This window comes from Pseudomonas sp. Marseille-Q1929 (genome assembly GCF_017316265.1).
Classification (GTDB): Bacteria; Pseudomonadota; Gammaproteobacteria; order Pseudomonadales; family Pseudomonadaceae; genus Aquipseudomonas.
Map to the genome: position 1 here is coordinate 57,672 of NZ_JAFLWU010000022.1, position 44,259 is coordinate 101,930.

At 61.9% G+C, this 44,259-nt stretch carries 43 protein-coding genes, 1 pseudogene and 1 riboswitch (1 of these 45 cut by a window edge); of the genes and pseudogenes, 16 read left to right on the plus strand and 28 right to left on the minus strand.

The window, feature by feature from the left end; genetic code table 11:
* On the minus strand, nt 1-225 hold the beginning of the coding sequence (locus tag J1G37_RS21175; protein ID WP_207045245.1) for a UDP-2,3-diacylglucosamine diphosphatase. Its footprint begins 585 nt before the window's first position; 225 of the gene's 810 nt are visible here — the first part of the coding sequence; the start codon lies at nt 223-225; its stop codon lies beyond the left edge, outside the window.
* Between the two features lie 136 nt (nt 226-361).
* On the opposite strand from J1G37_RS21175, the gene J1G37_RS21180 reads away from it, so the two are divergent.
* The 3 genes from J1G37_RS21180 (at nt 362) to J1G37_RS21190 (ending at nt 2,508) form a co-directional block, all read left to right on the plus strand.
* A complete protein-coding gene (locus J1G37_RS21180) occupies nt 362-1,114 on the plus strand; it encodes an AraC family transcriptional regulator (protein ID WP_207045248.1) in 753 nt (250 codons plus the stop codon).
* A gap of 99 nt (nt 1,115-1,213) precedes the next feature.
* The gene (locus tag J1G37_RS21185) at nt 1,214-2,098 is read left to right on the plus strand and encodes a DMT family transporter (protein WP_207045251.1); all 885 of its coding nucleotides are present in this window, start codon (nt 1,214-1,216) and stop codon (nt 2,096-2,098) included.
* A 128-nt stretch (nt 2,099-2,226) separates the two neighbouring features.
* Complete coding sequence (locus J1G37_RS21190) at nt 2,227-2,508, plus strand: hypothetical protein (protein WP_017734661.1); 282 nt, start codon at nt 2,227-2,229, stop codon at nt 2,506-2,508.
* 34 nt (nt 2,509-2,542) lie between these two features.
* On the opposite strand, the gene J1G37_RS21195 is transcribed toward J1G37_RS21190, so the two are convergent.
* Nucleotides 2,543-2,830 (minus strand): SelT/SelW/SelH family protein, encoded by a 288-nt coding sequence (locus tag J1G37_RS21195; protein ID WP_124526539.1) that lies wholly within the window; start codon nt 2,828-2,830, stop codon nt 2,543-2,545.
* Between the two features lie 84 nt (nt 2,831-2,914).
* On the opposite strand from J1G37_RS21195, the gene J1G37_RS21200 reads away from it, so the two are divergent.
* Entirely contained in the window at nt 2,915-5,104 is a 2,190-nt protein-coding gene (locus J1G37_RS21200) for a patatin-like phospholipase family protein (RefSeq protein WP_207045303.1), read from the plus strand.
* 115 nt (nt 5,105-5,219) lie between these two features.
* Here J1G37_RS21200 and J1G37_RS21205 read toward each other — a convergent pair whose 3' ends face one another.
* Both J1G37_RS21205 and recQ read right to left on the minus strand, forming a co-directional pair.
* Nucleotides 5,220-5,654, minus strand: a complete 435-nt coding sequence (locus J1G37_RS21205; protein ID WP_207045253.1) for a MarR family transcriptional regulator — start codon at nt 5,652-5,654, stop codon at nt 5,220-5,222.
* Nucleotides 5,655-5,775: 121 nt separating this feature from the next.
* Nucleotides 5,776-7,902 carry a DNA helicase RecQ gene (gene recQ, locus J1G37_RS21210; RefSeq protein WP_017734657.1) on the minus strand — a complete coding sequence of 709 codons (2,127 nt, stop codon included), beginning with the start codon at nt 7,900-7,902 and terminating at the stop codon, nt 5,776-5,778.
* 276 nt (nt 7,903-8,178) lie between these two features.
* Between recQ and J1G37_RS21215 the strand changes: the two genes are divergently transcribed.
* The 3 genes from J1G37_RS21215 to J1G37_RS21225 all read left to right on the plus strand — a co-directional run bounded on the left by J1G37_RS21215 (nt 8,179) and on the right by J1G37_RS21225 (nt 12,761).
* Complete coding sequence (locus J1G37_RS21215; RefSeq protein WP_017734656.1) at nt 8,179-8,766, plus strand: YecA family protein; 588 nt, start codon at nt 8,179-8,181, stop codon at nt 8,764-8,766.
* A gap of 20 nt (nt 8,767-8,786) precedes the next feature.
* Nucleotides 8,787-9,170 (plus strand): YbaN family protein, encoded by a 384-nt coding sequence (locus J1G37_RS21220; RefSeq protein ID WP_124526724.1) that lies wholly within the window; start codon nt 8,787-8,789, stop codon nt 9,168-9,170.
* A gap of 120 nt (nt 9,171-9,290) precedes the next feature.
* The gene (locus J1G37_RS21225; protein ID WP_207045255.1) at nt 9,291-12,761 is read left to right on the plus strand and encodes a PAS domain-containing hybrid sensor histidine kinase/response regulator; all 3,471 of its coding nucleotides are present in this window, start codon (nt 9,291-9,293) and stop codon (nt 12,759-12,761) included.
* A gap of 139 nt (nt 12,762-12,900) precedes the next feature.
* Here J1G37_RS21225 and rmuC read toward each other — a convergent pair whose 3' ends face one another.
* Nucleotides 12,901-14,265, minus strand: a complete 1,365-nt coding sequence (gene rmuC / locus J1G37_RS21230; protein WP_207045305.1) for a DNA recombination protein RmuC — start codon at nt 14,263-14,265, stop codon at nt 12,901-12,903.
* 175 nt (nt 14,266-14,440) lie between these two features.
* Complete coding sequence (locus J1G37_RS21235; protein ID WP_207045257.1) at nt 14,441-14,764, minus strand: sel1 repeat family protein; 324 nt, start codon at nt 14,762-14,764, stop codon at nt 14,441-14,443.
* Between the two features lie 456 nt (nt 14,765-15,220).
* Between J1G37_RS21235 and J1G37_RS21240 the strand changes: the two genes are divergently transcribed.
* The 4 genes from J1G37_RS21240 to J1G37_RS21255 all read left to right on the plus strand — a co-directional run bounded on the left by J1G37_RS21240 (nt 15,221) and on the right by J1G37_RS21255 (nt 18,374).
* Nucleotides 15,221-15,526, plus strand: a complete 306-nt coding sequence (locus J1G37_RS21240; RefSeq protein ID WP_026136510.1) for a hypothetical protein — start codon at nt 15,221-15,223, stop codon at nt 15,524-15,526.
* Nucleotides 15,527-15,969: 443 nt separating this feature from the next.
* Complete coding sequence (locus J1G37_RS21245; RefSeq protein WP_005790139.1) at nt 15,970-16,194, plus strand: hypothetical protein; 225 nt, start codon at nt 15,970-15,972, stop codon at nt 16,192-16,194.
* A 282-nt stretch (nt 16,195-16,476) separates the two neighbouring features.
* The gene (locus J1G37_RS21250) at nt 16,477-16,959 is read left to right on the plus strand and encodes a hypothetical protein (protein WP_124526545.1); all 483 of its coding nucleotides are present in this window, start codon (nt 16,477-16,479) and stop codon (nt 16,957-16,959) included.
* A 146-nt stretch (nt 16,960-17,105) separates the two neighbouring features.
* Entirely contained in the window at nt 17,106-18,374 is a 1,269-nt protein-coding gene (locus J1G37_RS21255) for an outer membrane protein transport protein (RefSeq protein WP_124526546.1), read from the plus strand.
* Between the two features lie 65 nt (nt 18,375-18,439).
* Here J1G37_RS21255 and J1G37_RS21260 read toward each other — a convergent pair whose 3' ends face one another.
* From J1G37_RS21260 to cobO, 13 genes are all read right to left on the minus strand, one after another.
* On the minus strand, nt 18,440-18,988 hold the full coding sequence (locus J1G37_RS21260) for a redoxin domain-containing protein (RefSeq protein ID WP_124526547.1): 549 nt from the start codon (nt 18,986-18,988) through the stop codon (nt 18,440-18,442).
* A 150-nt stretch (nt 18,989-19,138) separates the two neighbouring features.
* The gene (locus tag J1G37_RS21265) at nt 19,139-20,338 is read right to left on the minus strand and encodes an MFS transporter (protein WP_177325305.1); all 1,200 of its coding nucleotides are present in this window, start codon (nt 20,336-20,338) and stop codon (nt 19,139-19,141) included.
* Between the two features lie 63 nt (nt 20,339-20,401).
* Nucleotides 20,402-20,806 carry a MarR family transcriptional regulator gene (locus tag J1G37_RS21270; protein WP_207045259.1) on the minus strand — a complete coding sequence of 135 codons (405 nt, stop codon included), beginning with the start codon at nt 20,804-20,806 and terminating at the stop codon, nt 20,402-20,404.
* Nucleotides 20,807-20,848: 42 nt separating this feature from the next.
* Nucleotides 20,849-21,577: an adenosylcobinamide-GDP ribazoletransferase gene (locus J1G37_RS21275; RefSeq protein ID WP_207045261.1), complete on the minus strand. Its 729-nt coding sequence runs from the start codon at nt 21,575-21,577 to the stop codon at nt 20,849-20,851.
* A gap of 2 nt (nt 21,578-21,579) precedes the next feature.
* Entirely contained in the window at nt 21,580-22,155 is a 576-nt protein-coding gene (gene cobC, locus J1G37_RS21280; protein WP_207045263.1) for an alpha-ribazole phosphatase family protein, read from the minus strand.
* Nucleotides 22,152-23,207, minus strand: coding sequence for a nicotinate-nucleotide--dimethylbenzimidazole phosphoribosyltransferase (gene cobT, locus J1G37_RS21285; protein ID WP_207045265.1), 1,056 nt, complete (start codon nt 23,205-23,207; stop codon nt 22,152-22,154). Before cobT ends, cobC begins: the two co-directional genes overlap by 4 nt.
* Nucleotides 23,204-23,725, minus strand: coding sequence for a bifunctional adenosylcobinamide kinase/adenosylcobinamide-phosphate guanylyltransferase (gene cobU / locus J1G37_RS21290; protein ID WP_207045268.1), 522 nt, complete (start codon nt 23,723-23,725; stop codon nt 23,204-23,206). The genes cobT and cobU overlap by 4 nt, the downstream gene beginning before the upstream one ends.
* Nucleotides 23,726-23,767: 42 nt before the next feature.
* On the minus strand, nt 23,768-25,219 hold the full coding sequence (locus J1G37_RS21295) for a cobyric acid synthase (protein ID WP_207045271.1): 1,452 nt from the start codon (nt 25,217-25,219) through the stop codon (nt 23,768-23,770).
* The gene (gene cobD, locus J1G37_RS21300; RefSeq protein WP_207045274.1) at nt 25,216-26,205 is read right to left on the minus strand and encodes a threonine-phosphate decarboxylase CobD; all 990 of its coding nucleotides are present in this window, start codon (nt 26,203-26,205) and stop codon (nt 25,216-25,218) included. Before cobD ends, J1G37_RS21295 begins: the two co-directional genes overlap by 4 nt.
* A complete protein-coding gene (gene cbiB, locus J1G37_RS21305; protein ID WP_124526555.1) occupies nt 26,198-27,106 on the minus strand; it encodes an adenosylcobinamide-phosphate synthase CbiB in 909 nt (302 codons plus the stop codon). The genes cobD and cbiB overlap by 8 nt, the downstream gene beginning before the upstream one ends.
* Complete coding sequence (bluB, locus tag J1G37_RS21310; RefSeq protein WP_207045278.1) at nt 27,103-27,753, minus strand: 5,6-dimethylbenzimidazole synthase; 651 nt, start codon at nt 27,751-27,753, stop codon at nt 27,103-27,105. Before bluB ends, cbiB begins: the two co-directional genes overlap by 4 nt.
* Nucleotides 27,750-29,186: a cobyrinate a,c-diamide synthase gene (locus J1G37_RS21315; protein WP_242551681.1), complete on the minus strand. Its 1,437-nt coding sequence runs from the start codon at nt 29,184-29,186 to the stop codon at nt 27,750-27,752. The genes bluB and J1G37_RS21315 overlap by 4 nt, the downstream gene beginning before the upstream one ends.
* A complete protein-coding gene (gene cobO, locus J1G37_RS21320) occupies nt 29,183-29,794 on the minus strand; it encodes a cob(I)yrinic acid a,c-diamide adenosyltransferase (RefSeq protein WP_207045281.1) in 612 nt (203 codons plus the stop codon). Before cobO ends, J1G37_RS21315 begins: the two co-directional genes overlap by 4 nt.
* A 78-nt stretch (nt 29,795-29,872) precedes the next feature.
* Nucleotides 29,873-30,109: riboswitch (cobalamin riboswitch) on the minus strand.
* Between the two features lie 99 nt (nt 30,110-30,208).
* Between cobO and J1G37_RS21325 the strand changes: the two genes are divergently transcribed.
* Nucleotides 30,209-31,522 (plus strand): sorbosone dehydrogenase family protein, encoded by a 1,314-nt coding sequence (locus J1G37_RS21325; protein ID WP_207045284.1) that lies wholly within the window; start codon nt 30,209-30,211, stop codon nt 31,520-31,522.
* A 72-nt stretch (nt 31,523-31,594) separates the two neighbouring features.
* Here the strand turns inward: J1G37_RS21325 and J1G37_RS21330 are convergent, their stop codons facing one another.
* From J1G37_RS21330 to J1G37_RS21350, 5 genes are all read right to left on the minus strand, one after another.
* On the minus strand, nt 31,595-32,131 hold the full coding sequence (locus tag J1G37_RS21330) for a C40 family peptidase (RefSeq protein WP_207045286.1): 537 nt from the start codon (nt 32,129-32,131) through the stop codon (nt 31,595-31,597).
* A 144-nt stretch (nt 32,132-32,275) separates the two neighbouring features.
* The gene (locus J1G37_RS21335; protein ID WP_026136507.1) at nt 32,276-32,905 is read right to left on the minus strand and encodes an NlpC/P60 family protein; all 630 of its coding nucleotides are present in this window, start codon (nt 32,903-32,905) and stop codon (nt 32,276-32,278) included.
* Nucleotides 32,906-33,118: 213 nt separating this feature from the next.
* Complete coding sequence (gene hda, locus J1G37_RS21340) at nt 33,119-33,823, minus strand: DnaA regulatory inactivator Hda (protein ID WP_017734631.1); 705 nt, start codon at nt 33,821-33,823, stop codon at nt 33,119-33,121.
* A 194-nt stretch (nt 33,824-34,017) separates the two neighbouring features.
* Nucleotides 34,018-35,091, minus strand: coding sequence for an AI-2E family transporter (locus tag J1G37_RS21345; protein WP_207045289.1), 1,074 nt, complete (start codon nt 35,089-35,091; stop codon nt 34,018-34,020).
* A 35-nt stretch (nt 35,092-35,126) separates the two neighbouring features.
* Nucleotides 35,127-36,143, minus strand: coding sequence for a DUF2066 domain-containing protein (locus tag J1G37_RS21350; protein WP_207045292.1), 1,017 nt, complete (start codon nt 36,141-36,143; stop codon nt 35,127-35,129).
* Between the two features lie 356 nt (nt 36,144-36,499).
* Here J1G37_RS21350 and purM point away from each other — a divergent pair, with 356 nt between their 5' ends.
* From purM to J1G37_RS21370, 4 genes are all read left to right on the plus strand, one after another.
* On the plus strand, nt 36,500-37,558 hold the full coding sequence (purM, locus tag J1G37_RS21355) for a phosphoribosylformylglycinamidine cyclo-ligase (RefSeq protein ID WP_005790182.1): 1,059 nt from the start codon (nt 36,500-36,502) through the stop codon (nt 37,556-37,558).
* Entirely contained in the window at nt 37,558-38,208 is a 651-nt protein-coding gene (gene purN / locus J1G37_RS21360; RefSeq protein ID WP_207045294.1) for a phosphoribosylglycinamide formyltransferase, read from the plus strand. The genes purM and purN overlap by 1 nt, the downstream gene beginning before the upstream one ends.
* A gap of 8 nt (nt 38,209-38,216) precedes the next feature.
* The gene (locus J1G37_RS21365; protein ID WP_207045296.1) at nt 38,217-38,930 is read left to right on the plus strand and encodes a DUF3108 domain-containing protein; all 714 of its coding nucleotides are present in this window, start codon (nt 38,217-38,219) and stop codon (nt 38,928-38,930) included.
* Nucleotides 38,931-39,281: 351 nt separating this feature from the next.
* Nucleotides 39,282-39,470, plus strand: coding sequence for a hypothetical protein (locus J1G37_RS21370; RefSeq protein ID WP_017734626.1), 189 nt, complete (start codon nt 39,282-39,284; stop codon nt 39,468-39,470).
* A 94-nt stretch (nt 39,471-39,564) separates the two neighbouring features.
* Here the strand turns inward: J1G37_RS21370 and J1G37_RS21375 are convergent, their stop codons facing one another.
* The 4 genes and pseudogenes from J1G37_RS21375 to rlmD form a co-directional block, all read right to left on the minus strand.
* Nucleotides 39,565-40,110, minus strand: a complete 546-nt coding sequence (locus tag J1G37_RS21375; protein ID WP_017734625.1) for a DUF2058 domain-containing protein — start codon at nt 40,108-40,110, stop codon at nt 39,565-39,567.
* A 25-nt stretch (nt 40,111-40,135) separates the two neighbouring features.
* The gene (gene mazG, locus J1G37_RS21380) at nt 40,136-40,969 is read right to left on the minus strand and encodes a nucleoside triphosphate pyrophosphohydrolase (RefSeq protein ID WP_207045299.1); all 834 of its coding nucleotides are present in this window, start codon (nt 40,967-40,969) and stop codon (nt 40,136-40,138) included.
* A 148-nt stretch (nt 40,970-41,117) separates the two neighbouring features.
* Nucleotides 41,118-43,361 carry a GTP diphosphokinase gene (gene relA, locus J1G37_RS21385; protein WP_207045301.1) on the minus strand — a complete coding sequence of 748 codons (2,244 nt, stop codon included), beginning with the start codon at nt 43,359-43,361 and terminating at the stop codon, nt 41,118-41,120.
* A 122-nt stretch (nt 43,362-43,483) separates the two neighbouring features.
* Nucleotides 43,484-44,131, minus strand: a pseudogene (rlmD, locus tag J1G37_RS21390) (23S rRNA (uracil(1939)-C(5))-methyltransferase RlmD); the annotation flags it as partial.
* Nucleotides 44,132-44,259 lie beyond the last annotated feature (128 nt).

Genomic DNA, 44,259 nt, shown 5'->3' on the forward strand with positions numbered 1-44,259 from the left:
GCGACGGATCACATTGGTGTGGGCCTGGGGCCAATACATACCGCCGCGCAGTTTCCAGCCGTCGATGATGTCACCCACCAGGTAGATCTTGTCGGCGTGGTAGCCCTTGAGAAATTGCGACAAATGTTCGGCCTGGCAATCCCGGGTGCCCAGGTGCACATCGGAAATCCACAGGGTACGCACCCGTTGCTTGCGGCTGGGCTTGGTGAACTCGGCACTGGTCATGGGCATCCCTCGACGGTGTTTTCGCGAGCTTGCACCCTGGCGATTAATAGCCCATGACAACGGTGCGTCAGTCTGATGACAGCGCTCAGGGCCCGCAAAGCGTTGTAGACTGCGACAGCCTGCCCAGGAGACCGCGATGAGACCGATCCTCACGCTACGCCATTACACCCAAGCGCCGATTGACCACAGCCATGACCATGCGCAGCTGGTGTTCGGCCTGTCCGGCCACCTGGACTTCGAGGTCGAGGGCCGTGGCAGCCAAGTGCGTGAAAGCAGCGTGATGGTGCTGCCCTACTCCGCCCACCATGTCTGCGACAGCCGCGATGGCAGCCGCTGCCTGGTGCTGGACGTGCCCACCGAGCACTGGGTGGTGCAGTCGCTGGGGGAGCATGCGGACGCCAGCCGCCGCTTGCTCGATCAACCGACGCGCCTGGCCCTGGACGCCCGACAACACCAGTTGGTGCAATGGCTGGCGCACAGCCCGGTGAACGACCCGCTGATCGTGCAGCAAGGCGCGGTGCTGCTGCTCGCCAGCCTTAACGCCCCCCAAGAAGCCATGCCCCTGCCGGGCAAACGCCTGCCGTATGCCGCGTTCAATGCGCACATTGAGCGCCATGTTGCCCACCCGCTGCAGGTCGCCGACCTCGCCCGCATCGCCGACCTGTCGCCGGCGCGCCTGCATGCACGGTTCATGGCCGAATGCGGGCAGACGCCCATGGACTACATCCGCAGCCGTCGCCTGCACATGGCCCTCGACCTGCTGCGCGGCACACCGCTGCCCATCGGTGAAATCGCCGAGCGCGTCGGCTATAGCTCGCAAAGCGCCTTCGCCGCCGCGATGCTGCGGGAATTCGGCGCCTCCCCCGGTCAGTTGCGGCGCGCACCGTAGCAAGAGTCCCGCGACAAACCGCGCGAGCCCGACGACAGACACCCAGGCCAACATGCCTCTAGACTGGGTTTTTCGTCACCCGTACGTTCAAGGATCGCAATGACTCCCCGTTCAGCCCTCGGCGCCCTGCATATCGGCGCATTGATGTTTGGCCTCACCGGCGTATTCGGCAAGCTGGCGGCCGCCTCGCCGGCCATCATCGTGTTTGGTCGCGCCGCGTTTGCCGTGCTCGCCCTGGCGGTGTTCGCACGCTTTGCCAGCAATGCCCCCTGGAAAAAACTGCAAAGCCGCGACTGGCGCCGGCTGCTGGTCAGCGGCGTATTGCTGGCGGCGCATTGGGTGACGTTCTTTATGGCCGTCAAGGTGGGTGGTGTGGCGGTCGCGACCCTGGGCTTTACCGCGTTCCCGGCGTTTACCGTGATCCTCGAAGGGTTGATTTTCCGCGAGCGCATCCGCGCCAACGAAGTGCTGCTGGTGGTGTTGGTCAGCATCGGCCTGGTGCTGGTCACCCCAGACTTCAATCTGGCCAGCGAAGCCACCGGCGGCCTGTTGTGGGGCATCGCCTCGGGGCTGCTGTTCTCCTTGTTGTCGCTGAACAATCGCGCCAGCTCCGGGAGAATTCCCGCCGTGCAGGCCGCGCTGTGCCAGAACGTGGTGGTCGCGGCGTTGCTGTTGCCGGTTGCGGCCCCCGGGCTGGCGGATGTGCGCGGCATGGACTGGTTGTGGATCGGCTTGCTGGGGGTGTTCTGCACCGGCCTGGCCCACAGCCTGTTTGTCGCCAGCCTGGCGGTGATCAAGGCGCGTACCGCGTCGGTGGTGTTTGCCATGGAGCCGGTCTACGGCATTACCATGGCCTGGCTGCTGTTCGCCGAAACCCCGACCTTGCGCATGCTCCTGGGCGGCGCGCTGATCATCCTCGCCATCGTGCTCTCGGGGCTGATGGGCAGTGCCAGCCAGGCCAAACAGCCGACGGCAACGGCCTGATCTATACTCTGGCGATCCGCAACAGTCTGTCGTCGTTCAACGGATAAAGACTTCTCGACGACAGCCCTGAGGTTTGAAGTTGCTGCAAGCGAGTGGTCACTCCATTAACGCTACGCAGGGGTTTCATCATGGAAACACTTATCAGCTTGCTGGTGCAGATCATCAGTGGTGCCGTCGGCGGCAACTTGGCCGGCATGACCAAGCAGAGCCTGGGGACCGGGCTCAACACCTTTCTCGGCGGTGTTGGCGGCCTGGTCCTGGGCCAGGTCATTGCGCAGTTCACCGGCACAGCCGACGGCGCGGCACTGGACGTGGCGGCGGTGGGCACCAACATTGCCGGTGGTGGCCTCGGCGGCCTGGTGCTGACCTGGGTTGTCGGGTTCATCAAGCAGAAAATGGCTGCCAAGTAGCGGCTCGGTCACCGCTCCCTTGGAGCGGTGACCTTTACTGCGTGCGATCGTTGTGCCCGAGGTCGCGCTGCGGGTCGATCTGATCACGCACCCGTTGCTTGAGTACCTTGGCTTCCGGAAAGCCGCCATCTTGCTTGCGCTCCCAGATCTGCACGCCATCGCAGGTGATGCGAAACGCACCGCCGGTGGCCGGTTCCAGCGACACCTTACCCAGGTCATCCGAAAACGTGCTGAGCAGCTCCTGGGCCAGCCACGCCGCGCGCAGCAGCCACTGACACTGGGTGCAATAGGTGATGACGATCTCGGGCTTGTTCATGGACATAACTTGAGAGGCTCCTGGGGTAACGGGCTCGGCGCATGGGGTGGCTATAATAGCGGCCTTTACCGCCGAGCCTTGAGATTCATGATGCGCCGCCTGCTGTCCTGCCTGTTGCTGTGCCTGCTACCTCTCCTCGCCCAAGCCGTCGAAAGCCCACGCCCGAAAATCGGCCTGGTGCTCTCCGGTGGCGCCGCCCGTGGCCTGTCGCATATCGGCGTGCTCAAGGCGCTGGAGGAGCAAGGCATTCACATCGATGCGATTGCCGGCACCAGCATGGGCGCGGTGATTGGCGGGCTGTATGCGTCGGGCTACAAAATCGACGAGCTGGAAAAACTGGCGCTGAGCATCGACTGGCAACAGGCACTGTCCGACGCACCGCCTCGGGAAGATGTACCGTTTCGACGCAAACAGGATGACCGCGACTTCCTGGTCAAACAAAAACTCAGCTTTCGCGACGACGGCAGCCTGGGCTTGCCACTGGGCGTGATCCAGGGCCAGAACCTCGCACTGCTGCTGGAAAGCATGTTCGCCCACAGCAGCAACACGCGCAATTTCGACAAGCTGCCGATCCCGTTCCGCGCGGTGGCCACCGACATCACCACCGGCGAAAAGGTGGTGTTCAGCAAGGGCCACCTGCCCCAGGTGATCCGCGCCAGCATGTCGATCCCCGCCGTGTTTGCTCCGGTGGAACTGGACGGCCGCCTGCTGGTGGACGGCGGCATGACCGACAATATCCCGCTGGACGTGGCGCGGGAGATGGGCGTGGATATCGCCATTGTGGTGGACATCGGCACGCCACTGCGTTCGCGCAAACAACTGGCGACGGTGGTGGATGTACTCAACCAATCCATCACCCTGATGACGCGCAGCAATTCCGAGGAACAACTCAAGGCCCTGCACCCCAAGGACGTGCTGATCCAGCCGCCCTTGGGCGCCTTTGGCGTGACCGACTTTGGCCGCGCCAAAGAAATGATCGACGCCGGCTACCGCGCCACCCGCGCCCTCGACCTGCGCCTGGCCCACCTGCGCCCCGCCGAGCCGGTCGACCCGCAACTGGTGGCGGCGCGCACACCGGGCGAGCGCACGCCGGTGATCACCGCCATCACCGTGGAGAACGACTCGAAAGTCAGCGAAGACGTGATCCGCTACTACATCCGCCAGCCCCTCGGCGAACCGCTGAACCTGGGGCGCCTGCAAACCGATATGGGCACCTTGTATGGCCTGGATTACTTCGAGCAGGTGCAATACCGCGTAATCAAGAAAGGCCAGGACAACACCCTGGTGATTAGCGCACGGGGCAAACGCAGCGGCACCGATTACCTGCGCCTGGGCCTGAACCTGTCGGACGACATGCGCGGCGACAGCGCCTTCAACCTCGGCGCCAGCTACCGCATGAATGGCATCAACCGCCTGGGTGCCGAATGGCTGACGCGGGTGCAGATCGGTGACCGCCAAGAGCTGTACAGCGAGTTCTACCAACCGATGGACACGGGCTCGCGGTACTTCGTCGCACCGTATATCAGCGCGCAGGCGCAGAATGTCGAGCTGATCCTGGACAACGACCCCATCTCCGAATACCGCCTGGAACGCTACGGCTTCGGCTTGAACGTGGGCCGCCAGATCGGCAACAGCGGCGAGATCCGCTTCGGTGTCGGGGAAGCCTGGGGCAAGGCGGATGTGCGCATCGGTGATCGCGACCTGCCGAGCGTGAGCTTCAGCGAAGGTTTCTACGAGTTGAAGTACTCGTTCGACTCCCTGGACAATGTGTACTTCCCCCACACCGGTGAAGACATCGGCCTGGCCTACCGCGAATTCGAACCGGGGCTGGGCTCCGACCAGCGCTACCGGCAGTGGGAATTCAAACTGGACAAGGCCATGAGCAATGGCCCGGACACGCTGGTGCTGGGCGGGCGCTACGGGCGCACGCTGGATAAGTCTGACGTGGTGATTTCCAGCTTCCTGCTGGGCGGTGCGCGGCAGCTGTCAGGGTTTCGCCAGGATGCGATTTCCGGGCAGAACGTCAGCCTGATGCGGGCGGTGTACTACCGCCGGCTGACACCGCGTTCGTACTTGCCGCTGGATTTCCCGCTGTACCTGGGGGCGTCCCTGGAGCGGGGCCGGGCGTGGAACAACGATAACGAGTTCGACAGCGGGTACATCAACGCTGCGAGTATTTTCCTGGGGTTTGATACACCGTTGGGGCCGTTGAATTTCAGTTATGGGTTTAACGATGCCAATCAGAAGGCGGTGTATTTGAATCTAGGACAAACCTTCTGACACAGCAAAGAACGCATGTGGGAGCTGGCTTGCCTGCGATGCAGGCGCCTCGGTCTGTCAGTTAAACCGCGGTGATCCCATCGCAGGCAAGCCAGCTCCCACATATCTTCCAGGATCAGGACTTTTCCAGATTCGCCAGGATGTGCCCATGCACGCGCATGCACACTTTCATATCCTCTTCATCCACACCCACAAACAGCTCATGCCGCAACGCCGTCGCGATGGTTTCGATCTGATCAATCAGCGGGCGGGCCGGGTCGCACAGCAAGATGCGCTTGGCGCGACGGTCTTCCACCACGGCCTGGCGTTGCACCAGGCCCTGGCTTTCGAGGCTGTCGAGCAAACGCGCCAGCGTTGGCCCTTCGACGCCAACACTTTGTGCCAGCTCACGCTGGGTAGGCGCTTCTTCAAAACGCGCCAGGTGCAGCAGCACCAACCAGCGCGCCTGGGACAAGCCCAGCCCCGCCAGGCGGCGATCCAGCTCGGCGCGCCAACCTCGGGACATTTGCGCCAACTGCATGCCAAAACGGTGTTGATCGGTTAACGGCATAAAAAACTCATGATTTAGACTGAAAACAAAGTGTGGCTAATTATTAGTCAGCTAAGCATGAGCCCTGCCAGTAGGCAAGAGGTGCTATGTACTGATTCGTTACATTGTCGTAATTGGCGCACTAAATTTCGAATTCAGACTGCAAAGCGGCTCGTACGCAGTACAAGACACCCTCAGGCACCCGCCCGGTGAACAATGGCGCGATTTCCGCAACCGGCGGCAATTCGCCCTCGCCGTCGAGGAATGCATCCTGGATTTCACCCAGCAAGTCTTCCGGCAAATCGAGGGCCTGCTCCAGAGACAACTGCTGCGCGCCGATGGACTCGGCCAGCAAGGTATAGACGTTCTTCTCCGAACATTGCAGTTGGCCGGCGATCTGGATCGGCGTCATGCCCGCACGCGCCAGGCTGATCAGCTCGTGGCGGATATCGGCGACTTCCTTCGGCGCTTCGGCCTGGCCGCCGAGGACTTCGAGGAAGGCCTGGCCATAACGCTCCAGCTTGCGTGCACCCACGCCGCTGACCCGAGCCATTTCCGACATCGTCGTCGGCTGCTCGCGCAGCATCTCCAACAACGTGGAGTCGGGGAAGATAACGTACGGCGGCACGCTGTGTTCCTGGGCCAGCTTGCGCCGCAGGGTGCGCAAGGCTTCCCATTGTTCGCGCTCTTCGCCACGTACCAATTGGCTGGCCTGGCTGGTGCTGGTCTTGGCGGTGGTTTGTGGCTTGAGGTCGCGGCGCAGCTCCAGGCTGACCTCGCCCTTGAGCAACGGCCGGCAGCTGTCGTTCAGGCGCAGGCCGCCATAACCCTCGATGTCGATGTCCACAAGGCCACGCGCAACCATCTGCCGGAACAACGAGCGCCATTCGCCTTCGGCGCGGGCCTTGCCGACGCCGTAGACCGAGAGTTTTTCGTGGCCGAAGCTGCGTACCTTCTCGTTGTCCTTGCCCAGCAACACATCCACCAAGTGGCCGACGCCGTAGCGCTGGCCGGTGCGGTAGATCGCCGAAAGGCCCTGGCGCGCTGGCTCGGTGGCATCCCAGGTCTGCACGCCGTCGGTGCAGTTGTCGCAGTGGCCGCAAGGCTCGGGCATGTCTTCGTCGAAATACGCGAGCAGGGTCTGGCGACGGCAGCGGGTTTCTTCACACAACGAGAGCATGGCATCGAGCTTGTGCTGCTCCAGGCGCTTGTGGCGCTCGTCTCCTTCGGAGTTTTGCAGCATCTGCTTGAGCATCACCACGTCTTGCAGGCCGTAGACCATCCACGCATCCGCCGGCAGGCCATCACGGCCGGCGCGACCGGTTTCCTGGTAATACGCCTCAAGGGACTTGGGCAGATCCATATGCGCCACAAAGCGCACGTTGGACTTGTCGATGCCCATGCCAAACGCGATGGTCGCCACCATGATCAGGCCTTCCTCGTTGAGGAAGCGCTTCTGGTGCGCCGAGCGCGTTTCATTGGGCAGGCCCGCGTGGTACGGCAGCGCCGGGTAGCCTTGCTCACAGAGGAACGCGGCCACTTCATCGACTTTCTTGCGCGACAGGCAATAGACGATACCCGCATCGCTGCGCCGCTCCGACAGGAACGCGAGCAACTGCTTGCGCGGCTGCTCCTTGGGCACGATGCGGTAGAAGATATTCGGTCGGTCGAAGCTCGACAGGAAGCGTTCGGCGTTCTGCAAATGCAGGCGTTCGACGATTTCTTCGCGGGTGCGCTTGTCGGCGGTGGCGGTCAGGGCGATGCGCGGTACATCGGGGAACAGCTCGGCCAGTTGCCCCAGTTGCAGGTATTCGCGGCGAAAATCGTGACCCCATTGCGACACGCAGTGGGCCTCGTCGATGGCGAACAGGGCGATTTCCAGGCTCTGCAGGAAAGCCAGCATGCGCGGCTGCACCAGGCGCTCGGGCGCCAGGTACAGCATCTTCACTTCGCCACGCTTGATCCGCGCGGCCAGGTCGCGCTGCTGCTCGGCGCTGAGGGTGGAGTTCAGGGATGCTGCGGCAACACCGAGTTCTTCAAGGGTCGCGACCTGATCGTCCATCAACGCGATCAGCGGCGACACCACCACCGCCAAGCCATTGCGCAACAGCGCCGGCACCTGGAAGCACAACGACTTGCCACCGCCGGTAGGCATCAATACCAGGGCATCGCCGCCACTGGCCACGCGCTCAATGATCGCACCCTGGCGGCCACGAAAACTGTCGTAGCCGAAGATGTCCTTGAGGACGCGTTGAGCCTGCTCGAGCATGTAAAACTCCAAAATATCGCCGAAATCCCTCTGTACAGGCTGGCCGAAAAAACCCGGTCTCACGGAAAATAATCCGTAAGCGAAGTTTTCGCGGGTTGGCGCTTGGCCTGCAGGGGCATCACAAAACGCGGCAGTATACCCGAGCAGCACCTGGCAAAGGGCGCGGCTGACGAATAGCGACGGCTATCTAAAAGCTGGCAAATATGCAGTGCGGCTGGCCTGGGCGCTCAAGAAAGCCTAGAATTCAGCATCGTTTATTCCCAAGGTAGTCCTTCAATGTCCTTCGCTGAGCAACTAACCCGCCTGCAAGCCTTCCTCGACGCCGATGAGCTGCATGACGAGGCGCTGGACTACGTGGCCGCCCACGGCTACCTGACCGCCCTGTCCATCTGTTCCGAGGAAGTACCGGATCGTGAGTGGATCGACGCCCTGTTCGCCGAAGAGCCGCACTATGCGGACGCCGCCCAGCGCGAAGAAATCGAATCGACCCTGATCGCCCTCAAAGCCCACATCGGTCGCCAATTGGCCTCCGACGAGGAATTCGAGCTGCCATGCGACCTGGACCTGGGCGAAGAGCCGGATGACTCCGACCTGCGCGGCTGGTGCATCGGCTTCATGGAAGGCGTATTCCTGCGCGAAGCCGCCTGGTTCGAAACCGCCGAGGAAGAAGTCAGCGAAATGCTGCTGCCGATCATGGTCGGTTCGGGCCTGTTCGACGACCAGCCAGAGTTCGCCGACATCGCCTCCGACGCCAACCTGATGGACGACATGATCGTCCAGATCCCGGAAGCCCTGACCGCCCTGTACCTGCTGTGCAACGCCCCTGACGAAAAACCGGCGATCCTCAAGCCACGTCACCACTGAGTCGCGTGCCCGTGACACCCATGGGCAACCGATCGCTGCTCCTGCGTTACGCACTGCTGGCCATCGGCTGGCTGAGCGTGGCGCTGGGGGTGATTGGCATTTTCCTACCGGTATTGCCGACCACACCCTTCCTGCTCCTCGCCGCCGCCTGCTTCGCCCGCAGCTCCCCGCGCTTCTACCACTGGCTGGTGGAACACCCGCGCCTGGGGCCGTGGATTCGCGACTATCTGGACGGCAACGGCATTCCCCTTAAAGGCAAGGTCTACGCCATCGGCTTGATGTGGTTGAGCATCGGCCTGTCCTGCTACCTGGTGCCGCTGCCGTGGGCACGAGGGTTCATGCTGACCAGCGCCGTACTGGTGACGATCTACATCCTGCGCCAGAAAACCCTGCCGCCGCGCTAAACGCGCGCCTGCGACATTCCCCCTCACGCGACCTTGGTCGACACTGACTAACCCCCGGCATCATGCGAAACTGCCCCACCAGGCCTGGAATGCCTGGGTGTTCTTCTGCTCGGAGTTACCATGACGCTGTCCAGCGGGCTGATCGCCGCCGTTGCCCTGGCCTATATGGCCATTATGTTTGCCATCGCCTTCTACGGTGACCGCCGCCGTGCGCCACTGCCACCACGCGTGCGCGCCTGGGTTTACAGCCTGTCACTGGCGGTCTACTGCACCAGCTGGACCTTCTTCGGCGCTGTAGGCCAAGCCGCCGAACAGTTGTGGGCGTTTTTACCGATCTACCTGGGACCAGTCCTGCTGCTGGTGTTGGCACCCTGGGTATTGCAAAAGATGATCCTGATCAGCAAGCAGGAAAACATCACCTCCATTGCCGACTTTATCGCCGCACGCTACGGCAAATCCCAATCCCTCGCCGTAGTGGTCGCCCTGATCTGCCTGGTCGGCGTGCTGCCCTACATTGCCCTGCAACTCAAAGGCATCGTGCTCGGCGTGAACCTGCTGATCGGCGCCGGCGCAGACACCACCGGCACCCGCGCCCAGGACACGGCTTTGATCGTGTCACTGGTGCTGGCGCTGTTCACCATCGTCTTCGGTACCCGCAACCTCGACGCCACCGAACACCACCGTGGCATGGTGCTGGCGATCGCGTTTGAATCGCTGGTCAAGCTGTTCGCCTTTCTCGCCGTCGGCGCGTTTGTGACCTACGGCCTGTACGACGGTTTCGGCGACCTGTTCAACCAGGCAATGCTCGCGCCGCGCCTGGAGGAATACTGGAAAGAAACCGTCAACTGGCCCTCGATGGTGGTACAGACCGGCGTGGCCATGATGGCGATCATCTGCCTGCCACGGCAGTTCCATGTGACGGTGGTGGAGAACATCGACCCCCAGGACCTACGCCTGGCCAAATGGGTGTTCCCTGCCTACCTGATTCTCGCCGCACTGTTCGTCATCCCTATCGCCCTTGGCGGCAAGATGCTACTACCTGGCTCGGTGCTGCCGGATTCCTACGTGATCAGCCTGCCGATGGCCGAAGCCCACCCGGCCCTCGCCGTGCTGGCGTTTATCGGTGGTGCTTCGGCGGCCACCGGCATGGTGATCGTGGCGAGCATCGCCCTGTCCACCATGGTCTCCAACGACATGCTGCTGCCCTGGCTGTTGCGCCGCTCCAGCGCCGAGCGACCGTTCGAAGTGTTCCGCCACTGGATGCTGTCGGTGCGCCGGGTCAGCATTGTGATCATTCTGTTGCTGGCCTACGTGAGCTACCGCTTGCTGGGCTCCACGGCGAGCCTGGCGACCATCGGCCAGATCGCCTTCGCCGCCGTGACGCAACTGGCACCCGCCATGCTCGGCGCGCTGTATTGGAAACAAGCGAACCGGCGCGGCGTATTTGCCGGTTTGGCGGCGGGCACTTTCCTGTGGTTCTACACCCTGGTCCTACCGGTGACGGCGAAAAGTCTCGGCTGGTCCCTGAGCCTTTTCCCCGGCCTGACGTGGATGCATTCCCACCCGTTTGGCTTGTCGGTGACCTCGCTGACCCTGGGTACCGTGTTCTCCCTGGCGGGCAACTTCACCCTGTTCGTCTGGGTGTCGATGTTGTCCCGCACACGGGTGTCCGAGCATTGGCAGGCTGGACGCTTTATTGGCCAGGAAATCAGCCAGCGTGCCAGTGCGCGTTCGATGTTGTCGGTGCAGATCAGCGACCTGCTGAGCCTGGCGGCGCGTTTTGTCGGTGAAGAACGCGCCCAGCAGAGCTTTATCCGTTTCGCCTACCGCCAGGGCAAAGGCTTCAACCCCAACCAAAATGCCGATAACGATTGGATCGCCCACACCGAACGCCTGCTGGCCGGCGTACTTGGCGCATCGTCGACACGGGCTGTGGTAAAAGCCGCGATTGAAGGCAGGGAAATGCAACTGGAGGACGTGGTACGGATCGCCGACGAAGCCTCCGAGGTGCTGCAATTCAACCGGGCGTTGTTGCAAGGCGCGATTGAAAACATCACCCAGGGCATCAGCGTGGTGGACCAGTCCCTCAAGCTGGTGGCGTGGAACCGACGTTACCTGGAGCTGTTCAACTACCCGGAAGGCTTGATCAGCGTCGGCCGGCCGATTGCCGACATCATTCGCTACAACGCCGAGCGCGGCCTCTGCGGGCCGGGCGAGGCGGAAGTACACGTGGCGCGCCGCCTGCACTGGATGCGCCAGGGCCGCGCGCACACCTCCGAGCGTTTGTTCCCCAACGGGCGGGTGATCGAGTTGATCGGCAACCCGATGCCAGGCGGCGGTTTTGTCATGAGTTTCACCGACATCACCGCCTTCCGCGAAGCCGAGCAAGCGCTGACCGAGGCCAACGAAGGCCTGGAACAACGAGTGACCGAGCGCACCCATGAACTGTCGCAGCTGAATGTGGCGCTCACCGACGCCAAGGGCGTGGCCGAGTCCGCCAGCCAATCGAAGACGCGCTTCCTCGCCGCGGTCAGCCATGACCTGATGCAACCGCTGAACGCCGCACGCCTGTTCTCTGCCGCCCTGTCCCACCAGAACGACGGCCTGTCCGGCGAAGCGCGGCAATTGGTGCAGCACCTGGACAGCTCGCTGCGCTCCGCCGAAGACCTGATCAGCGACCTGCTGGACATCTCGCGCCTGGAAAACGGCAAGATCAACCCCCAGCGCCAGCCCTTCGCCCTCAACGACCTGTTCGACACCCTCGGCGCCGAATTCAAGGCCCTGGCCCAGGAACAAGGCTTGCGCTTCCGCCTGCGCGGCAGCCGCCTGCGAGTCGACAGTGACATCAAGCTGCTAAGGCGGATCTTGCAGAATTTTCTCACCAACGCCTTCCGTTATGCCGACGGCCCGGTGCTGCTTGGCGTACGCCGGCGCAAGGGCGAGTTGTGCCTGGAGGTGTGGGACCGTGGCCCCGGCATTCCCTTGGATAAACAGAAGGTGATCTTCGAAGAATTCAAGCGCCTGGACAGCCACCAGACCCGCGCGGAAAAAGGCCTGGGCCTGGGCCTGGCGATTGCCGACGGCCTGTGCCGCGTCCTGGGCCACCGTTTGAGCGTGCGCTCATGGCCCGGCAAGGGCAGCGTGTTCAGCGTGCGGGTGCCATTGGCGCGCAACCAGGCGAGCCCGCAGGTGAAGAGCGCGCAAGAAAGCGGCTTGCCATTGAGCGGCGCGCAAGTGCTGTGCGTGGATAACGAAGAAAGCATCTTGATCGGCATGCGCAGCCTGTTGAGTCGCTGGGGCTGCGAGGTATGGACCGCCACCGACCAGGCGCAATGTGCGGCGCTGTTGGCCGACGGCGTGCGCCCGCAACTGGCGTTGGTGGATTACCACCTGGACCATGGCGAGACGGGTACCGAGTTGATGGGCTGGCTGCGCGCACAATTGGCCGAGCCGATTCCTGGCGTGGTGATCAGCGCTGATGGCCGGGCGGAGATGGTCGCCGAGGTGCATGCGGCGGGGCTGGATTACCTGGCCAAGCCGGTGAAGCCAGCGGCGTTGCGGGCGTTGCTGAGTCGGCATTTGCCGCTGTAGGCAGACTTGGCACATATCCCTGTGGGAGCTGGCTTGTGTGGGAGCGGGCTTGCCCGCGATAGCGGTGGATCAGCTTGCCTATGTGCTGCTGACCCGCCGCTATCGCAGGCAAGCCAGCTCCCACATTTTTGATCAGTGTTTATTCAGGGAGATGGGCTACGCCATCGGAATCGGTCATTGCCCGTTCCAGCAGATCTGCCGGCAGACTTTTGCTGGCGCGCGCACCCAGCAACCTTAATTGCTCGGTACGACTGACCAGATTTCCGCGTCCATCTGTCAGCTTGTTCCGCGCCGAGCTGTAAGCCTTATCCAACTGCTGCAGCCGATTGCCCACTTCATCCAGATCCTGGATAAACAACACGAACTTGTCGTACAGCCATCCGGCGCGCTCGGCGATTTCCCGCGCGTTCTGGCTTTGTCGCTCCTGCTTCCACAGGCTGTCGATCACCCGCAGGGTGGCAAGCAACGTGGTTGGGCTGACGATCACGATATGGCGGTCGAACGCCTCCTGGAACAGGTTGGGTTCGGCCTGCAACGCGGCGGAAAACGCCGCTTCGATCGGCACGAACAGCAACACGAAATCCAGGCTGTGCAAGCCTTCCAGGCGTTTGTAATCCTTGCCGGCCAGGCCTTTGACGTGATTGCGCAGGGACAGGACGTGCTGCTTCAACGCCGCCTGGCCGATCACCTCATCATCCGCGCCGACATACTGTTGATAGGCGGTCAGGCTGACCTTGGAATCGACCACCACCTGCTTGTCGCCGGGCAGCATGATCAACACGTCCGGCTGGAAGCGTTCGCCGTCCGGCCCTTTGAGGCTGACCTGGGTCTGGTACTCGCGGCCCTTCTCCAGGCCGGCGTGTTCCAGCACCCGCTCAAGGATCAGCTCGCCCCAGTTGCCCTGGGTTTTCTGGCCCTTGAGGGCGCGGGTCAGGTTGGTGGCTTCGTCGGACAGACGCAGATTCAGTTGCTGTAGGCGTTCGAGCTCCTTGGCCAGGGAAAAGCGCTCGCGGGCTTCGTTCTGGTAACTCTCTTCCACACGTTTTTCGAAGGACTGGATGCGCTCTTTCAGCGGATCGAGCAACTGCCCCAGGCGCTCCTGGCTGGTTTCGGCAAAACGTTGTTCGCGCTCGTCAAAGATCTTGCCGGCCAGCTCGGCGAACTGCGCCCGCAGCTCGTCGCGGGAGCCTTGCAGGTCGGTGAGGCGCTGTTGATGGCTGTCCTGTTGCTCGCGCAGCTCAGCGCGCAGCGCGGCTGACAACGCGTCGAGGCGGCGCAGCTCGGTGTCCTTGGCGTTGCGGTCGAGGTTCCAGGCATGGGCGGCGTCGCGGGCATTGTCGCGGTCGATCTGCAACAACTCGACTTCGCGGCGCACGGCCGCCAGGTCGGCTTGCTTGGCCGCGTTGGCCTGGCTCAGGTCGCTGATTTCATCGCGGCTCGCATCCAACTGGGCGGCCAGGCCTTCCTGGGCCATCTGTGCCGTGGCCAGGCGCTCTTCGAGCAATTCCCAGCCGGTGGTGCGTGCGGTCAAGCGCCGCTGCAACTGCCAGCACAGAGCCAGTAGCGGCAATCCAGCGCCAGCGAGGCCCAGGGCAATACCTGTCCAGTCAAAAGCCATAGCCATTTCTGCCATCAGCGAAAAAGAGAGAGGTTAACGGAGCACAGGGCGTGGCGACAGCTCAGTCTTCGACCTGACCCAGTTCACGCTGGGCACGCCGATCACCCGCACGGGCCGCCAGGCGCAGCAGGTCATGGCCGATGCGGCGGTCGCGCGCATTCCCGCATTCGCGGCACATCAATTGACCCAGGCGGCTCTGCGCGGCCACGACGCCGTCACGGGCAGGCTGCTTGAGCAAGCGCCCGGCGAAGTGTTTGACGTTGGTGTTGTGCCCCAGACGAGGACTGTCGAGCAACCACAAGGCGACTTTCAAGGAGAAGCGCTTGGGTGCGGTAACAGTTTGGGGGGCATCGGTAACAGAAGGTGATACTGAGCGAAACTTCATAAAGCACTGTGGGACAGACCGGAAGGCGCGCCACTCTACTCTTTTTTTCGTACAGGTAAAGCTGAAAAAACGCAGCACGCCCGTTCTAGAGCAAGCGCTCGGGACAATCCACAGAAGCTGTGGATAAGTCAGTGGACAACCCCGCTTAAACTCACGCAAAGGCCCATGGAGCGGGGGCCGCAGTCAAACTGACGATTTTTTCACCAATTAAAAAAAGCGAGATTTTTCATTGACTTAAATTTCCATCACAGGCTAAAGGCATCCCTGCGAAGCAGTTGACAGGTTGGTTACACACACCGCAACTAATGTGCACAAGTACCCATGCGATGGTTATATCGCCGGTTTTTTTAAAGCGCTTTGACGCAAAAATGTTACCGCCCCCGCGAATCGGCCACTTTTCAAATCCCGGCAGGCTCGCCACACTGCTCCACCGATAGCGCAACGGTGAGTGAGCCGATGAAAGGGATATTGTTGTTCGCCGTGTTGCTACTGGCCATCTGCGCAACGTCGTTGGGGATCAATGCGGCGCTGCCCTCCCCCGACGGTGCGTTGTTTGCCATCGCCATTCTGTTGTCAGCCGCCTTCACCGCCGTGAGCCTGTGCATCGAGCTGGGCGACGGCCGGATCAACGACATGCGCGACGTGATGAACGTGATCGAGGCCGGCCAATCATTGCGCCTGACCCTGGCGGCCTATGCCCTGGGCTGCTCGCTGGCCGCAGCCGCCACGGTGCTGGTCTATCGCGGCTTGCTGGGCGGTTGATTTAAGTTTTTTGGCTAGCACACTTCCTTTCCTTGTTTCAATCCGTTACTATCCGCGGCGTTAGTACCAAGCTGAAAGTCAATTCTGGTCGAACAACTCCCCCGAACAACGCGGGATCGACCACCTCGATGGTTTCCAGGTATCACTTGCGACGACACTGCCTTTGCACAAGCAAAGGGTGACGCGAAGTCTTGATACTCTGACCGAACCAACCTGCAAATTGATCAGGATCTTCACCCCGGGCCCAGAACCTTTGCCCCTGTTGTGCTGCCTGCCCTCCTAAGTACCTACCTGCCAGCCCAAGCGCGCCTAACTTATCAGCGCTTCAAACTGGCTGCTTTGTTCCAGTCGGTTTCTTCGTTCGATCAATCGTGATCAACGTCGCTGGAACGTTTTAATACGGCACGGTTCTTATCCGTGTCATTTGTAGGAACACCAATAATATGAACGCTCAAATCCATACTCAGGATGCCATTCGCACCCTCACCAACGCTTTTGCACCAATGAACTGCCTGATCATGGCCGCTCGCAAAGGCTGCTTCAGCTTCACCCTGGTCAACGAACACGGCATCGCTCGTCACAGCGAACGCCTGTACCCCGATCAATACTCCAGCGCAGAACCGCTGCAGGCCGTGATCGAGCGTACCCGTCAGGCACTGACTGCCTGATCGACCCGAGTCGCTGAAACACCAAAAACCCTGTTTAAAACACAGGGTTTTTTATTGCCTGAAGTTTCTGATATGCGCTTTTTTACTCATTACGAATAGATATAAACGATATAACTAAATGAATAAGATGTTTTAAAAACAGTCCTTTACATCATGAATATGACACTACACTTCAACTCAAGCGGCATGATCCGCTTCCGGCAAGCCTGAGATCCGATCCATTGCTGCCAAGCCCCCTCTCTCAGGCTTCGCCGACCTTTTTCGTCACGGATTGAGGCTTGTATGGGTATCGCTGCCAGCGAATTATGTCGTTATGTGATCCGGCCGACGTTGATCTACCTGGGTCGCCATAACCCGACTGCTGAAGCCCTGCTGCTGGGCATCGCGGCCAGCCAGTCAGAACTGGGCTCGGCCCTGCATGACCGGCGCGGCCATGGCCTGTACAGCATCACCGAGCCACGCCATCGCGCCCTGTGGGACGACTACCTGGCGCTAGACCCCGAGCGCGCCAGCCTCGTACGCGGGCTGGCCAGCCAACACGCCTTCCTCAGCGCGCCACAACTTGAGCTCACCGTAAACCTGCGTTACGCCACCGCCATCGCCTGGCTGCTGGTAGAACAACATCACCCCGCACTGCCACCGCCTGGCGATGTCTTGGCCATGGCGCGTATCTGGAAAGAAATATTTCACCCCCAAGGACGCCTGCGGGATTTCACCCAAACCTGGCAAACCTGTGTTTCACCCATGAATCAGGTGGTTTGCTGACCGGGCAATTTGCAAGATTCGTCAAAAAACCTGAATTTTGGTCGGATTGTCCTACAAAACCGCTCTATCTCCAGCATTTCAGCCTATGGCGCGAACTTAAATTTATTGTTACTTTCCGCAGCGGTGATCACCACGGAGTTCTAATAATGAAAAAAGTAATGCTCAAGACCACACTTAGCCTCGCCGTTGCCATGGCCTCTTCCCAACTGTTCGCAAGCGGCTTTGCCCTCAACGAACAGAGCGTCAGCGGGATGGGTACCGGTTTCGCAGGTCGCTCTTCTTCTGCCGATGATGCAAGCACTGTCTACGGTAACCCTGCCGGTATGTCGCGCCTCAATGGCCAGCAAATCACTGGCGGCGTCGCGGCCATTGATGCATCGACCAACATCAAAGATGCGAGCGGTGGCGTCAAAGGCACCAACAAAGGCGACATGGTTCCCTTCACGGCCGTGCCCTTTGGTTTCTACACCAACAAACTCAACGATCAGTGGGCCATCGGCTTTGGTGTGTATGCACCGTTCGGCTTGGTGACCGACTATGAAAACGGCTTCCAGGGCCGTGGCTTCGGCAGCAAGAGCGAAGTGAAGGTCATGACCTTCCAGCCGACTGTCAGCTATGCATTCAACGACCGCGTATCCATCGGCTTCGGTCCGACCATCAACCGGATTTCCGGCGTACTGGAATCGGAAAAAACCATCAGCCCGCTGGCCTCCGACACCAACGTCAAAATCAAGGGCGACGATACCGCCCTTGGCTTCAACGTCGGCGTACTGGTTCAAGCCACCGATACCACTCGCGTTGGCCTGACCTACCATTCGAAGGTCAAGTACAAGCTTGAAGGTCACACCACCGTTAGCGGTCCAGCCGCGACTCAAGCCGTGCTGAAAAACAACCGTTACGACGCGTCGCTGAAAATCGACACGCCGGAATCCTGGGATGCGTCGGTCACTCAAGACCTGACCGCCGACTGGAAACTGTACGGCGGTGCTACCTGGACCCGCTGGAGCCGCCTGAAAGAAATCACCGTCAACAACGAAGGTGTAACGGCCGCGTCGGGCATTGGTGCTGCCGCGATCAAGACCATCAGCGAGCCGCAAAACTGGCACGACACCTGGGCCTACGCCGTGGGTACCTCGTACCAGCTGACCAAGCAGGTTGTGCTGCGTACCGGCCTGACCTTCGACCAGTCGCCGACCAACAACAAAGACCGTTCGCCGCGTATCCCGACTGGCGACCGTACGATCTTCAGCGTCGGCCTGGGCTACAAAGTCATGGATAACATGACCGTCGACCTGGCTTATTCCTACCTGCAGGAAGAAGACATCAAGGTCACACGTACCGACGCGCCGGGCTACCGCGCCAAGTACGAGAACAGTGCCAACGGTTTCGGCCTGGGCATGACTTACACCTTCTGATTCAGACCGGTGTAAAAAAGCCCCGCTCTCCTGCAAAGGAGGCGGGGCTTTTCAGTGGCTGGCGATCAAGGCTTGGAAGCCAACGCCTTCTCCACGGCCTCGATCAAATCCGGGCTGTCCGGCTTGGTCAGGCTGGAGAAATCGGCGATCACCTTGCCTTGGCGGTCTACGACGTACTTGTAGAAATTCCACTTCGGTGCGTTGCTCTGCTGTGCCAACACCTTGAACAGGTGCACGGCATCCGGCCCCTTGACCTTCTGCGGCTCGGTCATGGTGAAGGTCACGCCGTAATTCACGTAGCAGACCTTGGCGGTCTCTTCACCGGTCTTGGCTTCCTGCTTGAAGTCATCGGACGGCACGCCAATCACTTCCAGCCCTTGGTCCTTGTAACGCTGATACAGGGCCTCAAGCCCTTTGAATTGCGGCGCGAACCCGCAAAAGCTCGCGGTATTGACGATCACCAGGGGCTTGCCAGCAAAGCGCTGGCACAAGTCGATGGATTCCTTGGCCCGCAGCTTGGGCAATTGGCCCTCCAGCAACGGCGGGCAACTGGCGGCCATCGCGGCACTGCCAATGGCCATCAGCACGGGTACAGCGAGCCAGCGCATCTGCATGTCGTGTGTCCTTGAATAGAGTCAGGCAACGAACTTAACAGATCGCCATGCCCAGTTGCATCAATGCCAGGCCACCGTGCTGCCAGCCCATCCAGGCCAGCACCATCAGGATCAACCCCGCCGCGATCAACACACCCCTTACCGCTATGCTCATGCCGCCTCCATCTGCGCCTGCAAGCGTGCCACCGGCCGCTCGCGCACCGGCCAGTTCAGGGCCGCCGCCAGCAGGCTCAAGAGAATCGCGCCTTGCCAGATCAAATCGTAGTTACCGGTTCGATCATAGACCACCCCGCCCAGCCAGCCGCCCAGGAAGGAGCCGATCTGATGGAACAGGAACACAATCCCGCCGAGCATCGACAGGTTTCGTACACCAAATAACGTCGCCACGGTGCCGTTGGTCAGCGGTACCGTGGACAACCACAACAAGCCCATCGCCATGCCGAACAGGTAGGCGCTGACCTGCGTCACCGGCGCCCACAGGAACAACACAATGACCACCGCACGCAACAGGTACAACGCCGTCAACAAGCGCGGCTTGGACATGCGCCCGCCGAGCCAGCCGGCGGTGTAGGTGCCGATGATATTGAACAAACCAATCAACGCCAGCACCGTGGTACCGGTGGTCGCCGGCAAGTGCTGATCCACCAGGTAGGCCGGCAGGTGCACGCCGATAAACACCACCTGGAAACCGCAGACGAAAAAGCCGAACGCCAGCAGCCAAAACCCGGAGTGGGAGCAAGCTTCTTTCAACGCTTCACGCAGGGTTTGCTGGCCGGCCATCACCGGCAGCGGCTTGTCCTTGAGCATGCCGACCAGTGGCAGAATCAGCGCAACCATCAGACCCAACGCCAGCAACGCGGCGGACCAGCCCAACCAACTGATCAAGCCCAAGGTGCCCGGCACCATGGCGAACTGGCCAAACGAACCGGCGGCACTCGCGATGCCCATGGCCATGCTGCGTTTTTCCGGCGCCACAGCACGGCCCACCACGCCGAGAATCACCGAGAACGAGGTCCCGGACAGGCCGATACCGATCAACAAGCCGGCACTAAGGGACAACGACCACGCCGAATCAGACAAGCCCATCAGCACCAGGCCCACGGCGTAGAGCACACCGCCGACAAAAACCACCTTGGTCGCACCAAAACGGTCGGCCAATGCGCCGGCAAACGGCTGGGCCAGGCCCCACACCAGGTTCTGCAAGGCAATCGCCAGGGCAAACGTGCCACGGCCCCAGCCGAATTCGGCGCTCATCGGCGCCAGGAACAGGCCGAAGCCATGCCGTACGCCCAAGGACAACGCCAGGATCAGCGCACTCCCCAAAAGAATCCAACCACTGGTGCGCCACATCGAGGTCATTTCTTATTCTCCGCTCGCGGGTATATACCCGCTTGTATTCGAACAAACACGCCGTCAGGCGAGTTCGTCCAGCAAGGCCAACAAGGTTTCGCGTTTTTCCGCGCCGAGTTGATCGATCAATTTCTGCTGCGCTGCTTCCCAGGCTGGTAACGCGGCGGCCAATCGCTGCTCACCTGCCTCGGTCAACAACACCAGGCGGTTGCGCAGGTCATCACCTTCCACCAACTGCACCAGGCCTTCGCCTTCCAACACCCGCAGGTTGCGCCCCAAGGTGCTGCGATCCAGGCCCATGGCTTCGGCCAGGCTGGAGATGCTCGGCTGATCGAGACGTTGCAGGTTGCACAGCAAGGAATACTGGGCAACGTTGATCCCGAAGCCGTCGAGAGCGCCGTCGTAGTGCCTGCTGACGCCACGAGCGGCGCGACGCAGGTTGGTGCATAAACATTGGGAGGCAAGCATGGAACGTGTATATACCCGCGATTAAGAGAATGCAAGAAAGTGTTACAGCGCCAAGCCGACCAAAACCGCAACTTCCAGCAGCTCCAGCAAGGCACCAGCGGTGTCGCCCGTGGTGCCGCCCAGGCGCTTGACCATCAGGTGGCGCAGGCCGACAAAGCACAGCGCCGCGAGCAGCACCGCAATCCCGCCGCTGAAGCCACCGATCAGCAGGCACGCGAGGCCGCTGAGGATCAGCACCTGTTGGCCGACAACTCGGGGTAAATGATCCGACAACGCCTGACCCAATCCACCTGCGCGCACGTAGCGTGTGGTCAGGAACAGTGCGAGCATCGACGCCCGGCCGATCAGCGGCGCAAGGATCAGCGCCGCGCCGTTGTGTTGTTCGATCAACGCCACCAGCGCGGTGAACTTGAGCAGCAGCACCAAGCCCAGGGTGACTACGGCAATCGGCCCACTGCGCGGGTCCTTCATGATGGCGAGGGTGCGCTCGCGGTCGCCAAAGCCGCCGAGCCAGGCGTCGGCGCTGTCGGCCAGGCCGTCCAGGTGCAGGCCACCACTGAGCAGCACCCAGGCCGTCAACAGCAGCGCGGCATGCAGCAGCAAGGGCGCGCCCATCAACACCGCGTTCAAACCCCACAGCAGCCCGCCGAACAGCAAGCCGACCAGCGGATAAAACAGCAACGAACGCCCCAATTCCTGTGGCTGCGGCATTCCCGACAGGCGAATCGGCAGGCTGCTGAGAAATTGCAGGGCGATCCAGAACGGCAGCATGCTCAACCCCCTTCCTTCAATACGCCATCAGCCGCGACGTGCAGGCTGAACAGCGCACCGTGGCCGACTTCGACATTCAGCAACTGCTCCCGGGGCAACCCACGCGCACGCGCCAACAGCAGGCGCATGACGCCGCCATGGCTGACCAACAACACGCGCTCACCGGCATAAGCCTGATGCAAGCGTGCGACGGCGCCGAGAACACGGTCGGAAAAGTCGCTGACCGGCTCGCCCTGCGGCGGTGTGAAGCTGTAGGGATCGGCCCAGAACAAGCCGAGCGCTTCGGCGTCGGTCTTCATAAGTGCCGCCGCGCTTTGCCCTTCCCAAGCGCCAAAATGCAGCTCTTGCAGATCCTTCTCCAGGCTCACCGTCACCTCAAGTTGCGCACCCAACTCCTCGGCAAACCGTGCGCAACGCTGCAACGGCGAACTGACCACACGATCCCACGGCCCCTGCGCCACCACGGCGGCGCGCATCTGCGCCCAGCCCTTGGCAGTGAGCGCGTCGTCCAGGCTGCCGCGCAGGCCGCCGCCCAGCTCGGTCTCGCCGTGGCGCAGCAGGTCCAGGTGCAAAGTCATGCCGGGCGGTCTGCCACGGCGGCTTCGGCGAATGTCGCCATCTGGCCGTGTAGCGCACAGGCCAGGCGCAGCAGCGGCACGGCCAGCGCCGCGCCACTGCCTTCACCCAGGCGCAGGCCAAGCTCCAGCAGCGGTTGCGCGTCGAGGCTTTGCAACACATGTCGATGACCCGGCTCGGCGCCCCGATGGCCGAACACCAGCCATTCGCGGCTCGCCGGGTTCAGGCGCGTGGCCACGAGCGCGGCGACGGTGCAGATAAACCCATCCACCAACACCACGATGCCTGCCTGGGCGCAGGCCAGGTAGGCGCCGACCAGCGCGGCAATTTCAAAGCCCCCCAGGTTGAACAAGGTTTGCAGCGCATCACCACGCTGCCCGGCGTGCAACGCCAGCGCACGTTCGATCACGGCCACCTTGTGGCTGACGCCCTCGGCATTCAGCCCGGTGCCCGGGCCTGTCAGGTCGCTGACCTGGCAATCGAGCAACGCACACGCCAGCGCACTGGCGGCGGTGGTGTTGCCGATGCCCATCTCGCCGCCGATAAACAAGTGCGCCCCACCTTGCAACGCACGCAAGGCACTGTCGCGACCGGCTTGCAGGGCCAGGCGCCCCTGAGCACTCGTCATCGCCGGGCCGTTGACAAAGTTGGCGGTGCCCGCGCCGATATTCAGGTGACGTACCCCAGGCAGGTCCAAGGACGGCGTCACGGTGCCCAGATCGACCACTTCCAATTGCGCGTTCAACTGCCGCGCCAACACGCTGATCGCCGCGCCCCCGCTGACAAAGTTATGCAGCATCTGCCCGGTCACTTCCTGGGGGAACGCCGACACGCCCTCCGCCACCACACCGTGGTCGCCGGCAAAGATCGCAATCCACAGCTTTTCTACCGAGGGTTTGACCTGGCCCTGCAAACCCGCCAACTGCACCGCCAACGCCTCCAGCTGACCGAGGGAACCGGCCGGCTTGGTCAGTTGCTGCTGGCGTGCCAGGGCCTGTTCGTACGCACTAGCGTCGATTGCCTTACAAGGGTTGAGCCACCAGGTGTCAGTCATAACGCAGTACCTTTCAAAGTCAGGGGCAGGCCGGCAACCGTCAGGACAACACGCTGACAACGCTCGGCCAAGGCTTGATGCAGCCAACCGGCTTCATCCACATAGCGGCGAGTCAATTCGCCCAGCGGCACGACACCCATTCCGGTCTCGTTGCTGACAAAAATGATTTCACCCGGCAGCGTGGCCAGGGTTTCCAGCAGTTGATCACGCTCGAACGCCAGGCGCTGCGGGTCTTCGAGCATCAGCAGGTTGGTCAGCCACAGGGTCAGGCAGTCCACCAGCAGGAAGACGTCGGCCGCAGCGTGCTCACGCAGCACCCGTGCGAGTTCGACGGGTTCTTCGATCAACCCCCAATGCTCGGGACGGCGCTGGCGATGCAGGGCGACGCGCTCGTTCATCTCGCCGTCCAGGGGTTGGCTGGTGGCGATATAGATGACCGGCAGCGCGCTGTCGCTGGCGAGTTTTTCAGCAAGGCGGCTCTTGCCGGAACGGGCGCCGCCGAGGATCAGTTGCAGCATAGGGTCATACCTTTAAGTCAAACCAGGTCAACTGTGGGACCGTCAAATCCCGCATAGCTTGCGCAGCAATTCGGTATCCAGATGGTTCTCCACCAAGTCCGCCAAGCGCTCGATATCACGCTCGCGCAGCGCGTGGTAATCCACTTCCTGCACATCCTGCAACCCCGCCCAGCGCAACAAGGCGCTGCACGCTGCCGGCGTTTCGAACAAGCCATGCAGGTAGGTGCCGAGGATTTGTCCGTCCGCACTCTGTGCGCCGTCGCTGCGACCGTCATCCAGCAACACGGCGGCGTTCACCAGCGCGCTGCCAGACGTCACGCCCGCATGAATCTCATACCCACTGACCTCGGCGTCTTCCAGCAGCAACCGCCCACGCACATTGCGCAGCTGTTTCTCTTCCTCCAGCGTCGTGCTGAACGCCAACAGCCCCAGGCCATCACTGGAACCTGCGAGCCCTTCCAAACCGAGCGGGTCATGCACCTGCTCGCCCAGCATCTGCAAACCACCGCAAATCCCCAGCACCTTGCCGCCGTAGCGCAAGTGCCGCCCCACGGCGCTGTCCCAGCCATTGGCACGCAGATAGGCCAGGTCGCTGCGCACGCTTTTCGAGCCGGGCAGGATGATCAGGTCGGCCGGCGGAATCGGCTGGCCGGGGCCGACGAACTGCAAATCCACCTGGGGATGCAGGCGCAGCGGGTCGAAATCCGTGTGATTGCTGATGCGCGGCAACACCGGCACCACCACTTTGAGCACCTGGGCGGCTTTGTCGATCTGGCGTCGGTCGATGCCGTCTTCGGCCTCCAGGTGCAGGTCCATCACGTAGGGCAGCACGCCCACCACCGGTTTGCCGGTGCGCGCCTCCAGCCAATCCAGGCCTGGCTGCAACAACGCAATATCGCCGCGAAAACGGTTGATGATGAAGCCTTTGACCCGCGCCTGTTCCGTCGGCGAGAGCAATTCCAGGGTGCCGACCAGATGGGCAAACACGCCGCCGCGATTGATATCGGCGATCAGCAGCACCGGGCAATCCACCGCTTCGGCGAAGCCCATGTTGGCGATGTCATTGGCGCGCAGGTTGATCTCCGCCGGGGAGCCCGCGCCTTCTACCATCACCACCGGATAGGCTTGGCTCAAGCGTGCGTGCGAGGCCAGTACCGCTTGCATGGCGATGGCTTTGTAGTCGTGATAGGCCACGGCGTTCATGCTGGTCACGGCGCGGCCGTGGATGATGACCTGGGAACCGGTGTCGCTGTTGGGCTTGAGCAGCACCGGGTTCATATCGGTGTGCGGCGCCAGGTTGGCAGCCTGGGCCTGCACGGCCTGGGCGCGGCCGATTTCGCCGCCTTCGGCGGTCACGGCGCTGTTGAGGGCCATGTTCTGCGGCTTGAACGGCGCCACGGCCACGCCCTGGCGTACCAGCCAGCGGCACAGTGCGGTCACCAGCGTGCTTTTGCCCGCATCGGAGGTGGTGCCTTGCACCATCAACGTACTCATGAGGCGTCCTTGTAGGCGGTCAGTGCCGCGTCGAGGCGCTGCCAGTCGGCTTCGGTGTCGGGCAGGCCAAAGCGCAGGCTGCTGTCATGCACAAACAGGCGCAGCAGGATGCCGCGCTGGGCCATGAATTCATGCAGGCGCTCGGCGTGCGGGGTGATCAGCCATTGGAACAAGGCGCAGCCGCCCTGGGGTTGCAAGCCGTGGCGCTCAAGCACTGCAAACAGCCGCTCGCCAGCGTCGACACAGCGCTTGCGCTGGCGTGTATGCCCGGCCACGTCGAGCAGGCACTCCTGGCCCAGCACGCGGGTCGGCCCACTGACCGCCCACGGCCCGACCTGTTCGGCGAGCAGCTTGAGCAACTTGCGCTCGGCAAGCACGAAGCCCAGGCGTACTCCGGCGAGGCCGAAGAACTTGCCGAACGAGCGCAGTACGATCAGCCCGACCTGGTGAGCCTGGCTGGCCAGGCTCAGGTGCGGGGTGATGTCCATGAACGCTTCATCCACCACCAACCAGCCGCCGCGTTGCGCCAGGCGCGCGTGCCAATCCAGCATGCGCTCCGGGGTCAGGCTCAGGCCGGTGGGGTTGTTCGGGTTGACCACCACCAACACGTCGAGGCCGTCGAGGAAGAAATCGACTTCCTGCTCCAGCACTTCGCGCACCACATAACCGGCGCGGCGCCAGGCTTCGGCGTGTTCGGCGTAGCACGGCGACAGCACGCCGACCTTGCCCGCGCGGCGCAGGCGCGGCAGCAACTGGATCGCGGCCTGGGAACCGGGCACCGGCAATACATGCGCGGCGCCGTAGTACTCGCTGGCGGCGCGTTCCAGGCCGTCGTCGGTCTCGGGCAAGCGCGCCCAGGCGCGCAGCGGAATCTCCGGGATCGGCCAGGGCCACGGCGCAAGGCCGCTGGACAGATCGAGCCAGTCGGCCTCGGCAATCCCGTACTGAATCGCCGCCTTGCGCAGCCGGCCACCGTGTTCAAGCATAGAATTGCGCCCCCGCGCAGAGAATCAGCAGCCACAACCATACGCCGCGCTGCACCAGCTGCCAGCCTCGGTCTATGGAATCCGCATCCGCCGCCGGGCCTTCGCCAAGCTGCGGACGCTGGTGGACTTCGCCGTGATAAATCGCCGCGCCGCCCAGTTCGACACCCAGGGCGCCCGCCCCCGCCGCCATCACCGGGCCGGCGTTGGGGCTGTCCCAGGTCGGGCCTTGGGTGCGCCAGCATTTCAGCGCCAGGCGGGTTTTGCCCAGCAGCGCGTAGGTCAGTGCCACCAGGCGCGCAGGAATATAGTTGAGTACGTCGTCGATCTTGGCCGCCGCCCAGCCGAAGCGCTCAAAGCGTTCGTTGCGATAGCCCCACATGGCATCCAGGGTGTTGCTCAGGCGGTAAAGCACCACGCCCGGGACGCCGGCCACCACAAACCAGAACAGTGCGGCGAACACCGCGTCACTGCCGTTCTCCAACACCGATTCGGTGGCGGCGCGGGCGACTTCGGTGCGGTCCAGCTCGCTGGTCTGCCGGCTCACCAGGTAACTCACGCGTTGGCGCGCCTCGTCCAGGTCGTCGCTGCGCAGGGCCTGGGCCACCGGGATCACGTGTTCGCCCAGGCTGCGCATGCCAAGGGCGCAGTACAGCGCGAGGATCTCCAGGACCCAGCCGATATACGGCGCCCACGACAACGCGGTGGCCAGCAAGGTCAGCGGCACCACGGCGATAAACCACGCGGTCACGCCATGGCTGCGCCAGCCACGGCCACCGGTGTTGAAACGTTGCTCGATGCGCCCGGCGAAATTGCCGAACGCCACCAGCGGATGCCAGCGCTTGGGCTCGCCCAGCAGCGCATCCAGCGCGACGGCGGCGACACACAGCAAGGCCACACTCATTGACTCACTCCCCACACATTTTCATACAACATGTCACTCAGCGGCCGTGGTTCGGTCCAGCCTTCGAGTTGCAACATCGGTGCCGGATAGAACTCGGCCACCGGGCCCAGGCACAGCACGGCCAGGGGTTTGGCGCCGGAGGGCAGGCCCAGCAGATCGGCCAGGGCCTGGGGTTCGAACAGCGAGACCCAGCCCATGCCCAGGCCTTCCACACGAGCGGCCAGCCACAGGTTCTGGATCGCGCAGGACAACGAGGCCATGTCCATCTCCGGCAAGGTACGACGGCCGAAGATGTGGCGCTCGCGGTCGTCCATCAATGCCGCCACCAGTACCTCGGCGCAATCGTGGATGCCTTCGACCTTGAGCTTCATGAAGTCGTCGGAGCGTTCACCCAAGGCTTCGGCGGTGCGGATGCGTTCTTCTTCCACCAACTGCTGAATTTGCCCACGCAGGGGGCGGTCGCTGATGCGGATGAAGCGCCAGGGTTGCATCAGGCCGACACTCGGCGCCTGGTGGGCGGCCTGGAGCAGGCGGTGGAGCAGTTCGGGGGCAACCGTGCCGCCGGTGAAGTGGCGCATGTCGCGGCGTTCGGCGATGGCGCGGTAGACGGCGTCGCGGTCGGCTTGGGGGAAGGCGTTGTCAGTCATGGCCCTATCGCGGGCAAGCCCGCTCCCACATTTGGATCGGCGAACACTGTCGAGGTGGGGGTTGGCTTGCCTCCCACATTTGGATCGATCGACGCGGTCGAGGTGGGAGCTGGCTTGCCTGCGATGGCGGCCTCCCGGTCTGGCGCAAACAGTGCCGCCACCGCCGCCGGATTCGACGGGAAGTAAAAGTGCACGTAGGAAGCCGTCATCCGCCCCTGTCGGTAAACCGCCTCGGCGCCACGCCCGCCATTGGGGCTCACGCCACGGGCAATCGGCGTGCAGTCGGTGCTGGTCAGGGAGTGGTGATAGGTATGCCCACGCAGCACGCCTTCCGGCAACTCGACATTTTGCAGGGCCAGGGCAGCCAACTTCTTCTGCATCACGGCGTCGCCCGGCAACAAGCCGAGCAACTCGGCACGTTGGCCGGCGACATCGGTGAGCGAGTCCAGCAGGTACAACATGCCGCCGCACTCGGCGAGCAACGGCTTGCCGGCCGCGTGATGGGCGCGGATCGCCTCCAGCATCGCGGTGTTTTCCGACAACGCCTGGTGATGCAATTCCGGGTAGCCGCCCGGCAGATACAGACTGTCTACGTCAGGCAATTCACGATCATGGATCGGCGAGAAGAAGTGCAACTCGGCGCCCATCGCCCGCAACAGGTCAAGGCTGGCGCCGTAGGTAAAGGCGAAGGCTTCATCGCGGGCCACGGCGATGCGCACACCGTCGAGCAACGGCTCGGCCTTGATGACTTCAGGCGCGGCGAAGGTCACCGGCGGCGGCAAGGCGACTTCGCAACTGCTGCCCAACGCTTGGGCGGCGGCGTCGAGGCGCACGTCGAGGTCATTCAGTTCGCTGGCTTGCACCAGGCCCAGGTGACGACTTGGCAATTCGATGCCGGTCTCGCGGGACAAGGCGCCGTACCAGCGCAGGCCTTCGGTGAGGCTGCCTTCGAGCAATTGCGCATGGCGCAGGGTACCGACGCGGTTGGCCAGCACGCCGGCGAACGGCAGGTCCGGCTGATAACGCGCCAGACCCAGGGCCAATGCGCCAAACGTCTGGGCCATGGCAGTGCCGTCGATCACACCGAGTACCGGCACGCCGAAGTGGCGGGCCAGGTCAGCGCTGGAGGGGGTACCGTCGAACAGGCCCATGACGCCTTCGATGAGGATCAGGTCGGCCTCGCCGGCGGCTTCCCACAACAGGCGGCGACTTTCCTGCTCGCCCACCATCCACATGTCCAACTGATACACCGGCGCACCGCTGGCGCGCTCGTGGATCATCGGGTCGAGAAAGTCCGGCCCGCATTTGAACACGCGCACCTTGCGCCCCAGGTTGCGGTGCAAACGGGCCAGCGCGGCGGTGACGGTGGTTTTGCCCTGGCCGGACGCCGGTGCGGCGATCAATACGGCCGGGCAATGACGGGGCTGATTCAAAGTTCGACGCCCTTCTGTGCCTTGATACCGGCCTGGAATGCGTGCTTGAGCATGCCCATTTCGGTGACGGTGTCGCCCATTTCGATCAATTCAGGCTTGGCGCCACGGCCGGTGACCACCACGTGCTGCATCGGTGGGCGCGCTTGCAGGTCGCTGAGCACCTGGTCGAGGTCGAGGTAGCCGTGCTTGAGAGCGATGTTCAGTTCATCAAGGACGACAAGGCCGATGGCCGGATCTTGCAGCAGTTCGCGGGAAACTTTCCACGCGGCTTCGGCGGCGGCGATGTCGCGCTGGCGGTCCTGGGTTTCCCAGGTGAAGCCTTCGCCCATGACGTGGAAGCGCACTTGCTCGGGGAAACGGCGGAAGAACAGCTCTTCGCCCGTGCTGTTACGCCCTTTGATGAACTGCACCACGCCGCACTGCATGCCGTGGCCCATGGCGCGGGCGAGCATGCCGAACGCGGAGCTGCTTTTGCCTTTGCCGTTGCCGGTCAGCACCAGCAGCAGGCCGCACTCGTTGGGGGAATTGGCGATGCGCTCGTCGATCACGGCTTTTTTGCGCAGCATGCGCGCCAGGTGGCGTTCGTCGCGGTCGGGGGAATCGGTCATGGCAGCTCTCCGTTGGGGCTGGACAAAAACGGCGGGCAGGAAAAAGAAAAAACAGACAGCCAAGCATCGCCCACCGTGATGCTGTTGGATGTTTCAGGCCGGTCTCCGGGCTCATGAGTGGCGCGCTTGCCGACACTGCGCCTTCCCATATCGCGGGGCGATACAGTGGCAAAAGCAGGGTCTTGACTCATTTACCGTTGCGGGGGCAGCGCCGGAATTGCGGCAGCACTGTGGACAAGTGCGCTCGCTCACCGGCTTCCCTGTTTCACTCCGTCGACCCGTGGGTCACAGAGCACCTGGAACAAGTCGCGAAGGGTAGAGGGTTGGGGGTGGAGCGTCAATTAAAGCTGGCTTCGCACTTGAACCATCGGACCGCCGCGCGCCTCTACCCTTACAGGTACCCAGGAGAAAACCATGCACAAGACCCGACTTGCCCTACTGATCATGTGCGCAGGCGCCCTCGTCGCCTGCGGTGAAAGCTCGACCTTGCAAGTGTCTGACGGCACCGGCCCCTCCCCCAAGCTCCCAGAGCCGAACAAGACCCTGATCCCCACGGTCAACATCGCACCCGCCATCGGCTGGCCTGAGGGCGCGAAGCCAACTGCCGCTGCGGGCACCCAGGTAGCGGCGTTTGCCGAGGGCCTCGACCACCCGCGCTGGCTCTATGTACTGCCCAATGGCGACGTGCTGGTGGCAGAAACCAATGCACCGCCCAAACCCGATGACTCAAAAGGCATTCGTGGCTGGGTGATGGAAAAGGTCATGGGCCGAGCCGGTGCTGGCGTGCCTAGCCCGAACCGCATCACGTTGCTGCGCGATGCCGACCACGACGGCATCGCCGAGACCCGCACGGTCTTCCTGGCAGACCTCAATTCGCCGTTCGGCATGACCCTGGTTGGCAATGACCTGTATGTGGCGGACTCGGACAAGCTGCTGCGCTTCCCCTACCAACCGGGTGAAACCACGATCAAGGAAGCCGGCACCAAGGTCGTCGACCTCCCCGGCGGCAGCATCAACCACCACTGGACCAAAAACGTGGTGGCGAGCAAGGACGGCAGCAAGCTTTACGTAAGCGTTGGCTCTAACAGCAACGTCGGTGAAAACGGCCTGCAGGCAGAAGAAGGTCGGGCGGCGATCTGGGAAGTGGACCGCGCCAGCGGCCAGCACCGCATCTTCGCCTCAGGCCTGCGCAACCCCAACGGCATGGCCTGGGAACCGCAAAGCGGCAAGCTGTGGACAGCGGTGAACGAACGCGATGAGATCGGCAGCGACCTGGTGCCGGACTACATCACCTCGGTGCAGGATGGTGGCTTCTATGGCTGGCCGTTCAGCTACTACGGGCAGCATGTGGATGTGAGAGTCAACCCGCAAAACCTCGACCTGGTGGCCAAGGCGATTGCGCCCGACTACGCCGTGGGCCCACACACCGCCTCGCTCGGTCTGACGTTTGCCGAAGGCAGCAAATTGCCTGCGCCTTTCACTAGTGGCGCATTCATCGGCCAGCACGGCTCGTGGAACCGCAAGCCCCACAGTGGTTACAAGGTGATCTTCGTCCCGTTCGAGGCTGGCCAGCCCAAGGGCCAGCCGGTGGATGTGCTGACCGGCTTCCTCGACAAAGACGAGAAAGCCATGGGCCGGCCGGTGGGCGTGGTGGTTGATCAGCAGGGAGGGGTGCTGGTGGCAGATGATGTGGGGAATAAGGTGTGGCGGGTTTCAGCGGCTAAGTAACCCACCTCAAGACCACCACAAACCAATGTGGGAGCGGGCTTGCTCGCTCCCACATTTAGCTCTGCATTCAATTCAGGGATTGCGCGCCAGATTCCCTGGCAACACGCGCTTGGCACTCAGGTAAGCATTCTGCCAATACGCCTTGGACAAGGTGTCCAGCTTCACCGTACCGCCGGTTTGCGGCGCGTGTACGAAGCGGCCCTCGCCCACGTAGATCCCGGCGTGGCTGACTTGGGAGCCGCCGCCCGTGGCGAAGAACAGCAGGTCACCCGTTTGCAGGTTCTGCTCACTGACATCCTGCGCGCGCATCACGATCAGTTCACGGGTGGTACGCGGCAAGGAGATGCCGGCGGCGTCACGAAACACAAAGCCGATCAAGCCGCTGCAATCAAAGCCCGAGTCCGGCGTGTTGCCGCCCCAACGATAAGGCGTGCCGACCAGGCCCAGCGCGCGAAAGAGCACGTCTTCGGCTGCCGGCGAGAAATTCTGGGTGGCGTAGTTGAACACCGGCTTGGGCTTCACCGCTAAGGGTGCAGGCGGTGGGCGGCTGGCGCAGGCGCTGAGCAGCGCGGCGCAGAGAATGAGGATCAGGCGGGCCGAGGTCGACATGTGCAGAACAATCCTGGTCTGGATGCGGCTTTCGCTGCCGAACGCTGAAAACCAGAACGCGCAAGCAAAGCTCGCGCGTACGGATTACAACAATATCCAGGGATTCTAGCGCTTACACGTCAAACTTCAAGTATCACTTTAAGTTTACTTGCTAGCGGTAACCGTGGTCGGGGCCATGGCGAGTGCACGCTTGGCTTCGATGAAGGTTTTGCTCCAGTAGCTGTCGCCCAGGTTGTCGACTCGAACACCGCCACTGCGACGGCTGCTGGAGTGGATAAACTGGTTATCGCCCAGGTAGATACCGGCGTGGCTTACGCGGCCACGGCCAGCCGTACTGAAGAAAAGCAGATCACCGGGCTTGAGGTTGTTGCGCGCGACCAACGGTGCATTCACGTTGATCATCTCGCGAGTGGAGCGTGGCAGGTTCATGCCAGCTTCTTCGCGAAACAGGTAGCCGATGAAACCGCTGCAGTCGAAACCGGCTTCAGAGGTACCGCCGAAACGGTAACGGGTACCGATCAGGGACATGCCGCGTTCGAGGATGCTGTCGGCCAGGACGGGAAGCTGGTAAGGCTTGTTGCCGGCGAAGGCGCCCAGTTCCTTTTCAGTCGCCAGCTCTTCTTCATAAACAGAAGCAGACTGTGCAGCGACGAATTTTGCCTGATTTTGAACCTGGGGTTTTTGCTGCTCAACCACCTGTTGAGGGTGGGAAGCGCAACCAAACAACAGGGTAACGAGTGCGAGAGGCACGAGGGGTGCGAAGCGATTTAGCATGGGCACGACCGTGGCTGATGTGTAAAGAAGCCGAGACTATGCCCTCTATCACATCGATTTGCAAATTCAATCGTGATCTATGTGACTTCTTGTTTGGACTATGACATCTAAGCCCTTAACACCCTATACGCGCCTTTTGCGTGGCCAAAGTGGCCCAAACGCAGGTTTTCTGGCGCCTGGAGTTTGCCGAAAGCCCCGAAAACAAAGGGCTGGCTACCAGCCGAGGGTTTCCTTGAGGAAGGGAATGGTCAGCTTGCGCTGGGCCTGCAAGGAGGCCTGATCGAGCTGTTCGAGCAAATCGAACAACGCGCTCATGCTGCGGGTGCCACGGGTGAGGATAAAGTGCCCGACTTCGTCAGTGAGGTGCAGGCCGCGACGGGATGCACGCAATTGCAGGGCGCGCAGTTTGTCTTCGTCGGAGAGCGGGCGCATCTGGAAGATCAGGGCCAGGGTCAGGCGCGACTTGAGGTCAGCCAGCTTGACCGGCAGCTCGCGCGGCGAGGTCGATGCGGCGATCAGCAAGCGTCGGCCGCTGTCACGCAGGCGGTTGAACAGATGGAACAGCGCCTCTTCCCACTCCGCCTTGCCGGCGATCGCCTGCAGGTCATCCAGGCAGACCAGCTCGTATTGCTCAAGGTGGTCGAAGATGCCGATGCCACGATCCATCAATTCAGCCAGCGGCAGGTAAACCGCCGCCTCCCCCATCTGCTCGAAGCGCAGGCACGCGGCCTGCAGCAGGTGAGTACGCCCTACGCCGTGTTTGCCCCACAGATAGATCAGGCTTTCGGTCCACCCGGCGTCGGCTTCGCAGAGCCGCTCGACATAGCCGAGTGCAGCGGCATTGGCGCCTGGGTAGTAGTTGATAAAGGTGGCGTCGTCACGCAGACGCACACCTAAGGGCAGCTGAATCGGTTTCATGCTGACTGAACGGCTCCAAACGAACCGCTAGTGGCCTCTGTGTAAAGTTTGCAAAGTTTATACCCGTGAAGCCGGGCGCACAATGCAGCAGACCACAAGCAAAATCAAAGGTTTGCGTTAACTTGCCGGTTTTGCGCAAATTGTTTGACACCAGAAACAACAAACCCGGCCAGGCCGGGTTTGTGACACAAGGTTTACAGATCAGGGTCTTCGACGCCCGTATACACATCCGAATCCTTGTACAGATCGTGCACATGGCGCACCAGCACCATGATCACCGCCGCCACCGGCAGCGCCAGCAAGATGCCAGTAAAGCCGAACAGCTCACCGCCCGCCAGGATCGCAAAGATCACCGCCACCGGGTGCAGGCCGATCCGGTCCCCCACCAGCAGAGGCGTCAGCACCATGCCTTCCAAGGCCTGGCCGACCATGAACACCGCGACAATCCCCAACATCGGGTAAAGGTCACCACCGAACTGGAACAGCCCCGCCACCAGCGCCGCACCGATACCGATCACAAAGCCCATGTACGGCACGATGGCCGCCAGACCGGCGATCAGACCAATCAACAGGCCGAGCTCCAGGCCGATCGCCATCAGGCCAGCGGCATAAATAACCCCCAAGGCCAGCATCACCAACAACTGCCCACGCACGAATGCGCCGAGCACTTCATGGCATTCCTCCGCCAGGGAGACGATGCGCTCCTCGCGATTGCGCGGCAGCAGGCTGCGGATCTTGGCCATCATGATGTCCCAGTCACGCAGCAGGTAGAACGCCACCACCGGGATCAGCACCAGGTTGGTCAACCAGCCGATCAGTGCCAGGCTGGACGCCGTGGCCTGGCTGAGCACCATGCCGACGATGTCGGTGGTCTGCCCCATATGCTCGCTGATTGCGGCCTTGACCTTGTCGAACTTCCAGAAGCCATCCGACAGCCCCAACTTGGCCTGGGCCCACGGCATCGCCGTATGTTGCAGCCAATCAAGCATCTGCGGCGCCAGCTCATACAGACGGAACAGCTGCTTGGCCAGCATCGGAACCAGCACCAGCACCAGGGCCGTGACGATCAAGGTAAACAGGGCGAACACCGCCACCACGCCCCAGGTACGTGACAAGCCGGCTTTCTCCAGGCGATCCACCACGGGATCAAACAGATAGGCCAACAGCAACGCAACCAAGAACGGCGTCAGGATCGAATGCAGCAAGAAAACAAATGCACACAGCAGGACGATCCCGCCAATCCACACCCAACGACGCGTATCCGCCATAAACCACTCCATTGCTTCTATATAAGGAAGAACGTTTACCAGTGAAAGCGCAGTTGCGCCTGCGGTTCTGGAGCACCACCCGCCGCAGCCGGCACTTCACCCGGCGCAACCTCCTGCAATTTGGCCAGGCTCAACTGGCTGCGCAACTGCTCGGCACTGCCGTTGACCCGGTAAACAATACGATCGCCATCCACCAGCAGCGGCTGACCACCAAACGGTTCGAGCAAATGCCCCAGGGCGGCGTAGCGCTCCAGCGTCATGCCCTGCACCTCCAGCAGCTGTTCGGCACTGACGCCAGGTTTGACCGCAAAGCGCGGCGCCAGCTTCTGGCTGACGGCCAACATCACCGCATCGGCCACGGCAGCGGTATCGGCACCTTGGACGCTGCCCTGCTCGCTCTTGTCGCCCAACCACAAACGCCACTTGGCCTGCCATTGATTGCCTTCCTGCCGCGCATGCACCGCCAGCAAGGCATCCGCGCCGTAGCGCTCAGAGGCGGCGCGCAGTGGCGTGGCGTCGGCGCTTTCCAGATTCGGCGCAGTGGCGACCACCTGTTCGTCCAGATCACCCAACGGCAGGCGCAACGGCAAGCCTCGGTGTTGCGCCGCGCGACGCAAGGCCTGGGCGACGCTTTGGCCATCGCCCACCAGGCTGCTGCCTTCGGTGGAGTCGTTCAGCCACCAGCCGAGGATCGATGGCCGATTGCTGCCCCAGATCGACAGGCCGGCGTCACGCAAGACACGGTCGGTCGTCACCGGGTCGAAATCCACTTGCAAGCTCTCGGGCGGGCCGGCGTCGTAGCCGTATTGGCTGATGATTTGTTGCGGGTCCTTGCGAATCGCCGCAAGGCCCGGGCCGTCGGCCGCCTTGGCGTCGCCGGTGAGGCGGATTACCAGGGTCTGCACGGCGCGCTGGGTCGCCTGGTCGCGCTCTTGTGGCGACTGGCTGCTGACCGGTTCAAGTACTTGATAGAGGCCATTGAGGGTTTCGGCATGACTCGCCAGGCTGACCAACGACAAGCAGCCTACAAAGAAGAATTTACACAGACGCATGAAAGATTCCCGAACGACAAATTTAGCGGCTGGAACAGACCGCGTGAACTCGGTTGCGCAAGGCTGTGACCACAGCGACCGGTAAAACATTCACAGGGTCTTGGTAAGTTTTCGTACTGTCATAACGATAGCGGGTTCAAGGCTATACCTTAATACGCACCAAGGCAGAGCCGATTAGCATTTTTTTAATCGGCTTTTTTAAGCTATATCGCCCTGCCCGTCGGCCCGAGGATGGCCGCTGCCCCTCAAGCCTGATAAAATCGCGCGCCTTCGCAGACCGTCAACGGCTGGGCCTTTTACCAAAAGCGCCTGCCCGCTCGGTCGTTACCCCTGAATCCCCCCTAAAGGCCTGGATCATGAGCAAGCAACCCTCCCTGAGCTACAAGGACGCCGGTGTAGACATCGACGCCGGTGAAGCATTGGTCGAACGCATCAAGAGCGTCGCCAAGCGCACTGCGCGCCCCGAAGTCATGGGCGGCCTGGGCGGTTTTGGCGCCCTCTGCGAGATCCCGGCTGGCTACAAACAGCCTGTGCTGGTCTCCGGCACCGACGGCGTGGGCACCAAGCTGCGCCTGGCGCTGAACCTGAACAAGCACGACAGCATCGGCATCGACCTGGTGGCCATGTGCGTAAACGACCTGGTGGTATGCGGCGCCGAGCCGTTGTTCTTCCTGGACTACTACGCCACCGGCAAGCTCAACGTCGAGACCGCTACCCAGGTAGTGACCGGCATTGGCGCTGGCTGCGAACTGTCGGGTTGCTCCCTGGTCGGCGGCGAAACCGCTGAAATGCCAGGCATGTACGAAGGCGAAGACTACGACCTGGCCGGCTTCTGCGTCGGCGTTGTCGAAAAAGCCGAGATCATCGACGGCTCCAAGGTTGCTGCCGGTGACGCCCTGCTCGCCCTGCCATCGTCCGGCCCGCACTCCAACGGCTACTCGCTGATCCGCAAGATCATCGAAGTGTCCGGCGCCGACATCGAAAACATCCAGCTCGACGGCAAGCCACTGACCGACCTGCTGATGGCCCCGACCCGCATCTACGTCAAGCCCCTGCTCAAGCTGATCAAGGACACTGGCGCGGTTAAAGCCATGGCCCACATCACCGGTGGCGGCCTGCTGGACAACATCCCGCGCGTCCTGCCAAAAGGCGCCCAGGCCATCGTCGACGTGGCCAGCTGGCAGCGTCCTGCGGTCTTCGACTGGTTGCAAGAGAAAGGCAACGTCAACGAAACCGAAATGCACCGCGTGCTGAACTGCGGCGTAGGCATGGTGATCTGCGTGGCGCAAGAGCACGTTGAAACCGCGCTGAACGTCCTGCGTGAAGCGGGCGAGCAGCCTTGGGTCATCGGCCAGATCGCCACTGCTCCAGAAGGCGCAGCCCAGGTCGAACTGAAGAACCTCAAGGCTCATTGATGTCCCAGACCTGTGATGTCGTGGTGCTGCTCTCCGGCACCGGCAGTAACTTGCAGGCCCTGATCGACAGCACGCGCACCGGCGACAGCCCGGTGCGCATTGCTGCGGTGATCTCCAACCGCAGCGACGCCTACGGCCTGCAACGCGCCAGGGACGCGGGTATCGACACCCGCTCCCTGGATCACAAGGCTTTCGAGGGCCGCGAGGCCTTCGATGCCGCCTTGATCGAACTGATCGACGCCTTCAACCCCAAACTCGTGGTCCTGGCCGGTTTCATGCGCATCCTCAGCGCTGATTTCGTGCGCCACTACGACGGGCGCCTGCTCAATATCCACCCTTCCCTGCTGCCCAAGTACAAAGGCATGCACACGCACCAGCGGGCGCTCGACGCCGGCGACAGCGAGCATGGCTGCAGCGTGCACTTCGTCACCGAGGAACTCGATGGCGGGCCTCTGGTCGTACAGGCAGTGGTTCCGGTAGAGTCTGAAGACTCAGCGCAGACCCTTGCGCAACGGGTTCACACCCAGGAACACAGGATTTACCCGTTGGCTGTACGCTGGTTTGCCGAGGGGCGGTTGATTCTTGGTGACCAGGGTGCATTATTGGACGGTCAGTTACTCGCGGCCAGCGGCCACTTGATTCGAACCTAGGAGATTTTATGCGTCGCGCCTTGCTCTTCGCTTTTGCTCTGTTTGCCTTGCCTGCGGTGCAAGCGGCAGACCTTCACCCTTTCTCCGTCAGCTACACCGCCGACTGGAAACAGTTGCCCATGAGTGGCTCGGCTGAACGCAGCCTGGCCAAGAATGGCGATGGCACCTGGACCTTGAACTTCAAGGCTTCGATGATGATCGCCAGCCTGACCGAAACCAGCGTCATCGTATTTGACAAGGACACCCTGCAACCGAAGAGCTACACCTTCGAACGCGGTGGCCTGGGCAAGGCGAAGAAGATCAACCTGGACTTCGACCAAACCGCCAAGAAAGTCACCGGTTTTGAAAACAAAGACCCGGTCAACGTAGCGCTGCAAAGCGGCATGCTCGACAAGTCGACCTACCAACTGGCCCTGCAACGTGACGTGGCAGCCGGCAAAAAAAGCATGAGCTACAACGTGGTGGAAGGTACCGACGTCGATACCTACGACTTCCGCGTGATCGGCCCGGAAAAGGTCCAGACCAAGGTCGGCTCCATTGACGCGATCAAGGTTGAGCGCGTGCGTGACCCGACGCAAAGCAAACGCATTACCCAGATGTGGTTCGCCAAGGACCAGGGCGGCATCCTGGTTGCACTGCGTCAGGTAGAAACTGACGGCAAGGAATACAACATCATGCTGCAAGACGGCACCGTTGACGGCAAGGCTGTCAAAGGTAGCTGATGGGCTAATGAACTAAAGAGCCTCGCTGAATGCGGGGCTTTTTTTTGCCTGATGGTTTTGTACAGAAGCTTCTGACGCCATCGCAGGCAAGCCAGCTCCCACATTTGGAATGCATTCCCCTGTGGGAGCTGGCTTGCCTGCGATGGCGGCAGTGGCCTCAGAACATGAAACTTCTGTCATAAAACTCCAGCCCCCACAACACAAACCCCCAATTCTCAAGGCCTGCAGCACTGTTGCAGTTCCTGCAATGAATAGTTGCGCGAAAAGTCGGTTTACTTAGCAAGCTAACAAAACATATAAAAGAGGCCTGCGACGACTTGCCGCAGACCCACCAGAGATTGGAGCAAGCAGATGACTGTAAAAGTAACTGAACGCGACGATGCACATATGTCCCACGAAGCGCTGGGCCATGGGATTCACATCTGGGATGTACACCAACAAGACCTGCTGGTCGGCATGTTTCACAACGAGAGTGACGCTCATAATTATAAGAACGAGCTGGAGTCACTTGAGATGAAACGTCAGGCAGAGAGCTCCTGAGCAGCGAAATCCTATAGGTACTCCAGCCCACGCAGCCGGAGTACCCAACAACAAAAACCCCGCCTTTTGAGCGGGGTTTGTTGTTTCTACAGCCTTACCACATCAGATCGTCAGGGATCTGGTAGGCGGCGTACGGATCATCCTCATCCGGCACTTGGCTTTCCGTCAGGATATTGAGCTGCACGATACGCTCTGGCGCACGCTCCTGGATCTTCAGCGCCGCTTCACGCGGGATCACCTCATAACTGCCACCGTGGTGCACGATCGCCAGCGAGCCGTTGCTCAGCTTGTTGCGCATCAAGGTGTTGACCGACAGGCGCTTGACCTTCTTGTCATCCACAAAGTTGTAGTAGTCCTCGGTGGTCAGCTTCGGCAGGCGCGAAGTCTCGATCAACTGTTTGACCTGGGCCGTGCGGGCCTTGGCCTCGGCTTTTTCCTGCTGCTGGCGGTTCAGTTCCTGGTCGCGCTTGACCTTCTCGGCCTGCGCTTCCTGGGCCAGGCGGGCCTGGGTGTCATCGGCCTCGATCTGGCCCTTGTGGACCAGGCGCTGCTGCTTCTGCTTCTCTTTGCCGACCTGCTTGGCCTGCTTTTGGTTGACCAGACCTGCTTTGAGTAACTGATCGCGAAGGGAAATGCTCATGGTGCTTACTCACTTAGGCAGCCGCTCAACCGCAGCTGGACATGTTCTTTTCCTGGCGTTTGGCTTCGCCCCACAGGGCGTCCAACGTTTCGAGGGTGCAATCTTCTATGGGTTGATGCGTGTCGCGCAATGCCTGTTCGATAAATCGGAAACGTCGCTCGAACTTGGCATTGGCGCCACGCAGCGCGGTTTCCGGGTCGACCTTGAGATGGCGGGCCAGGTTGACCGCGGCAAAGAGCAGGTCGCCGACTTCATCAGCGATAGCCGCCGGGTCGTTATCGGCCATGGCTTCGAGCACTTCATCGAGCTCTTCGCGCACGTTGTCCACTACTGGCAACGCCGACGGCCAGTCAAATCCCACCTGGCTGGCGCGCTTTTGCAGTTTGGCCGCGCGGGACAAGGACGGCAATGCTGTAGGAACATCATCCAGTAGGGAGAGCTGCTCCGGCGCGTCGGATTTTTCCGCACGCTCCTCGGCCTTGATCTGCTCCCAACGTTCCTTGACCTGCTCTTCACTCAGTTGCGGGATATCCAGCGGCGCATACAGGTCGCCGGTGGGAAACACGTGAGGATGACGACGGATCAGCTTGCGCGTGATGCTGTCGATCACCCCAGCGAATTCGAAACGCCCTTCTTCCCGTGCCAACTGGCTGTAATACACCACCTGGAACAACAGGTCGCCCAACTCGCCTTGCAGGTGATCGAAATCACCGCGCTCGATGGCGTCGGCGACTTCATAGGCTTCTTCCAGGGTGTGCGGGACGATGGTGGCGTAGGTTTGCTTGATGTCCCACGGGCAACCGTATTGCGGGTCGCGCAGGCGGTTCATCAGGTGCAGCAGGTCGTCTAGTGAATACATCGGTCAATCTCTGCCCATATTTCCAGAACACTGAAAATCAAATGTGGGAGCTGGCTTGCCTGCGATGCAGACACCTCGGTGTTTCAGTAATACAGAGGTGATGCAATCGCAGGCAAGCCAGCTCCCACAGAAGCCCGCAGCCCACACTTCAAGGTGTGCGGTTACGCCGCGTCTCAATGATGTTCGGCAACTGCGAAATCCGCCCCAACAACCGCCCCAACGCGTCCAACCCCGGGATCTCGATGGTCAGGGACATCAACGCCGTGTTGTCCTCTTTGTTCGAGCGGGTGTTGACCGCCAGCACGTTGATGCGCTCATTGAGCAGCACCTGGGACACGTCACGCAGCAAGCCGGAACGGTCGTAGGCCCGAATCACAATGTCCACCGGATAGGTGAGCACCGGCACCGGGCCCCAGCTGACCTGGATGATGCGCTCCGGCTCACGCCCGCCCAGTTGCAGCACCGAGGCGCAGTCCTGGCGGTGAATGCTCACGCCACGGCCCTGGGTGATGTAGCCGACGATGGCGTCGCCCGGCAACGGCTGGCAGCAGCCGGCCATTTGCGTCATCAGGTTGCCCACGCCCTGGATCTGGATATCGCCACGCTTGCCGGGCTTGTAGCCGGTGGCTTTGCGCGGGATCAGCTCCAGTTGCTCGCTGCCGCGTTCCGGTTCGACCAGCTGTTGCGCCAGGTTGACCAGTTGCGCCAGGCGCAGGTCGCCGGCACCCAGGGCGGCGAACATGTCTTCGGCGATCTTCATGTTGGCCTTTTCGGCCAGCTTGTCGAAGTCCACCTGCGGCAGGCCCAGGCGTGCCAGTTCGCGTTCGAGCAGGGTCTTGCCGGCGGCGACGTTCTGGTCGCGCGCCTGCAACTTGAACCAGTGCACGATCTTCGCCCGCGCCCGCGACGTGGTGATGTAGCCCAGGTTCGGGTTCAGCCAGTCGCGGCTCGGCGTACCGTGCTTGCTGGTGATGATCTCGACCTGTTCACCGGTTTGCAGGCTGTAGTTGAGCGGCACGATGCGCCCGTTGATCTTGGCGCCCCGGCAGTTGTGGCCGATCTCGGTGTGGACGCGGTAGGCAAAGTCCAGCGGCGTCGCGCCCTTGGGCAGGTCGATGGCGTGGCCATCAGGCGTGAAGATGTAGACCCGGTCCGGCTCGATATCCACCCGCAGCTGTTCGGCGAGGCCGCCGATGTCGCCGAGTTCTTCGTGCCATTCCAGCACTTGGCGCAGCCAGGAGATTTTCTCTTCGTACTGGTTGGACCCGGCCTTGACGTCGGTGCCCTTGTAGCGCCAGTGCGCGCACACGCCCAGCTCGGCCTCTTCGTGCATGGCGTGGGTGCGGATCTGCACTTCCAGCACCTTGCCTTCGGGGCCGATCACGGCGGTGTGCAGCGAGCGGTAGCCGTTCTCCTTGGGGTTGGCGATGTAGTCGTCAAACTCCTTGGGAATATGCCGCCACAGGGTGTGGACGATGCCCAGCGCGGTGTAGCAGTCGCGCATTTCCGGCACCAGCACCCGCACGGCGCGCACGTCGTAGATCTGGCTGAAGGCCAAGCCCTTGCGCTGCATTTTGCGCCAGATGGAATAGATGTGCTTGGCGCGGCCGCTGATGTCGGCATCAACGCCGGTGGCTTGCAACTCGGCGCGCAACTGGCCCATCACGTCGCTGATAAAGCGCTCGCGGTCGAGCCGCCGCTCATGCAGCAAGGTGGCGATCTGTTTGTATTGGTCGGGTTCGAGGTAGCGGAAGGACAAGTCCTCCAGCTCCCACTTGATATGGCCGATACCCAGGCGGTGCGCCAGCGGCGCGTAGATGTCGAAGACCTCGCGGGCGACGCGGTTGCGCTTTTCGTCGTCGGCGGTTTTCACCGCACGGATCGCGCAGGTGCGTTCGGCCAGCTTGATCAGGGCGACGCGTACGTCGTCGACCATCGCCACCAGCATCTTGCGCAGGTTCTCGACCTGGCCCTGGGTGCCCAGCACCATCGACTGGCGCGGGCTGAGGCTGGCGCTGATAGCGGCCATGCGCAGCACGCCGTCGATCAGCTTGGCCACCACGGCGCCGAAACGCTGGCTAACCAGCGGCAACGCGATATGCCCTTCACGCACGCCGCGATAGAGCACGGCGGCGATCAGCGAGTCCTGGTCCAGCTTGAGATCGGCCAGGATCTCGGCGATCTCAAGCCCGGTGCGAAAGCTGGAAGTGCCTTCGGCCCACAGGTTTTTCGCCGCATTGTCTTGCTGCTCGGCCTCACGCGCGAACTCGCAGGCGGCTTTCAATGCTTCACGGTCCAGTGCCGGATCGACACTGATGGCATGGTCCAGCCATGCCTCCAGGTTGATACTGCCGTCGGTGTTGATCGGCTGGTGTGCTCTCACCTGTACCATCTCTCTTACCTTCCCTACGACGCACCTTGAATGCGCCAATATCATCGCCGACCTTTTACTGCGAACTCCCTGGCAGGTCACAGGCCCTGGAGAACGCAGGCCAGTCGGATTAAACGGGCATCCTAGCCCGCTTCAAATAACGCCATGGCCTCGACATGCGCGGTTTGCGGAAACATGTCGAGGATCCCGGCACGTTTTAGCCGGTAGCCTTGCTTGACCAACTCAACCGTGTCCCGCGCCAGCGTCGCCGGGTTGCAGGACACATACACCAGGCGCTTGGCCCCCAGGGTGGCGAGCTTGCGCACAACCTCTTGGGCACCGTCACGGGGTGGGTCCAAGAGTACCGCAGAAAAGCCCTGTTTGGCCCATTCTGCGTCGGTCAAAGGCTGGGACAAATCGGCCTGAAAAAACTGCGCATTATGCAAATTGTTGCTGACGGCATTCAGAGCCGCCCGGTCCACCATGGTCTGCACACCCTCCACCGCCACCACTTCGCGCACTTGTTTGGCGAGTGGCAGGGCAAAGTTGCCCAGGCCGCAAAACAGGTCCAGCACCCGCTCATCGGGCTGTGGCGCCAGCCATTCCAGGGCCTGGGCAACCATCGCGGCGTTGACCCCGGCGTTGACTTGCACGAAGTCGCCTGGACGGTAAGCCAGTTCCAAATCCCACTGCTCCAAACGAAAACCCAGGACCGCATCAGCGTCCACCGGCTCCGGCTGGCCTTCGCCATGCAGCCACAGCTGGGCTTCATGGAAAGCGCAAAATTCTTTCTTCTGGGGCTTGATAAACGTTAGGACATAAGTATTTTATAAACAACAAATTAGAAAATAATTATCGAATCGTTAGTTCAGGTCATAGGTTAGGGGGAGTAGATGGAGCTTCTGTGGGCTACTAAGTC

Bases quoted from the DNA above. Each gene is read 5' to 3' on its own strand.
- J1G37_RS21180 (WP_207045248.1), top strand. From the start codon at position 362: ATGAGACCGATCCTCACGCTACGCCATTACACCCAAGCGCCGATTGAC.
- J1G37_RS21185 (WP_207045251.1), top strand. From the start codon at position 1,214: ATGACTCCCCGTTCAGCCCTCGGCGCCCTGCATATCGGCGCATTGATG.
- J1G37_RS21190 (WP_017734661.1), top strand. From the start codon at position 2,227: ATGGAAACACTTATCAGCTTGCTGGTGCAGATCATCAGTGGTGCCGTC.
- J1G37_RS21195 (WP_124526539.1), bottom strand. From the start codon at position 2,830: ATGTCCATGAACAAGCCCGAGATCGTCATCACCTATTGCACCCAGTGT.
- J1G37_RS21200 (WP_207045303.1), top strand. From the start codon at position 2,915: ATGCGCCGCCTGCTGTCCTGCCTGTTGCTGTGCCTGCTACCTCTCCTC.
- J1G37_RS21205 (WP_207045253.1), bottom strand. From the start codon at position 5,654: ATGCCGTTAACCGATCAACACCGTTTTGGCATGCAGTTGGCGCAAATG.
- recQ (WP_017734657.1), bottom strand. From the start codon at position 7,902: ATGCTCGAGCAGGCTCAACGCGTCCTCAAGGACATCTTCGGCTACGAC.
- J1G37_RS21215 (WP_017734656.1), top strand. From the start codon at position 8,179: ATGTCCTTCGCTGAGCAACTAACCCGCCTGCAAGCCTTCCTCGACGCC.
- J1G37_RS21220 (WP_124526724.1), top strand. From the start codon at position 8,787: ATGGGCAACCGATCGCTGCTCCTGCGTTACGCACTGCTGGCCATCGGC.
- J1G37_RS21225 (WP_207045255.1), top strand. From the start codon at position 9,291: ATGACGCTGTCCAGCGGGCTGATCGCCGCCGTTGCCCTGGCCTATATG.
- J1G37_RS21235 (WP_207045257.1), bottom strand. From the start codon at position 14,764: ATGAAGTTTCGCTCAGTATCACCTTCTGTTACCGATGCCCCCCAAACT.
- J1G37_RS21240 (WP_026136510.1), top strand. From the start codon at position 15,221: ATGAAAGGGATATTGTTGTTCGCCGTGTTGCTACTGGCCATCTGCGCA.
- J1G37_RS21245 (WP_005790139.1), top strand. From the start codon at position 15,970: ATGAACGCTCAAATCCATACTCAGGATGCCATTCGCACCCTCACCAAC.
- J1G37_RS21250 (WP_124526545.1), top strand. From the start codon at position 16,477: ATGGGTATCGCTGCCAGCGAATTATGTCGTTATGTGATCCGGCCGACG.
- J1G37_RS21255 (WP_124526546.1), top strand. From the start codon at position 17,106: ATGAAAAAAGTAATGCTCAAGACCACACTTAGCCTCGCCGTTGCCATG.
- J1G37_RS21260 (WP_124526547.1), bottom strand. From the start codon at position 18,988: ATGCAGATGCGCTGGCTCGCTGTACCCGTGCTGATGGCCATTGGCAGT.
- J1G37_RS21265 (WP_177325305.1), bottom strand. From the start codon at position 20,338: ATGTGGCGCACCAGTGGTTGGATTCTTTTGGGGAGTGCGCTGATCCTG.
- J1G37_RS21270 (WP_207045259.1), bottom strand. From the start codon at position 20,806: ATGCTTGCCTCCCAATGTTTATGCACCAACCTGCGTCGCGCCGCTCGT.
- J1G37_RS21275 (WP_207045261.1), bottom strand. From the start codon at position 21,577: ATGCTGCCGTTCTGGATCGCCCTGCAATTTCTCAGCAGCCTGCCGATT.
- cobC (WP_207045263.1), bottom strand. From the start codon at position 22,155: ATGACTTTGCACCTGGACCTGCTGCGCCACGGCGAGACCGAGCTGGGC.
- cobT (WP_207045265.1), bottom strand. From the start codon at position 23,207: ATGACTGACACCTGGTGGCTCAACCCTTGTAAGGCAATCGACGCTAGT.
- cobU (WP_207045268.1), bottom strand. From the start codon at position 23,725: ATGCTGCAACTGATCCTCGGCGGCGCCCGTTCCGGCAAGAGCCGCCTT.
- J1G37_RS21295 (WP_207045271.1), bottom strand. From the start codon at position 25,219: ATGAGTACGTTGATGGTGCAAGGCACCACCTCCGATGCGGGCAAAAGC.
- cobD (WP_207045274.1), bottom strand. From the start codon at position 26,205: ATGCTTGAACACGGTGGCCGGCTGCGCAAGGCGGCGATTCAGTACGGG.
- cbiB (WP_124526555.1), bottom strand. From the start codon at position 27,106: ATGAGTGTGGCCTTGCTGTGTGTCGCCGCCGTCGCGCTGGATGCGCTG.
- bluB (WP_207045278.1), bottom strand. From the start codon at position 27,753: ATGACTGACAACGCCTTCCCCCAAGCCGACCGCGACGCCGTCTACCGC.
- cobO (WP_207045281.1), bottom strand. From the start codon at position 29,794: ATGACCGATTCCCCCGACCGCGACGAACGCCACCTGGCGCGCATGCTG.
- J1G37_RS21325 (WP_207045284.1), top strand. From the start codon at position 30,209: ATGCACAAGACCCGACTTGCCCTACTGATCATGTGCGCAGGCGCCCTC.
- J1G37_RS21330 (WP_207045286.1), bottom strand. From the start codon at position 32,131: ATGTCGACCTCGGCCCGCCTGATCCTCATTCTCTGCGCCGCGCTGCTC.
- J1G37_RS21335 (WP_026136507.1), bottom strand. From the start codon at position 32,905: ATGCTAAATCGCTTCGCACCCCTCGTGCCTCTCGCACTCGTTACCCTG.
- hda (WP_017734631.1), bottom strand. From the start codon at position 33,823: ATGAAACCGATTCAGCTGCCCTTAGGTGTGCGTCTGCGTGACGACGCC.
- J1G37_RS21345 (WP_207045289.1), bottom strand. From the start codon at position 35,091: ATGGCGGATACGCGTCGTTGGGTGTGGATTGGCGGGATCGTCCTGCTG.
- J1G37_RS21350 (WP_207045292.1), bottom strand. From the start codon at position 36,143: ATGCGTCTGTGTAAATTCTTCTTTGTAGGCTGCTTGTCGTTGGTCAGC.
- purM (WP_005790182.1), top strand. From the start codon at position 36,500: ATGAGCAAGCAACCCTCCCTGAGCTACAAGGACGCCGGTGTAGACATC.
- purN (WP_207045294.1), top strand. From the start codon at position 37,558: ATGTCCCAGACCTGTGATGTCGTGGTGCTGCTCTCCGGCACCGGCAGT.
- J1G37_RS21365 (WP_207045296.1), top strand. From the start codon at position 38,217: ATGCGTCGCGCCTTGCTCTTCGCTTTTGCTCTGTTTGCCTTGCCTGCG.
- J1G37_RS21370 (WP_017734626.1), top strand. From the start codon at position 39,282: ATGACTGTAAAAGTAACTGAACGCGACGATGCACATATGTCCCACGAA.
- J1G37_RS21375 (WP_017734625.1), bottom strand. From the start codon at position 40,110: ATGAGCATTTCCCTTCGCGATCAGTTACTCAAAGCAGGTCTGGTCAAC.
- mazG (WP_207045299.1), bottom strand. From the start codon at position 40,969: ATGTATTCACTAGACGACCTGCTGCACCTGATGAACCGCCTGCGCGAC.
- relA (WP_207045301.1), bottom strand. From the start codon at position 43,361: ATGGTACAGGTGAGAGCACACCAGCCGATCAACACCGACGGCAGTATC.